Genomic DNA, 57,289 nt, shown 5'->3' on the forward strand with positions numbered 1-57,289 from the left:
TGCGCAAGATGCTGGTGCGGGCGATGACGGTATTGCCCAAGCCGGTGGAGAAACGCGGCTTCGTGCTGGGCCTGGATACCCAGGGCCGGGTGATCGCCAACCTGCAGGATGGCAGCAGCGGCAACTACTCGCCGATCACCACGGTGCGCGAATATGGCGATACCTTGTACCTGGGGTCGCTGACGGCCAGGCACATGGCCCGGTTGTCGTTGAAGGAGGCGCTGGCGCCTTGAGGTTGGGGGCGTTGCAGCTTGGGGTGGGGACAGCCCGGCGGGCGTCTGGGCGGCTATGCCGCCCAGCGGGAGCAAGCTCCCTCGCCACAACAAGCGCCTTGCTACTGCGAGCGTCTTTGTTACAGGGGGGTCAGGAACCGGCGGTGAGTTTCCCGGCGATCTCATCCTTGATCAGCAGGCGTTTTTCCTTGAGTTTCTTCAGTTCGTCGTCTGCGGCAGCGGCAGCTTCGGCCTTGAGCACCTGATCGTCGATGCTGGTGTATTTGTCGAACAGCGCATTCAGGTGGGGGTCACTGGCCCGACGCTGTTGAATGTCTTCTTTACTGCAGCTCAGGTCCTGGTAAAGGTCGTGGGTCACCGGCATGGAACACCTCCGTGGTTGATCGGCAGCAAGGGCGTCATCACGCCCCCGCCGGTTATCAGAATGGCCTCGCCGGACCGGGTCTGTCGACCGCCAATCAGACCAGCGGTAACCGTTCGTCGCCACTTTTGCCCTGGATCAACGTCCGCCCAGCGCTTGGGCAAGAAAGGGCGCGGTGCGGCTAGTGCGCTGCTTTGCCACCTGGTGCGGGGTGCCGCAGGCCACCAGGGTGCCGCCCTGGTCGCCGGCACCAGGGCCGATGTCGATCACCCAGTCGGCCTGGGCCACCACGCGCATTTCGTGCTCCACCACCACCAGGCTGTGCCCGGCCGCCACCAGTTTGTCCAGTTGCTCCAGCAGACGGTCCACATCCCGTGGGTGCAGGCCGGTGGTGGGCTCGTCCAGCACGTACAGGGTGGCGCCCCGGGCAGTGCGCTGCAGCTCGGTGGCCAGCTTGATGCGCTGCGCCTCACCGCCGGAGAGCTCGGTGGCCGGCTGGCCCAGGCGCAGGTAATCCAGGCCGATGTCGCGCAGCACTTCCAGGGCGCGGCGGATGCCCGGTTGTTCGGCAAACACCGGCAAGGCCTGCTCGACACTCAATTGCAGCACCTGGGCGATGTTCAGGCCCTGCCAGGTCACGGCCAGGGTCTGGGGGTTGTAGCGCGCGCCATGGCAGGTCGGGCACGGGGCGAACACGCTGGGCATGAACAGCAGCTCGACGCTGACAAAGCCCTCGCCCTCACAGGCCGGGCAACGGCCCTTGGCCACGTTGAAGGAAAACTGCCCGGCGTCGAAGCCCCGCTCCCGGGCCTCGTCGGTGGCGGCGAACAGCTTGCGCACCTGATCGAACAGCCCGGTGTAGGTCGCGAGATTGGAACGCGGGGTACGACCGATGGGTTTCTGGTCCACCTGCACCAGGCGCTTGATCTGCTCCATGCCGGCCACCACCCGCCCGCCGCTGCTGACCGGTGCGTCGTCCGCCAGGTCCAGCTCCGGCGCCTCATCGCTGGCCGAAGCCTTGCCCAGGTGCGCGCCCACCAGTTCCAGCAGGGCCTGGCTCACCAGGCTCGACTTGCCGGAACCGGAAACCCCGGTCACCGCGGTAAAGCAGCCCAGGGGAAACTCGGCGTCCAGCTCCTTGAGGTTGTTGCGGCTGATACCTTCCAGCCGCAGCCAGCCCCGGGGCGGGCGCGGGGTACGCCGGGCCGGGGCCTGCTCGGGAAACAGGTAGGCCAGGGTCTGGGACTGCGCCACCTCGGCCAAGCCGGCCGGCGGGCCGCTGTACAGCACCTGGCCACCACGCTCTCCCGCCGCCGGGCCCACGTCCACCAGCCAGTCGGCACGGCGCATGGTCTGCACATCGTGCTCCACCACGAACAGCGAGTTGCCGGCGGCCTTGAGCCGCTGCAAGGCCTCGAACAGTGCCTCGGCATCCGCCGGGTGCAGGCCTGCCGAGGGCTCGTCCAGCACATAGATCACCCCGAACAGCTGCGAGCCCAGCTGGGTCGCCAGGCGCAGGCGCTGCAACTCACCGGAAGACAGGCTCGGCGTGCTGCGCTCCAGGGCCAGGTAGCCCAGCCCGAGGTCGGTCAGGGTGCTGACCCGCTCCAGCAGGTCCTGGGCGATGCGCTGGGCGGCCAGGCGCTTTTCCAGGGACAGGTTCGGCGTATGCCGCACATCCGGCGCGCCACGATGCTCCGGGGCGCCCTGGGCATGGCGCTGCTGACGCGCGGCACGGGTCTGGGCGTGGCTCAGCACCGGATCATCGGCGGGCGCCTGCTCCAGGTAATCTGCCGCCGCCACCGGCCGCAGCACCTCGGCCAGTTGCAGCAGCGGCAGGCGCGCCAGCTCGCCGATATCCAGCCCGGCAAAGGTCACCGCCAGGGCCTCGCGCTTGAGCCGCTTGCCCTCGCACAGCGGGCACGGGCTGCCGCGCATGAATTGCGACACACGCTTTTTCATCAGCGCGCTCTGGGTGTGGGTGAAGGTGTGCAGCACATAGCGCCGGGCGCCGCTGAAAGTGCCCATGTAGCTGGGTTCCTGCTTGCGCTTGAGGGCTTCGCGGGTCTGTTCCGGGGTCAGCCCGGCGTACACCGGTACTGTGGGGGTTTCTTCGGTGAAGAGGATCCAGTCACGCTGCTTTTTCGGCAGTTGCTGCCAGGGGATGTCGACGTCGTAGCCCAGGGTCACCAGGATGTCCCGCAGGTTCTGTCCCTGCCAGGCCAGGGGCCAGGAGGCCACGGCGCGCTGGCGGATGGTCAGCGAAGGGTCGGGAACCATGCTCGCTTCGTCGACCTCATAGACCCGCCCCAGGCCATGGCATTCCGGGCAGGCGCCCTGGGGCGTGTTCGGCGAAAAGTCCTCGGCATACAGCATCGGCTGCCCCGGCGGGTAGCTACCGGCCCGGGAATAGAGCATGCGCACCAGGCTCGACAAGGTGGTCACGCTGCCCACCGAAGAGCGCGTGCTGGGAGTGCCGCGCTGCTGTTGCAGGGCCACCGCCGGCGGCAGGCCGTCGATGCGGTCGACATCCGGCACCCCCACCTGGTCGATCAGGCGCCGGGCATAGGGCGCCACCGATTCGAAGTAGCGACGCTGGGCCTCGGCATACAGGGTGGAGAATGCCAGGGACGACTTGCCCGAGCCCGACACCCCACTGAACACCACCAGCGCATCCCGGGGAATGTCCACGTCGACATTCTTCAGGTTGTGCTCGCGGGCGCCGCGCACCCGGACAAAACCGCTGGCTGGAAAGGACGAAGGGCTCGCCTGGGAAGCATCGGAGGGGCTACGGGAAGCAGTCATGAACCAGCCTTATGTCGAGAACCGCGAACAGTCGAAGCGCGATCATCACACAAGGTCCGAGGCCCGAGGCAAGCCCCGTGGAAGATCGACGCGCGTACCCGGGGTTCGAGCCTCGCCCCCGGCGCAATGTTCCCTGGCGCTTCAGCGACCGTGCTGGCGGCGGGCTTGCTGCTCGGTGCTCAGGCGGGTGTGCTGGAGGTCGTAGCGCAACTCGGCAATCAGCTCCGACAGCGCCCGGGAGCTGGTCAGGCCGCGGGTGGCGATGCCGGTGACCAGCAGGTCGACGCGCCCGCTGGCGGGGTCGCAGATGCGCACAGTCATGGCCCCGTCGTGGCCGACGGTGCACTGGCAATGCAGGGGCAGGAAGCTGGTTTCAACGATTCTGCGCAGTTCAAGGGTGGAGATCACGGCGGAGCATCCAAAAAAGGTTGAGAAGAAAAACCGCGCAAGACGACGTTTGTTGTTATGGGATCAGGCGGTCGATGCCCCTGTCCTTGGTCAGCAGAAAAAACGTACAAGTTCATTCAACTTCATGCAGCGTAGAAGTTTGACGCCAGTTTGTCGTCGCTTCCTGGGGATTTTTATGCGCTGCTTCACACTTGGCGCCAGGCGCCGCTCAGGCCTCCAGCACCGAACGCACCATGGCGCTCAGGTCTGCAGGCCCGTAGGGCTTGCTCAGCAGGTGGGTGTCGGGGCTGAGCTGGTGGTTGCGCGAAATCATGTCGCGGGTGTGCCCCGAGGTGAACAGCACCGCGATCGGCGGTGCCTGGGTCTTGGCCCAGGTGGCCAGGTCCGTGCTCTTGATCAGACCGGGCATCACCACGTCGGTGAAGATCAGATCGACCTTGAGCCCGTCCAGCAGCAGTTGCATGGCAGCGTCACCATTGCTCGCGGTGCGCACCCGGTAGCCCTCGTGTTCGAGCATTTCCACCGCGGCGCTGCGCACCTCGGCGTTGTCCTCCACCACCAGGATGCTTTCCTCGCCACCGCCCGCCCGCTGACCCGGGCGCGGCGCCTGCTGCAGCGTAGGTTCGGCACTGCGGGCAAAGTACATCTGCACCCGGGTGCCCTGCCCCGGGCTGCTGAAGATCTCGATATGGCCACCGCTCTGCTTGACGAAACCGAACACCATGCTCAAGCCCAGGCCCGTGCCATGACCGTCGGCCTTGGTAGTGAAGAAGGGTTCGAAGGCCTGCTTGAGCACCTCGGCGGGCATGCCCGGGCCATCGTCAGCCACACTCAGGCACAGGTACTCGCCGGCAGCGATGCCCTTGCCGGCGCAGAAGCGCGAATCCAGCACCTGGTTCTCGGCGCTGATGAGGATCCGCCCCTCGCCGCCCAGGGCATCCCGGGCATTGATCGCCAGGTTGAGCACGGCGTTTTCCAACTGGTTGCGATCCACATGGATGCACCAGGGCTCGGCGGGCAATTGCACATCGATGCAAATGGTTTCGCCCAGGGCCCGCTGCAGCAACTCCCCCAGGCCCTCGTACAGGTGCCGCGGGTTGTAGCTGGCCGGTGACAGCGGCTGGCGCCGGGCAAAGGCCAGCAGTTGGTTCGACAGCTTGGCGCCGCGCTCCACCGCCGTCAGCGCGGCGGCCGTGCGCCGCTGCACATTGGCGTTGCCCGCTTCGTGGCGGGACAGCAGATGCAGGTTGCCGGCGATCACCTGCAGCAGGTTGTTGAAATCATGGGCCACGCCGCCGGTCAGGCCGCCAATGGCTTCGAGCTTCTGCACCTGGCGCAGTTGCTCCTCGGCGCTGAGCCGCGCGTTGACCTCCTCCAGCACCCGCTGCTCCAGGTTGCGGGTCAGTTGGCGCAGGGCTTCCTCGGCGATCTTGCGCTCCTGGATATCGATCAGCACCCCGGGGAAACGCAAGGCCTGGCCCGACTCGTCGAACTCGCAACGGCCACAGGCCAGCACCCAGGTGTAGCTGCCGTCCTCGCGGCGCACCCGGTATTCGGCGTTGTAGGGCCCGCCCTGGGTCACGCTGTACCGGGCCAGTTCCTTGATGCGCGGCAGGTCATCGGGGTGGATGCGGCTTTCGGTGATATCGATCGGCAGGTTGTCCAGGGGCTGGTCCGCCGGGTAGGAAAAGGTCCGGGCAAATCGCTCGTCGCAAGACAGCACGTCGGCCTGGACGTCCCAGACGAAGGAGCCCAGCAACGCACCGGCATTCAGCGCCAGCTGCACGCGCTCGTTCTCCGCCCGGTAGGCGGCCTCCGCGGCCTGGCGGCGGCGCTCGGAAATCACATGGGCGGTGGTTTCCACGACAATGGCGATGACCCCGGCCGGAGCCTGGTCGTCCCCCGCCACCGGGCTGTAGTAGAGGTCCATCCAGACGTCTTCCGGCACCCCGTTGCGCAGCAGCACCAGTTCCTTGTTGTGATAGGACAGGGTGCCGCCGCTGAGGCAGGTGTTCACCACCCCGCGGTTGAACTCGGCAACCTCCGGCCAGCCCATCTCCACGGCGCAGCCCAGCAGGTAGGGATGGCGGCCGCCGGCGAACTCGGCATAGGCATCGTTGTAGATCATGTAGCCCAGGGGGCCCCAGAGCATCACCATCGGCAGCGGCGAGCCGAGCATCAGCTGCACTGTGCTGCACAGGCTGTGGCTCCAGTGCTGCAACGCCCCGAGGCTGGTGGCGGACCAGTCAAAGGCACGGATGCGCTCGGCCATCTCGCCCTTCCACCCCTGGCACCCGTGATGATCAGATAAGAACGGCATGAACGGACTCTACGAAAAACGTGGCACAGCGTGGGTTTTCAAGAGGCAGCAACGCAGCCTCCAGAGCCTTTGAGCACGGTGCACGCGGATGGTTTCACCAGGGCCGGGATCGGCTTCGCCACTGGTCGGCCATGCCGCCGGGCAACGCCCTTCGCGCGACTGAAAAAACAGAATAGGCGATGGCCCGGGTTCCAGGCGGACGCCGACAGGCGCCGCCTGAAAAAGAGCGGATTGCCCGCTCCCTGCCCCTCAGTCGGTGCCGTATTTCGGCGAACGCGGACCGTACAGCAAGCCGGTGCGTTGCCCGGCCGACAGCAGGCGCTGGCTGGTGATGCCGGCAATCGGATGGCCGGCGTCGGTGCTGGTGTTGATGATCTGCTTCACCGCAGCGGTGATCAGCATGCCCACCAGGCCACCGTTGTTGCCGTTGTTGCCTTCCTCACTGGAGGCGCGGGCGCTGCCGGTCCACAACGTGGTGCCGGTCTTCAGGTCCACCAGGGTGGCGCTGGCGGTGACCACGGTGGCACTGCTGATCAGCATGTAGCTGGTGCCGTATTCCTTGACCGTGATGTACAGGCCGGCATCGGCGCCGAAGATCTCGTTGAGCTTGGCCGGCGCCAGGCCGTGGATGTCCGCCGGGTTGGTCAGGCCGTTGTGGCGGAAGGTTTCATCCACCACCGCGATCGGCATCACGTAGTAACCGGCTTCGGCCAGGGGAAAGGTCACCTGGGACAGCATGCTGTAGGTGGCCTTGATGTCCGGCGATTCATTGAGCGGCGGCAGCACCAGGATCGACTTCGGCCGGGCCTGCTTGTAGGCCGAGTAGTCCACGCTCCTGGGCGCGGCGCAGCCCACCAGCAGGCTCACGGCCAACAGGCCCAGCAGGTTGCGCAGGGTCATCAGGCTCATTGGGCGGCTCCCTTCTTGGCGTTCTTGAGCAGGAAGTCCATGTACGAGGCGGATTCGGGGAACAGCGCCTTCTCGGTATTGAACTGCTGCACCATCTGGTCATCCTTGCCCAGGCTCGCGTAGAGCATGCCCAGGTGGGCGTGGTAGCCCGGCGGCACGGCCTTGCCGGTGGACTTGATCTTCTGCAGGTCGCGCTCCAGGGCCTCGACCTGGGCCTCCCGGGCCTCCTCGCCCTTGAAGTACTCGTAGGTCTGGGCCTGGTAGGTTTCCCACTGGTACAGCGTCTTCGGCCCGCTGCAACCGGCCAGCAGCACACAGCCCAGCAAGGCGCCGGCCATCATTGGCCGCGCCATCATCGTCTTCGACATGCTTGCACTTCTCCCTGTCAGCTGTGTGATCAGCGGCCCGGTTTCCAGGCGCCGGCGTCGATGGCCTCGACCATGCGGTTGACCGCCTCGCGCATGGCCAGGTCGAGGACCTTGCCGTTGAGGGTCGAATCGTAGGCAGCGGTGCCGCCGAAGCCGATCACTTCACGGTTGGACAAGGCGTACTCGCCAGCGCCCTGGGTCGAATAGACCACTTCGGAGGTGCTGATGTTGACGATGTTCAACGCCACCTTGGCGTAGGCCACCTGGGTCTTGCCGCGGCCGAGGATGCCGAACAGCTGGTGGTCGCCGGTTTCCTTGCGACCGAACTCGGTGACATCGCCGGTGACCACGAAGTCCGCGCCCTTGAGCTTCTGCGCCTGGCCCTTGATGGCCGCTTCCTGCTGGATCTCGCCCATGTTGTCGCGGTCCAGCACGCTGAAGCGGTTGGTCTGCTGCAGGTGGGTGATGAGGATGGTCTTGGCCTGGCCGCCGAGGCGGTCGACGCCATCGGAGAAGATTCCGCGCATGTAGCTGGAGCGGTTGTCGAACTTGCCCACGGCCATCGGCACCCGGGCTCCGGTCCATACCTGGCTGGCGCTCTGGACCTTCTCCACCGGCAAGGCCCGGGAGCTTTCCGTGGCGCAACCGCTCATGCCCGCCAGCACCGCCAGTGCTACAGCGGACAACATCAACTTCGAGATCACTCTCACTCTATGTTCCTTCTTGAGTATCCATTTGGGTGCACTGTCTAGATGCACTTGCGCCCTGCCGCACGTCTGCGGCCCCAGTCTGTGCAGGCTCGAAAGTCGTCGGCCGAGCGTTCTGAAACTTGATGCAGGGGGCATCATCGGCGGCGATTATGCCAAAGCGCCATCAGTGCGAAAAGGAATAAAAAACCTTGGCGTCATTCTGTAACCATTGCCACAGACTCGGGATAGCAAAGCGGCAGGCCACTGCCGATCCGCGTTTCGTGTAGCCGCTGCCGCAGGCTCGGGCCGCGGTCGGACGAACGGCTTGGGCGGCATTGCGACGCAGCAGACGCGGCGGTCTTGAGGACGCCGGGGTTCCGGCGGGAGACCGCCAAGCAAGGCCCTGCGGGCCTTTTCGCAGCATCGCCCGGGCTCGGCAGCGGCTACATCAGCGAAAGTCGCGGCTGCGTACGTGAATGCCATCCAGCAGCGGGCTCAGGTCACTCAGGCGCCCGGCAATCAGGTGGCGCACCTCGCCCTCGGTTTCCAGGGTGCCGTCGACCTTGAGCAACTGCGCACCCACCAGCACCCGGCGCTGGCGCTCGGCCAGGTCGCGCCAGACCACCACATTGACGTTGCCGAACTCGTCTTCCAGGGTCACGAAGGTCACCCCGCTGGCGGTGCCCGGCCGCTGGCGCCCGGTGACCAGCCCGGCCACGCTCACCGAACGCCCGTGCTCCACCGCCAGCAAGTCGCGCGAGCTGCGGCAGCGCCGGGCCGCAAGCTGCGGGCGCAGCAGCGCCAGGGGGTGCGGCCCGAGGGTGGTGCCCAGGCTGTGGTAATCCGCCTGCAGGTCTTCGCCGACACTGGGCCGGGGCAACGCTACCGGCGCTTCCTCCTGGCTGGGCAGGCCGGCGAACAGCCCCAGCTGTCTTTCCACCCCGGCCACTTCCCAGCGTGCCCGGTAGCGATCCCCGACCAGCGCCTGCAAAGCGCCGGCATCGGCCAGCAATTCCTGGGCGCGGACATCCAGGTGGGCCCGCTCGCCCAGGTCGGCGATATCGACAAAGGCCCGTTGCCGGCGGGCACGTTCGATGCGCCGGGCATCGTCCTCGCGAAAGCCCTTGATCATCCGCAGCCCCAGGCGCAGGGCCGGCTGCCCGGGGGGGGCATTTCCAGCGCGTGCAGGCTGGACAGGAATCGGCTCCAGGCTGCAGTCCCAGTCACTGGCGCCCACATCCACCGCAAGAACCTGCAAACCATGGCGCCGGGCGTCCTGGAGGATCTGGTCGGGGCTGTAGAAGCCCATGGGCCAGCTGTTGATCAGGGCACAGGCGAAGGCCGCCGGTTCGTGGCACTTGAGCCAGCAACTGGCGTAGGTCAGCAAGGCGAAACTGGCGGCATGGGATTCGGGAAAGCCGTAGCTGCCAAAGCCCTTGATCTGCTCGAAGATCTGCGCCGCGAACTCGTCGCTGTAGCCGTTCTTGCGCATGCCTTTGCGCAGCCGTTCGCGGTGCGGCTCCAGGCCACCGTGGCGCTTCCAGGCGGCCATGGAGCGGCGCAACTGGTCGGCCTCGCCCGGGGTGTAGTCGGCGGCGACAATGGCGATCTGCATCACCTGCTCCTGAAACAGCGGCACTCCCAGGGTGCGCTTGAGCACCGCTTCCAACTTCGGCGACGGATAAGTCTCCGGCTCTTCACGGTTACGCCGGCGCAGGTAGGGATGGACCATGCCGCCCTGGATCGGCCCGGGCCGGACGATGGCCACCTCGATCACCAGGTCGTAGAAGTTCTGCGGCTTGAGCCGGGGCAGCATCGACATCTGCGCCCGGGATTCGATCTGGAACACGCCGATGGTGTCGGCGCGGCCGATCATTTCGTAGGTGGCGGGATCTTCAGGCGGAATGCTGGCAAGGCTGTAGCGCTGGCCGCGGTAGCCGTGGATCAGGTCGAAGCAGCGGCGGATGGCGCTGAGCATGCCCAGGGCGAGGATATCCACCTTGAGCAGGCCGACCATGTCCAGGTCGTCCTTGTCCCACTGGATCACCGTACGCTCGGCCATCGTCGCGTTCTCCACCGGCACCAGGCTGTCCAGGGGCTGCTGGGAAATCACAAAGCCACCGGGGTGCTGGGACAGGTGCCGGGGAAAGCCGATCAACTGCCCGGTCAGGCTCAGGACCCGGCGCAGCACCGGGCTCTGGGGGTCGAACCCGGCCTCCTGCAGGCGCTCGACGCTGGGCGGCGTGTCACTCCAGTGGCCGCAGCAGTCGGCCAGGGCATTGACCTGATCCGGCGGCAGGCCCAGGGCCTTGGCCACATCCCGCACCGCCCCGGCGCCGTGGTAGGTGCTGACCACCGCGGTCAGCGCCGCGCGATGTCGGCCATAGCGCTGGAACACATACTGCAGCACCTCTTCGCGGCGCTCGTGCTCGAAGTCGACGTCGATGTCCGGCGGCTCGTTGCGTTCACGCGACAGGAAGCGCTCGAACAGCAGGGTCGAGCGGTCCGGGTCGATCTCGGTGATGCCGAGGGCGAAACACACCACCGAGTTGGCCGCCGAGCCCCGGCCCTGGCAGAGGATGTGCTGGCGCCGGGCGAAGTCGACGATGTCGTGCACCGTGAGGAAATAACTCTCGTAGCCCAGGTCGCAGATCAGCGTGAGCTCCTTGTCGATCTGCTTCAGTACCTCGGCCCGGGCACCAGCGGGCCAGCGGCGCACGATGCCGCGCTGGGTCAGCACCCGCAGCCAGGAGCCAGCGTCGTGCCCCTCGGGCACCAGCTCCCGGGGGTATTGGTAGCGCAGTTGGCCGAGGTCGAAAGCGCAGCGCCCGGCGATGGCCAGCGACTCGTCGAGCAGGGCCTGGGGGTACAGGCCTTGCAGCACTTCGACGGGCCGCAGGTGGCGCTCGCCGTTGGCGAACAGGCGTTGCCCGGCCTCGGCCACCGGCAGGTGATGGCGGATCGCGGTCATGGTGTCCTGCAGCGCCCGGCGCCCGCGCACGTGCATGTGCACATCGCCACAGGCCACGGCCGGCAGCCCCAGTTGCCGGGCCAGGGCCAGTTGCTGTTGCAGGTGCCGGGCATCGTCCTGGCCGCAATGCAGCTCCAGCGCCAGCCACAGGCGCTGGGGGAACACCTGCTGCAACCAGCGGCCCTGGACCAGCGGCTCGCCGGCGCCCGTCAGCCACAGGGCCAGCAGCCCAGGCAGCGGTGCGGCGAAGTCCTCGCGCAGCAGGCGATAGCTGCCCTTCTCGGCTCGGCGCCGGGCCCGGGTGATCAACCGGCACAGGCCCTGGTAACCCGCCAGGTCTTCCACCAGCAGCACCAGCCGCGGGCCGTCCTCGACCTGCATTTCACTGCCGACGATCAGCTTGAGGCCCGTATCGCGTGAGGCCTGCCAGGCCCGGACGATTCCCGCCAGGGTGCACTCGTCAGTGATCGCCAGGGCCTGGTAGCCCAGGGCCTTGGCACGCTGGAACAATTCGGCGGCACTGGAGGCGCCGCGCTGGAAGCTGAAGTTGGACAGGCAGTGCAGCTCGGCGTAGGCGCTCATGCGAACCAGCCCTGCAACAGCAGCGGACCGGGCTCGCCGACCTGACGATAGGCCCAGCCTTGCTGGCCGGCGGCGGTTTCGATCAGGTAGTAGTCGCGGCGCACATCGGCACCGTCCCACCAGCCGGACTCGATCCGCTCCGGGCCCATGAGGATGCGCACCGAGCCCTCGCCCAGCACCTGGGGTTCGGTGAACAGCCAGCCGGGGCGGCGCAGCCCGGGGGTGGCCGGGCACGGGCGCGAATCGGTCTGCGCCTGCCAACTGCGCTCCGGGCGGTGATCGGCGCGATGCCCCAGGCCCTGCACCGCGTCATCCCCCAGGCGCGCCCGCAGGCGTTCGCGCAACTGCTCCCAGGGCAGGTTCTGCTGCGGGCGCTCGTCGAACAGCTCGCTGTGCTGGGGCACGAACAGCGGCAGGTCCTCGGCCACCAGCCGCAGGTTGCGCACCGGCGCCGGCACCTGGATCTGTTCCAGGCGCCCGCGGGCCAGTTCGAACAGCATCGCCGGGTCGCGCTCGGCGCTGAGCAGCCCCACCGGAATCAGGGTGTCGGCGCCTTCGGCGTGCTCCAGGTGCAGGGCAAAGCGCTGCACGCCACTGTCGCGACCACAGAGAAAGGCCGCCAGGTCGGCGGTGAGCCGGCGCAGGGGAAACAGCAGCGCTTGATGGGACTGCACATCGAAATTCAGCTCGATGCGCAGGTCGAAGCGGTCCGGCGGCTGATAGAAGGCCAGCCCCAGCGGGCGCTCGCCGAGCAGGGTATCCAGGTGCTTGAGCAAGCTGCCGTCAAAACGCCGGGCCAGGCTGGGCCGGGGCAGCTCCCGCAGTTGCTGGAAGCTGCGCACCCCCATGCGCGACAGGGCCGTGGCCTGCTCCGGGGCCAGCCCCAGACGCTCGATGGGCATGGCCCCCAGGGCCTGGGCCAGGGCCTCGCAGTCGGCCACCGCCAAGCCGTCATAGGCATTGGCCAGGGCTCGGGCCGCCGCCGGATTGGGCGCGGCGACGATCCGGTGGCGAAAGCCCAGGGCCTGCAATTCACGGCGCAGGCGCGCTTCCAACTGCGGCCAGGGGCCGAACAGGCCCAGGCTGGATTCGATCTCCAGCACCAGGGTGCGCGGGTAGGCGACGCTGACCTGGGAGCTGAAGCCATAGGCCCAGGCCGCAAGAAACTGCTGCCAGTGCTCGATCTGCCGGGGGTCGTATTCGGCGCTGGCAAAGGCCTTGGTCAGGGCCTGGGCGGCGGTCAGCGATTGCCCGGGGCGCAGGCCCAGTTCGCGAGCGGCGGCGTTCACCGCCTGGATCACCCGGCGCTGCGGGGTGCCACTGAGCAGCGCCAGGGGCGCCTCGGGTTCGGCGCGCTGACGCAAGACTGCGTCCAGCGCCAATTGCGGGAACAGGATGCACACCCAACGCATGCCAACCTCAGTGCCCGGCGGGCCAGGCGATAGGCGCCGGATGGGCCAGCCCGCCCCGGCACTTGAGCACCCGCAACTGCCCGGGACGGCCTTGCACGGCAATTCGCAAGGCCGCCGGCGAGGGGTTGCGCGCCGTCTCCAGGGGGCGGTAGGCAAAGGCCAGGGTCTGGCCGCTTTCAGCCGCCACCTGCAGGCGCCGCAGGGCGCGATCGTCGGCTTGCTGCGGCCAGCACAGCACCGCGCCGCAACTGCCGGAACGCAGGCACTGCTCGGCGGCCCACAGGGCATCACGCTCCCCGGCCTGGATGATCGACAACTGGCGCACATCCACCCCGGCGTTCTGCCAGGCCTGGGGATAGGGCACGAACGGCGGCGCCACCAGCACGATGCGCTCCCCCGCCGCGCTCAGCCGCGCCAGGCTCGGCCACAGCAGTTGCAGCTCGCCCAGACCCTGGGCGGCAATGAGGATTTCGGTCAGTGCCGCTTCCGGCCAGCCGCCCGTGGGCAGCACCGCATCCAGGGCGGCATGGCCGGTGGGCTGCGGGCTGGCAGGCGCGGCGGCCGGGCGGCCTTTCCACACCCGCCCGGCATTGAACAGCGAATCCAGTGCGACCACGGCGCCCATCAGCCTTGCCTCACCAGACCGCAGAACACGCCTTCGATAAACAGTTCGTGGTCGGCCGTGACCTCGATCGGCTGGTAGGCCGGGTTGCGCGGCAACAGGCGAATGCCCTGCCCCTTGCGCTCGAAACGCTTGATGGTCACCTCACCGTCGAGGCGGGCGATCACGGTCTGGCCGTTGCGCGCCTCACTGCTGCGGCGCACTGCCACCAGATCACCGTCGAAGATGCCGTCGTCGATCATCGAATCGCCCTGGACCCGCAGCAGGTAATCCGGAGTGCGGGAGAACATCCCCGGGTCCAGCAGCAACTGGCCGTGTATGTCGGCATCGACGCCAATCGGCGCACCGGCGGCCACCCGCCCCAGCACCGGAATTTCCAGCAGCTCGGGACGCTGCGGCTGGTTGAGCAGGCGAATGCCCCGGGCCTGATGGGGGTTGACCTCGATGAACCCGGCCTCGGTCAGCGCCAGCACATGCTTGCGCGCCACGCTGCGCGAGGCGAAACCGAACGCCTGGCTGATTTCAGCAAGGCTCGGGGGCTGGCCGTGATCGGCGATGCGTTCGCGGATAAAGGTCAGGATGGCAGTGCGGCGGGGAGATAAAGTCGTCATGGAGTACATTTGTACTCCTCTCGGATTTATCTGACAAGAACCGCCAATCAGTCCAGGCCACGGCTGGCCAGGAAGCCACTGACATAGTCGATGAATGCCTGCACCTTGGCGGTCGCCCGCCGGTGGCTGGGGTAAACCGCGAGGATGTGCGGCCCGAAGCTGTCCGGGTCGATCGCGTAGTCGGCCATCACCCGCACCAGGCGCCCGTCGGCCAGGTACGGTGCGGCGCTCCACAGCGGCGTGTGCAGCAGGCCGCGCCCGGCCAGGGCATTGGCCAGCAGCAGGTCGTAATTGTCACTGCGCAGGCGTGGTGCCTGGGGTTGGGGCAGGCTCAGGCGCTGGCCGTCGCGCTCGGCCCACCAGAACTCCCGGCTGAGCAAGGGGTGGCGATACAGCAGCCATTCATGTTCTTCGAGGGTCTGCGGGGTCACCGGCCGGCCCTTGCGCGCCAGGTAGGCCGGGCTGGCGCACAGGGCCAGGCGGTTGCTTCCGACCACCCGGGCAATCAGCCCCGGCAGGTCGTCATGGCCTTCGCGCAGGGCCAGGTCGTAGCCGCTTTCCAGCAGGTTGACGAACTCGTCGCACAGGTCCACTTGCAGATTGATCTGCGGGTACTGCTCAAGAAAACCGCCACACACCTGATCCAGGAATGCCTGGCCATAGGCCAGCGGCGCGGTGACCTTGAGGTTGCCGCGCAGACCGTGCTGCAGCTGCTCCACCTCCTCGCCCACCTCTTCCAGCCGCTGCAGCACCTGGCGCGCGGTCTCCAGGTAGAGCCGGCCGATTTCGGTGAGCACGATGCGCCGGGTACTGCGCTCGAACAGGCGCGAACCCAGCTCGGCCTCCAGGTGGTTGACCGCCTTGGTCAGGGCCGAGGGGGTCTTGCCCAACTGCTCCGCCGCCCGGCTGAAACTGCCCAGCTGGGCGGTGACCACGAACATCTTCAAGGCATTCAACTTGTCCATGGTTTTTCCACCCAGGCAAAAATGTTTTTCGTGAAGCAGCCGTTCTGCCCGTTATGGACAGCCCCTAAGCTGGCGATCAGACGCAATAACAAGGAAATGTTCAATGAAAAGATTGACCCCCACGCTGTTACTGGCCGCCATGAGTTTTGCCTCGTTGGAAGCCATGGCCGCCGCCGACCTGGTGCTGCTCAACGGCCAGGTCTTCACCGCCGACCGCGCCCAGCCCAAGGTCCAGGCCCTGGCGGTGGAGAACGGCAAGGTCCTGCAAGCCGGCAGCGATGCGCAGATCAAGGCACTGATCGACAGCCACACCCGGGTCGTCGACCTGGGCGGCAAGACCCTGATGCCGGGCCTGATCGACACCCACTCCCACGCGATCTTCGGTGGCCTGGAAATGACCGGCGCCAACCTGCAGGACGAGGTGGTCAGCCTCGACGAACTGGAAAAACGCCTGCGCGCCTGGCGTGACGACGGCAGCGCCCGGCATGCCGACGTGCTCAGCATCGCCGGCATGAGCTCGGCCTACTGGGCCCAGGCCCAGGCCCTGGGCCAGCGCTTCAACCAGGGTGAATGGGCCAGGGTACCGGTGGTGTTCACCGGCAGCGATCACCATACCGCCTGGGCCAATGACTTCATGCTCCAGCGCGCCGGCATCGACGCCGCCCTGCTCAAGAGCCTGCCCGAGGCCGAGCGCGGCACCATCGGCCAACTGCCCGACGGCCGCCCCAACGGTTTCCTGGTGGACGCCGGCTGGGACCGGGTGGCCGCGAAAATGCCGGTGCCGGGGCCCGAGCAGATGCTGCGCGCCGCGCAGTCGGCCCTGCACTACAACAACAGCCTGGGGATTACCGCCTGGATGGACCCGGCCGCCAACGCCGCCCCCGGCGAAGCGGTGTTCGCCCTCAAGCCCACCGAGCACACCGTCGGCGTGCTGCCGGCCTACAAGGCCCTGGCCGAGAGCGGCGGGATGACCGCCCACGTCGCCGCCCTGCTGGTGGCCAACCCCCGCAGCCGGCCGGCCGACCTCGACACCCTGGACAAGGTGCGCCAACAGTTCCAGGGCATTCCCAACCTGACCCTGCCGGGCATCAAGATCTTCGCCGACGGGGTGATCGAATACCCGGCGCAGAGCGCGGCGATGCTCGAGCCTTACAGCAACTCGCACAAACCCGGCGAACTGCTGATCGACCCGGCGCATTTTGGCGAACTGGTCAGCGCCATCGACCAGCGCGGCTGGCTGGTGCACATCCACGCCATCGGCGACCGTGCGGTGCGTGAGTCGCTGAACGGCATCGAGCAGGCGCGCAAGGATCGCCAGAGCGGCATCAGCCACTCCATCACCCACCTGCAGATGGTCAACCCCAAGGAGTTCGCCCGCTTCAAGCCGCTCAACGTGATTGCCTCGATGCAACTGCTCTGGGCCTCGGCCGACGACTACACCCTGGACATGATCAAGCCCTACGTCAGCGCCCTGGCGTTCCGCTACCAGTACCCGGCGCACTCGCTGCTCAAGCAGGGCGCGACCCTCGCCGGCGCCAGCGACTGGCCGGTGTCGTCGCCCAACCCGTGGAACGCCATGGCCCAGGCCATCACCCGCCAGGGGCCACTGGGGGTGCTCAACGCCGACGAACGCCTGGACCGCGAAACCCTGTTCTATGCCTACACCCAGAATGCCGCGCGCACCCTGGGCCTGGAACAGCAGATCGGCTCGCTGACGGCCGGCAAGCAGGCCGACTTCATCGTCCTCGACCGCGACGTGTTTACCGTGGACGAAAAGGCCCTGCATGAAACCCAGGTGCTGCAGACCTGGTTCGCCGGCCGCGAGATCTACAGCCGCCCACTCTGACCCCGCGCCACCGTTGCACCGCCTGCCCCGCGCCCTGGTGACGCCGGGGTACGGCGCCGCCTTGCCCGCTCCCCCATAACAATCACAACAACGGGATACCCATGAAGACCCTCACCCTGCTCACCCTGGGCGCCGTGTGCCTGCTGCCGCAGGCCGGCCACGCCCTGCCCCTGACCGACGACCTGGCCGTGGAGCTGGAGCTGACCCTGGCCAGCGACTACCGCACCCGCGGCATCTCCCAGACCCAGAACGACCCCGCGGCCCAGGCGGCCGTGACCCTGCTGCACAGCAGCGGCCTGTACCTGGGCACCTGGAGCTCCAACGTCGATTTCGGCGGTGGCCTGAAGACCCGCCAGGAAGTCGACTACTACGGCGGCTGGCTGTGGCAGGCCAGCGCAGACATCAGCCTGGACCTGGGCTACCTGAAGTACAGCTACCCCCGGGAAGCCCAGTTCAACCAGAGCGAGGTGTACGGCATCCTCAGCGTCTACGGGGTCAAGCTGGGGGCCTATTACTCCGACGATGCCCCCGGCATCGACAGCCAGCAGAGCACCCTGTACCGCTACCTTGGCTACGAGACCCGACTGCCCCTGGAACTGGGGCTGCAACTGCGCTACGGCCAGATGGACTTCAAGGACCCGCGGCTGATCCGCGCCTCGGGCCAGGGCGAGGACAGCTACCACGAATGGGAAGCCAAACTGACCCGGGAAATGGCCGGGCTGGAACTGGGCCTGAGCTACATCGACACCGACCTGTCCCGCAGCCAGTGCACCAGCAACTACGGCTTCAGCGACCTGTGCGGAGCGACCTGGGTGGCCAGCATCAAGAAGACCTTCTGAATGCCCATCCCGAAGGCCACCTTCGCTGGCAATGCCCCCCCACAAATCCCGTAGGAGCCGGCTTGCCGGCGAAGGGGCCCGAAAGACTGGCACCCGCCTCAAGGCCGCCTTCGCTGGCAAGCCAGCGCCTACAAAAGCCCGCAGGAACAGGCCGGCAATGCGCCCCACAAACCCCGTAGGAGCCGGCTTGCCGGCGAAGGGGCCCGAAAGGCATACGCCCTGGGATCAGCCGCGCTGCAGGATGCGGTCCATCACCCGGTCGGTCTTCAGGGCTTCGCTGGCCAGGGCCGGGTGCCGGATCTGGCCGCGGATATGGGCGTTCATGCCCTGCACGTGATGCCACTGGATGTGCGCGGGGTTGTCGATGAACAGGTTCAGGGTCTCTTCGGCTTCAAGTTGCAGCGGATGCTCGTCGAACACGGAAAAAGTGATGCGCCCCTGGCTGCCGATGATTTCCACCCGGTCTACCCGGCGGTCGGCGACGAAGTTCCAGGCGCCGCTGCCCAGCGCCCCACAGGCGAAGCGCCAACTGGCGCTGACCGCATCCTCGGCGGCATACAGCCCGGCCTGGCGGGTGCTGAAGCCGGCCACCTCGACGATATCGCCCAGCAGGTACTGGAACAGGTCCAGGCCATGGCTGGCCAAATCGGCGAAATAACCGCCGCCGGCCACTTGCGGGTCGGTACGCCAGTTGGCCGCACCGCTGCGGTCGGCCTCGGAGGCAGCCTTGCTCAGGCTCCAGTGCAGGTGCCGGACCTCCCCGATACGCCCATCCGCCAGCCATTGCCGCACCTGCGCAAAGCGCGGCAAGGAACGCCGGTAATAGGAGACGAACAGATGCAGCCCGGCCTGCTCGAAGGCCTGCTGCATGGCCAGGCTTTGCCCGGCATGCAGGGCCATGGGTTTTTCCACGCAGCAATGCTTGCCGGCGGCGGCCACTTGCAGGCTGTAGGCGTAATGGCTGTCGGGGGGCGTGGCGATGTACACCGCGTCCACCTCGGGGTCGTCGATCAGGGCCTGGGCATCGGTATACCAGCGGGCAATGCCGTGGCGCTGCGCATAGTCGCGCACCGCCTCGGGGCGGCGGCCCATCACCGCCACCAGCGCCGACCCCGGAACCTTGTAGAAGGCCGGGCCACTCTTGCGCTCGGTGACACTGCCGCAACCGATCATGCCCCAGCGCACGGTCTTCAGCGGCTCGGCCCCGGTGTTCATTTCGACGCTTGCAGCGCGCGCAGGTCGAGCTGGCCGTTGTGCAGCGGCGGGCACCAGTAGTAGCCCCCGGTGATCGGCCGGCTCATGCGGTACAGGCCGTCGGTGATGCCGTCTTCCAGGCCGCTCATGCGCCGCAGTTGGGCTTCGAAGGCGTTCAGGGTGTGGCCGAAGGCAAGGAACATCAGGCCACCCTTGTCACCTTCGATCCACGGCATCGAGCGGCGCACGAGAAAGGCTTCCGGGGCGAAGCTTTCCTGGGCGGTGCGCTTGACGTGGGCCGAGACCGGCGCGTCGTCCAGTTCTTCGTTGTCGCTCAGGCGCCGGCCCATGATGTGGTCGCGCTCTTGCTGGTGCATCGCGGCAAAGCCCTGGAAGTCGTGCTGCCACTGCTGGATCGCGGCAAAGCTGCCACCGCGCAGGCCGTCTTCGCCCTCGGCCAGTGCCGCGGCCACGGCGGCTTCGTCCTGAGGGTTTTCGGTGCCGTCTTCATAACCGGTGAGGTCGTGGCCGGTCTTGTGGCGGAAGGTCTCGTTCATGCCGACCAGGCGCAAGGCCGGGGCCAGGGCGGCCGCCAGCTCGTTGCTGCGGTGCAGCAGCTCGCCGCGATCATCACCGTGCAGCCAGACCCACAGCGCGTGCTGGGTCGAAGGGTTGTCCACGCCCACGCCGGTCAGCGCCGGGAACGCCTTGAGCCCCTGCACTCGCGCGCCCAGGGCCTTGACCAGTGACGCGCCAAAACCTGCCACCGCCGTTGCGCCATCCACCCGTGCCAGCAACTGGTCGAGGGCCTGGGGCAACGCCTCGATGGACTCAAGGGCAAAGAACAGGTGGCGGGCCTGGGACGGAACGGGTGCAGCGAGGATGCCGGGCTGGTAGTAACTCATGGGAACTCCTGAATAAAGGCGCAGGAGTTTACCGCCATGGGCTGCCGGCGTCAGCGTCGAAACAGGCAAGGCTTGTCGCCGCTTGCGCGGCGACGTTGCAAGGCCGTGGTGAAAAGACCGGGCCGGGGTTGGCTGAGAACGGCATGGGCGGCATTGCGACGCAGCAGACGCGGGGATCTTGAGGCCGCTCAAGGTTCGACGGGAGATCGCCAAGCAAGGCCCTGCGGGCCTTTGCGCAGCCTCGCGGGCTCGGCAGCGGCTACAGGGCGGCCTTCAATGCAGCGCCGCCTCTTCGCGAAAGGCGCTGGGGCTCAGGCCGGTCCAGCGCTTGAAGGCCCGGCGGAAGCTGCGCACGTCGCTGTAGCCGACCTCTTCGGTGATGCGTTCGATGGACAGCTCCGGGTTGCCCAAGAGGTTCAGGGTTCGCGCCTGGCGCACCCGTTCCAGCAGCGCCTCGAAGGTCAGGCCGTGTTCGGTCAGGCGCCGGCGCAGGGTGCGCCCGCTCATGTTCAAATCCCCCGCCACCTGCTCGATATGGCTGCCGGCCCGCAGGTCCCGGCTCAGGGCGCGCTCCACCGCCTGGATCAGGTCCATCTTCTGGTGCACCTGGGCGCTTTCCAGTTCCAGCAGCTTGAGCGCCTGGCGCAGCGCCACCGGATGATGGTTGGGCAGCGGCGCCTGCAACCAGCGGGCCTCGATCACCATGCGCGCCTGCAGGCAGCCGAACTGCACGTGGGGGCCCAGCAACCGGGTATAGAGCTCGGCATAGGCCGGCGCGGCGTGCATGAACTCCACCCGCAGGGCCTGGAAATCCGCACTGACCAGGGCCCGGCCATAGATCAGCAGGCTGGCGAAGAACTCTTCCGCGGCAAAGATCTGCACCTCGCCGTAGGGCAGGCGGCATTGCAGCTCGACAAAGAACTCTTCGCCCTGGCGCCCGACATCGGCGCTGACGATGGTGCCGGAGGTGTGCTGATGGCGGATGCCCAGCTCGAAGGCGTCGCCCAGGGTCCGGCACAACGACAACGCATGCCCCAGCAGGCCCAGGGTGCCCAGCACATTGCGGCTGCCGACCCAGAGCCCCAGGCCCTGCTGCGGCAATGCCGCCAGGGCACGTTCGATCATCGCCACCGCCTGGCGATAGGAGATGCGCAGGGTCGGGTCCTGCAGGTCGTCCAGGGTAAAGCCCAGGCCGCGACACAGGCGCTCGGCGCTGACGCCCTTGGCTTCGGCGACATCCGCCAGGGTCTGCAGCAGGAAGGGTGAAACCAGGGCCAGCTGGTCGTGGGCATCGGCGGCTTTGATCTGCATGGGAGTGGGCTTCCGGGCCGCTTGAGCGGCTGTTTTTATTGTCGGTCAGGCACCGGTGCCAAGGCTTCACCGGCGGTTCAAGCATATCCCGTTGCCTGGGGTTTTACGGGGGAATGTAACAAAGCATTGCAAAGTGTCCGACAAAGTCCCCCTCCCTGTCCGCCAATACCCTGCCCCGCGCCCGGCCCAGGGCTTATTTCTATGGGGCGGGCGGCGTGCCTGCCGCCGCGCCCCCACTAACAATAAGAATGAGCCCAACCATGCACCCGACCCGCCTCACTCGCTCCCTGCACCTGGGCGTGGCCCTGGCCGCCTGCGCCAACCTGAATGCCCAGGCCACCGAATCCGGGGTCGACAATATCGGCCCCGGCACGGACGGCTTCTACGTGCTGCCCCTGAGCCCCGACCAGCTCCCGGAGCACATGTTCGCCTTCAACCTCTACTACAACCATTACCAGGCCAGGAAGCTCGACATCAGCTCCTTTGGCGGCAAGGTCCAGGAGGTCAGGATCACCTCCGACGCGATCATCCCGCGCCTGGACTACCTGAGCCCGCTGCGGGTCCTGGGCGGGCGCCTGGGGGGCTACGTGGCCCAGCCCTACCTGCGCCAGCAGGTGTCGCTGTACGGCCAGAGCGACCGCCGCGAAAGCATGGGCGATACCACCTTCGCGCCGATCATCCTGTGGGACATGGGCCCCGACCTGACCCTGGGCGCGGCCTTGGAAGTGACCCTGCCCACCGGGCAGTACGATGCCGACCGGCTGGCCAACACCAGCAACAACTTCACCACCTACAAGCCGCTGTTCTCCATGACCTGGCTGCCCAGCGAACGCACCGAGCTGTCGTTCAAGAGCACCTACAGCTTCAACCAGGAAAACCACGCCACCCACTACCGTTCCGGGCAGATCTTGCACTTCGACTATTCGGCCAGCTACCGCCTGACCGACGACCTGAGCCTGGGGCTCAACGGCTACTACCTGAAGCAGACCACCGACGACAAACAGCACGGCAAGACCGTGACCTTCATGGGCGAGGACGTGAGCGACGGGGTACGCGGGCAAGTGCTCGCCATCGGCCCGGCGCTGCACCTGCGTTTTCTCAAGTACGCCAGCGCCGAGATCCGCTGGGCCAAGGAGTTCGATGTGGAAAACCGCCCCGAGGGCGACATGCTCTGGGCCAAGCTGACCATTCCCTTTGCTCTGTGAAACCCGCGGCAGCCTGAAGCCGCTGCGGGCTCGGCGGGAGATCGCCAGGCAAGGCCCTGCGGGCCTTTGCGCAGCCTCGCCGGAGCTCGGCAGCGGCTACAGGGCTATACGTGGGATCAGTACACCGGCCAGCGTTCGACGATGCGCCCGCCGCGCAGGGCCAGCAGGTCGCCAAACTGCAGCAGTACCGCTTCGCTCTGCTGCGGGCGCAGGAAGACCTGGTCGTCTACCTGCAAGCCCACGGCGCGGGAGCCGTTGACCATCTCCTGGTTGGAGCTGCGACCGAACAGCTCGTTGCTCTGCAGACCCGCCGGCGATTCGAAATCCGCCAGCCAGTGGCCGCCATAGATGAAGAAGGTCTGGCGCTGGTTGCGGTCCCACCAGGAGAACAGCCGCGACTTGTCGTCCAGGGCCGGGATCCGCACCGGCCCGGTACTCTTGAGCACCGGGGTGGCGATAAAGGCGGCCGGCACGTGCTGCTCCAGGGACGCCAGGTCGTAGTGGCTGGGCTTGAGCAGTGCGGTGCCCACCGACACTTCGCTGCTCAGGGATTCCTGCTCGTGGCGACGGTAGCTGGGGCTGCCGGCGGTATTGAGGGTCAGGCCGGCGTGCCACAGCGCCGGGTACTGCTGGCGGGTGAAGTCGACAAAACCGTTGTAGAGCGCCATGACCTGGTCGAACAGGCTTTGCGGCGAGCCCAGAATCCCCGGCACGCCCATGTCGACAAAGGGGTCGTAGCCCATGAACCCGGCAAACTCCAGGTGCCGGGGGTGGGCGCTGATCAGCGCCAGCATCTGCCCGAGCACGGCATGGTCCGCCACGCCGCCACGGTGCAGTCCCACATCCAGTTCGATGTTGATGCGCATCCGCGTGCCCAGGCCCTGGGCCAGCGCTAGGTACTGCTGCAGGCGTTCGGGGGTATCGAGCAGCCATTGCAGTTGCCGGCGCGGGTCGAACGGCCCCTTGAGCTGCTGGTAGAACAGCTCGACGGCGCGGATCGGCAGGGGTTTACCGAGGAGGATATCGGCGTCGGCAAATACCTCGGCGTCGTGGTTGAGAAACGGCTGGTGGAAGGACATCAGGCGCCGGGTACCGGCGCGCTGGGCGATGTAGGCCAGGAGCCCGGGCGATGGCAGGGATTTTTCCACCAGGCGCAGGTGCTTGCCACCGCGCTGCACCGACTGCATGACCACATCGATGTTGTGGTCCAGGCGATCCAGGTCGATCAGCATCACCGGTTGCATCGGCCCGTGGGCCTTGAGCTCGCGATTGAGCTCGGCGAAGTACGGGCTGTAGGGCAGGCCCCGGTCGCCGGGCCGCAGCCAGGCGCCGACACCGGCCAGCAAGACTCCGGCCCCCAGGGTGCCGGCCATGAAATGACGACGGTTCATTGTGCGCATCTCCTGTTCACGCCACACCCAGCACAGAGGCCAGGTGGGCGTTGATGAATTTGCCTTGCGGGTCCAGTGCCTGGCGCACCCTGGCGAAGGCTGCCCATTGCGGGTACAGCCCCTGCAGGGTGCGGGCGTTGAGGCTGTGGTGCTTGCCCCAGTGCGGGCGCCCCTGGTACTTCCAGAAGATCGGCTCCACGGCGGCGAAGAAGTTGTGGTGGTCCATGCTGTAGTGCTGGTGCACCGAGATCGAACAGCTGTCGCGACCTTCGAACATGCTCAGGGGAATGTCGTCGGCCTTGACGTAGCGGTACTCGATGGGAAACCAGGTGCGCAGGTCCTTGTCGCGGATCAGCGCGAGGATCTCGCGCAGGCACGCCGGCCCCAGGTGCGCCGGCACCGAGTACTCCATTTCGTTGAAGCGCACGCTGCGCACGTTAGCGTAGATCTGGTAGGAATCCCCCACCCGCTCATCGAAGCGCGCCAGCCAGCGCAGGCTATTGAGCAGGTGGCGGCGGGTCTCGGGGAAGTCGCTGACGTACTTGTCGAGGTTTTCGATCAGGTTGACGAACTCGTTGCCGCCCTCCTCGGCCGGGTCCCTGGGCGGGGTCGCCGGGTCGTCGGTCTCATTCAGGGCCACCGCCAGGGCGTAGTCGGAATGGGTGACCACGAGCATTTCCCAGTGCTGGTTGTCGCGGGTCAGGTTGTCCATGTCCTCCAGCAGTTCCTCGGTCTTGCCGATCCACTGTTTTTCCCGCAGGCGATAGGCCTCGCGGTTCTGCAGGCGCACCCGGGTCGCCACCCCCAGCGCGCCGAGGGACACCCGGGCGACGTGGAACACCTCGGCGTTGCGCCGGGGGTCGCAGTCCAGCACTTCGCCGCTGGCGGTCACCAGTTGCAGCCCGCAGACCCGGGACGAATAGGAACCGAAGCCGACCCCGGTGCCGTGGGTGGAAGTGGCAATCGCCCCGGCCAGGGTCTGGTAGTCGATATCCGCCATGTTCCACAGCGCCTGCCCCACCTCCTTGAGCGCCGGGCCCATCAGCGACATGGGCGTGCCGGCGGCGAATTCGGCTTGCAGGGTCTTGGGGTCGTGGTCCAGCAGGCCGTTGAAATAGGCCAGGGACAGCAAGGTGCCGTCGGTGGGCACCAGGGCGCTGAAGGAGTGCCCGGCACCCACCGGGCGGATCTTGCCCGGGGCCTGGCGGACCACCTGGCGCAGTTCATCCAGGTCCTTGGGCGCCAGCCGCGCCTGGGGCAGGCAGCTTTGCGCGCCAGACCAGTTGCGCCAGGGAATCAGCCGCGGGGCGCGGGCCAGTTCGGCCAGCAGCGGGTTGCTGCACAGCGCGCTGAACGCGCCGAGGGCGCCGGCCCCTTGCAGCAGCCGGCGTCGGGAAAGGTGCATGACCATGAAGGGGGAACCTGTGCTTTTTATTGGAATGAATGGCCGGACATGAAGCTGATCAGGGCCAGGAACTGCTCTTCGCTGCACTGCATGCACTGGCCCATGGGCGGCATGCCCTGGTAGCCGTTGATGCTGTGGTCCAGCAGGGTGTCGGCGCCCTGGGCCAGGCGCGGCGCCCAGGCCTTGGCATCGCCGGCCAGGGGCGCGCCGGAGGCCGGGTTGGCATGGCACAGCTGGCAGCTGCTGGCGTAGACCTGGGCCAGGGCCGGGTCGGCCGGGCTCTGGCGGGCGGCGTCGAGGCGCACGGCAGCAGGCGGTTCAGCCTCGCCGCAGGCGCTCAGCAGCAGTCCCAGGGCCAGGCCCAGGGCGCTACGAATCGGTAGCCAAGAGTGGCGCCGCAACGGGCGCGAACAGGCGGGGGGGACAGTGGGCATCGGCGGTCCTCAGTGCGGCCAGGGCAAGGGGCCCGCCCCGGCGACAGCGGCGGACCACACCCGGCCACACTAAGACACCCGCGCCCCGGGGTTGAGGGCATTGGCGGCCAGCCAAGGGGACAGGCTCGGCCAGCCAGGGCGCGCACGGTCAGCCAGAGGCTGCCTGCATGGCAACGGGCCCATGCCTGCCCCGCGCCTTACTTGATCCGGTAGTGGAAGGTGTTGCGCACCGCCGGCACCGTTACCGCCTGGCCATCGATCAGCCGCGGCTGGTAACGGAAGGTCGCCACCGCTGCCAGGGACGGGCGCATGAACAGGGGGTGGCAACCGTCGATGACCTTGGGGTTCTCCACCCGCCCCTGGGGGTTGACGCTGTATTCCACGGTGCAGTCGCCTTCCAGGTTCTTGTCCAGGGCCCGTTGCGGGTAGTCCGGGGCCTCCTTGCTCAGGGGCTGGTACTGGCGACTGTCGGCCGCAGCCTGGGCCGCCTGCTGGCGCGTGCGCTCGGCAGCCAGCCGCGACTGTTCGGCACGCTGGGCCTGCGCTTGTTCCTGGGCCACACGTTGCTCGGTATCGCGCTGGCGCTGCTCGGCCTCCAGGCGCTCGCGCTGCTGCTCCTGCACCTGCTCACGTTTCTTGTCTTCCACACGCTTGCGCGCCAGGGCCGCCTGCTCCAGCTTCTGCGCCTGTACCTGGGGGTCAACCCGGGGCCTGGCCGGCTCCGGCGCAGCCGCGGGCGGTGGCGTTGACGGTGGCTGTGGCGCCACCTCGGCCACCGCCGGCAGCGGTTCCGCGGGGGCGGCAGGCGGCGCCAGCATCACCAGTTGGGTGGTCAGTACCGGCGGCGTCTCGACCTGCGGCTTGTCCACCGACCAGCCCAGCACCAGCGCCACCAGCACTCCGGCGTGCAGGGCCAGGGCCAGGCTGGCCGCCAGGCTGTTGCGCCAGAAGCCGGACGCCTCGGGCCGCAGGGGCATCGCGGTGGGGTTGTGCATGATCATCGCCGTCATTGCGGGGCCTCGGTCACCAGCCCCAGGTTGTGTACCCCGCCCTGCTGCAACGCGGCCATGGCCGCCACCACGCTGGCATAGGCGGCGTCCTGGTCGGCGCGGATATACACCTGGGTGTCGCCGCGCCGGGCAATCACCTGGGCCACCTTGGCGCGCATCTGCTCAAGGTCCACAGCGCTGTCGGTCTGGTTCCGGGTGTCCAGTTCACCGCCCAGGTTCCAGTAGTAGCCGCCACCGGCCTGCACCGACAGGGTGAGGATCTGCTGGCGGCTGTCGGTGGCCAGGGCTTCGCTGGCGACCTTGGGCAATTCGATCTTCACCCCCTGGGTGAGCATCGGCGCGGTGACCATGAAGATCACCAGCAGCACTAGCATCACGTCGATGTAGGGCACCACGTTCATTTCCGCCTTGGGTCCGTGCTTGCGTTGCGGCCGGGTCAACATCGGCTTGCTCCTTCTCTCAGGCGGCCACGGCCAGGTGGCTCGGGGCGCCCTGCAAGGTGCGATGCAGGCGTACTTGCAGTTCATTGCCAAAGGCGTAGTAGCGGGTCAGCAGGGTCTGGCTGCGGGCCGAAAAGCGGTTGTAGGCAATCACCGCGGGAATGGCCGCGAACAGGCCGATGGCGGTGGCGATCAGCGCCTCGGCAATGCCCGGGGCCACGGTGGAAAGGGTCGCCTGCTGCACCTGGGACAGGCCGAGGAAGGAATTCATGATCCCCCACACGGTGCCGAACAGGCCGATATAGGGGCTTACCGAACCCACAGTGGCGAGAAACTGCAGGCCCTTTTCCAGGCGGGTTTCCTGCTCGCTGATGGCCACGTGCAAGGCCCGTTCCACACCCTCCAGCACCCCTTCTCCGGCACCGCCGGGCTGGCCGCGCAGGTGGCTGAACTCCTGGTAGCCGGCGGCAAAGATCGGCTCCACGCCGCCTTCGGCGTCGCTGCCCTTGGCCACTTCGCGGTACAACGGCAGCAGCTCGGGGGCGGCGCGAAAACGCTGGATGAAAGCCTGGAAGCGCAGCTCACGACCGCGCAGCACGGCGCCACGCTGGATGATCAGGTACCAGCTGAGCAAGGACGCCAGGAGCAAGGTCAGCATCACCGCCTTGACCAACAGGCTGGCATCGCTGATCAGCCCCCAGATGCTCATGTGTTCGAGTGTGGCCTGCATGGTGGAACTCCTTCTCGGGTGCCCGCCTGGGCTGGCGGGGCTATTCGATGACATTCAAATGACAAGGTGATGACCGCCGGCTCAGGGCAGCTTCAGGGCCTGGGTGACCTCGGCCCAGGGCACGAACTTGAAGTTCTGGGTCTGCTCGGGCATGCGCTTGCGCCCGTCCTGGACCACCAGCAGGCCCTGGCTCCAGGGCCCGCCGAGGTTGGCCGAGGTGACTTCCAGGCCATCGGTTTCCGAGGCGCCGTCGATCCCCGCACGGGCGTTGAGGCTGACCCGGAAGGCACCATGGGAAGCGAACGGCGGTTCGGCATCCAGCACCAGGTAGCTGTCGTTGCCCTGGCTGGAAATCACCAGGTAGTCGCGGGCGTTGCTCTGGTACAGGGCCAGGCCCTCGACATCGGCCTGCAACAGGCCGCCGACCTTGATCACGCTGTGCAGGGTCGCCGGCTGCTCGGGCCGGGCATCCACCGCCCACACGCCAACGTCCTCTTCACCGAGGAACAGGCGCTGGCGCTGGTCGTCGGCGACACAGCCCTCGGGCTGGCTGGCCACCTTGAACCGGCGCACCAGCTCGCCCTGGGCGGTACCGCCGGGGGCGCTCAGGCGGTACTGGACGAAGGTGCCGTCCTTGTCGTTGGCAATGGCGTAGATCTCGCCACTGGCCGGCTGGAACAGGCAGATGCCGTAGATTTCCTTGAGCGGCGTGGGCACCTCCCCGGCCTCGCTCAGTTCGCCGCTGGCGCGGTCGATGGCGAACAGGCTGAGGCTGTTGCGGTCGCGGTTACTGGCCACGGCCAGGTCCACACGGCGCTCGCCGAGCTGGAAGTTGGGCCGCACGTCGACGTTGTTCAGGCGCCCCACTGCCAGCTCCTGCAACAGCTTGCCCTGCAGGTCGTAGGCCAGCAGGCCCTGCTTCTTGTTGGTGCCCAGCACCCGGCTCAGGGAGGGCTGCTGCGGGTGGACCCAGATCGCCGGGTCATCGGCGGCATCGCCCTGGCGCCCCACCGGCTCGCTCTGTGCCGCCGCCTGTACGGTGGGCAATACCGGCGGCAGGGCCACCGGGGTGGCCTGCCAGTTCAACTGGCCCTGGTACAGGCGCCCGTCCTCGTCATCGCGCAGCAAGACCTGCAGGCCTTTGTCGCTGGCGCGCAGGGCGATGTTTTCCGGTTCCTTGAGGCCGGCCAGGGGCAACGTGGCCTGGGCCACCCAGCCTTTTTCCTGCTGCTGATAGAGATGCAGTTGCGCGGCCTTCGGGTCCAGGCCCAGCACCCCGCCCGGCACCAGGGCCATGGCCCCGGCGCTTTTCCTGATGTCGCCAAAGGGCGCGCGCAGGGCCACCGGCTGGCGCGCGGTGTCGGCTTCGGCATGGGCCGGGTAGGCCCACCAGCCGACATTCTGTTCATTGACCAGCAGTTGCTGGGCGGCATCGTCCACCTGGCAGAACTTGGCCTCCGGCGGCAGGGGCAGGCCACGTACCCGTTGCGGCTCGGCGCTCAGTTGCGCGCCGTGGCCCACCAGCCACTGCTCGCCCTTGCCCTCCTCGCCCACCAGGAACAGGAACAGGTTGCTGGCCTCGTCGCGGTACAGGCACAGGCCGTTGACCGGGTAGTCCCGAGTGGGCAGGTACAACGGCTGGCCCCAGGTGCGGCTGGCCGGGTCGAGGCTCACCAGCAGTGCCTGCTGGCGCTGGTTGTCGAGGCTGGCCACCAGCAGTTGGCCACCGGCGGCGCGGCTGTCCAGGCCGTTGAACGAGCCCTTGAAGCGGGCCAGCTGGCGGCCCTGTTCGTCCACCAGCAACAGGCCTTCGCGCTCGCTGGCCAGCAGCCGGTCGGCGCCTGTGCCGGCGGGCACGAAACCCAGGCCGGTAACGCCCGGGGTCTGCTCGGCCCAGGGCTTGAGGTTCAGGCCGGGCACGCTGGGGGCAGCCAGGGCGGCGCCACAGGTCAAGCCAATGCACAGGGCCAGCAGGCGGTTTCTTGCGGTCGATACAGTGCTCATCACAATCCTTGGGTGTGCGGTCGGGCAAGGGCCCGCTACTTAGAAATGGGTGAAGGTCAGGCCGAGCTTGTAGGTCGGGCCGTATTCCTCGTACTGGGCGTTGTAGGAGCGGTTGCCGGTGTAGACGAAGTACGGCTGGTCGGTGAGGTTCTGCGCCTCGAAGCTCAGTTGCAGGTTCTTGGTCAGGGAGTACTTGGCGCTGAAATCGACGAAGGTCTGGGCATCCACATGCAGGTCGTGGGCCTTGTCGTCGATGGACGCCAGCTCGAACAGGTAGGCCGATTTGTAGTTGGCCGACAGGCGAAGGCTGAGCTTGTCGTCTTCCCAACCGAGCATCAGGTTGCCCACGGTGTCCGACTGGTTGGGCAGGTCGATGTCGCGCTTGCGGTTGACCCCGGCCTTCTGGTCGAAGCCCTCGATGCTCGCACTGGAGCGGCTGAAGGTGCTGTTGGCGCCCAGCAGCAGGCCGTTCCACGGCGCCGGCAGCCAGTCGAATTTCTGCGAATAGGCCAGTTCCAGGCCGTACAGCTTGGCGCTGTCGCCGTTGGCGAAAGTGTGCGCCTCGGAGAACCCGCTCCAGGCGCCGGTGCCGGCCAGGTCGGTGTTGTAGACAAAGTTCTGGATGTCCTTGTAGAACACGAAGGCCGAGACGGTGCCGGCATGGCCCATGTAGTGCTCGATGCCCAGGTCCAGGTTGCTCGACTCCAGGGGCTTGAGGTCGGGGTTGCCGAAGGTCGCCTCGTCGCCGTCGATGACAAAGCCCGGGGCCAGTTGGCCGAAGGTCGGGCGCACCACGCTCTTGGTCCAGGCCGCGCGGACCTGGGTGTTCTTGTCCAGCTGGTAGCGCGCATGCAGCCCCGGCAGCCAGTGCTGGTAGCGGCGTTGGGTGTCGGTGGCGGTGAAGGCGCCGTCGGTGACCCCGGTGCCCTTGGCCTCGAACTCGGTGCCCTCGTAGCGCAGGCCGGCGATGAAGCGCCAGTCGTCGATGTCCAGGGTGTTCATGAAGTAGCCGGCGTTGATGTCTTCGCGGATCTTGAAGTCGTTGACCCGGGATTCTTCCTCGTCGTAGAAGGCCGCCTGATTCAGGCCGCCGATCAGTTGCTTGATGGCGCCGCCACTGATGCCCGGGCCGAAGCGGCCAAGGGAATAGTCCACGTTGCCCTTCTGGAACTGCCCGAGGTTGAGCTGCTGGTCGGTAAAGCCCAGGGTGTCGAAGTCCTTGTAGACCCAGGCTTCCAGGTCGTTGTCCTTGTTGCGCCGGCTGACTTTGCCGCCGAACTTGAACTGCGCGGCGTAGCCACTCAGGTCATAGTCCCGGGCCAGGTCCAGGCGCAGGTTCTTCTCGGTGTCGGTGGTGTTCTGCTTTTCCCAGTCGACCTTGTCCAGGGTGAAGTTGGCCGGGTCATAGAAACCGGCGCCGATCACCGGGCGCGGCTTGCCGTTGTCGTAGAAGCCGCTGTCGGAAAAATCGCTGTTGCCCTTGAAGGTGGCCCCGGCGATATGCGCCGGGCTGTCTTCGCTGGAGCGGCTGTAGCCGGTCTGGCCGCTGAGGGTCCACAGGCCCAGCTGGCGCTCGCCGCCGAACACGTAGGACTGGATCTCCTGGGTTTCCTCGCGCTGCTTGAGCTTGCGCGAGGCTTCGGCATCACCGCGCTCGCCGGCCGCCAGGGGATCGGCGAACTCGATGCTGGTGGAGTTGCGGGTCTCGCTGTCCTTGTAGCGGCTGTACAGGGTGCGCAGGTAGTAGCTGCTGCTGTCGTCGGGCTTGTAGTCGAAGTTCAGGCCGCCACCGGCGCGCTCGCGGCTGATGGCGTAGTCGCGCTGCTCGAATTCCTGCAGCTTGGCGCCTTGTTCGAAGTCCCAGGCACCACCGGTCTCGACGTTGTCGGAACCGAAATCGCGCTTCTGCCAGCTCAGGGCCGCGGCCACGCCGAAGTTGTCGACGCCGTCGCCGAGGCTGAAGCGGTTGCTCGCCGCGCCGGAGAATTTCGGGCTGGTCTGGCGGGTGTTCTGGTCGTAGCTGGCCTCGCTGCTGCCGGTGTAGAACAGGCCCTTGTGGTCGAAGGCCGAGAGGCTTTTCACATCCACGGTGCCACCCAGGGAGTTGGCGTCCATGTCCGGGGTCAGGGTCTTGATCACTGACAGCGACTGCACCAGTTCCGAGGGCAGTACATCCAGGGCCACGGCCCGGCGGGCGCTTTCCGGCGAGGGCACCAGGGTGCCGTTGATGGTCACGCTGTTGAGGTCCGGGCCCAGGCCGCGCACGCTGACAAAGCGCCCTTCGCCCTGGTCGCGCTCGATGCTGATGCCCGGCAGGCGCTGCGCCGCCTCGGCGACGTTCTGGTCCGGCAATTGGGCCACGCCGTCGGCGTGCACCACGCTTTCGATGCTGTCCGAGCGCCGCTGCTCCTTGAGCGCCTGGTCGATGCTGGCGGCCTGGCCCACCACTTCCACATGCTCGGTGGCCGCAGGTTCCGCAGCGCTCAAGCGTTCACTGGCGATGGCCATGGCCAGCGCGGTCAAGGTAAAGCTGACAAGCCCGGGACTGCTGCGCTTGTACATGTTGGTCCTCCCCCAAGAGTCCGCTAACGCCGGGCAAGAGGCCCGGCAACTGGGAGGGCACGCTAGGGTCGGCGAATGACGGTTCTGTGACAGGCCTGGGCGGCAACGGGCCAAAACGCCCCATTGCCCGGCTTTCGCCCCGGCAAATGAGCTGAATTGACCCCTATCCCCCGCCAGGCGCAGGCCTTGCGGGCCTCTTCGCCGGCAAGCCGGCTCCTGCAGATCCGTGGTGCACCCGCCGCCCCGTAGGAGCGGGCTTGCCCGCGAAAGCCATCCACCGTCGAGCGCAGGTCTTGCCGGCCCCTTCGCCGGCAAGCCGGCTCCTACAGATCCGTGGTGCACCCACCGCCCCGTAGGAGCGGGCTTGCCCGCGCAAGCCATCCACCGTCGAGCGCAGGTCTTGCGGGCCCCTTCGCCGGCAAGCCGGCTCCTACAGATCCGTGGTGCGTCCGCCGCCCCGTAGGAGCGGGCTTGCCCGCGCAAGCCATCCCCCGCCAGGCGCAGGCCTTGCGGGCCCCTTCGCCGGCAAGCCGGCTCCTGCGGGCCGAAAAAAAACGCATTCGCCGTGAGCTGATTCGACCTCACGCCGGGTTTCCCCGGCGTCACCCCCCTGTCACAAACATCTGCTGTGCTGGCGCCCTCTCACTCCTGGCAAAAAGGATCGCGGCCATGTTCTCCGTGCTCAAACCCCACCGCTGGAAACTCGCCGCGCTGTTGCTGGCGGCCAATGCCGGGCTGCTGCTGCACCTGGCCTGCGGCAGCCTGAAATCGGTCAGCGAGTGGCAGTGGCTGGACATCATCGGCGAAGGCGGCTCGGCGCTCCTGGCCCTGGTCTGGCTCGGGCTGGTGCTCAAGAGCCGCCCCGCCGGGCGGGTCACCAACTACCTGGCCCTGGGCCTGAGCTGCATTTTCTTTTCCTGGTGGATCGACAGCCTCGACGAGTTCATCCGCCTGCCCGACAGCATCACCTGGGACCACTGGCTGGAGTCCGGGCCGATGCCCATCGGCATGATCCTGCTGACCATCGGCATCTACCACTGGCACCGCGAACAGCTGGCCATCAGCGCGCAGATGGAAAAGAAGGAGCGACTGTTTCGCGAGCATCGCCAATTCGACAAGCTCACGCCCCTGGCCGGCGCCGACTACCTCAAGCGCGAGCTGGCCAGCAGCCTGCAAGACAGCCGCCGCCAGCAGCAGCCGCTGTCGCTGCTGGCCCTGGACCTGGACCACTTCGCGGCGATCAACCAGGACTACGGCCATGCCGAAGGCGATGCGGTGCTGCAGGCCCTGAGCCATGTGCTGCTGCTCAACCTGCGGCGCCAGGACCTGCTGTGCCGGCTGGCCGGCGACCGCTTCGTGGTGCTGCTGCCCAACACCGGGGAAAGCCAGGCACGGCTGCTGGCCCTGGAGCTGCAACAGGCGGTGCAGGGCCTGGCACACAAGACCCGACAACACGGCGAGCGCCTGCACCTGGCGGCCAGCACTGCGGTGGTGATGGCCCTGGAGGAAACCCCGGAGGGGCTGCTCAAGCGCCTCAACCTGGCCCTGGCCCGGGCCAAGCAGCCCCTGGCAAAAACCGCCTGAGGCGCCGTCATGACCGTGAAGACCCACTGGTACGAAGCCGATACGCGGTTTATCCCCGGGCACTATCAACCGGCGGCGCTGATCGACCTGGCGCTGTCCCGGGACATCGACAGCCACCGCCTGCTGCGCGGCACCGGGCTGTTCCACGAGGACATCCTGGCCGGCCAGACCCGCCTCAGCCCGCAGCAGTTCCTGGCGCTGATCGGCAACGGCCGGCGCCTGCTGGATGCCGACGACAGCAGTTTCCTGTTTGGCCAGCGCCTGCTGCCCGGGCACTACGGCGCCGCCAGCCATGCCCTGCGCCATGCGCAGAACCTGCACCAGGCCCTGGACGCCCTGGTGCAGCAGCAGGCGCTGCTCAGCCCCCTGGCCAGCCCGCGCCTGGTGCTGGACGAGCATCACGCCTACTGCTACTGGCTGGACAGCTGCGGCGCCGGCGAGCACTGGCGGTTCCTCCTGGAAGCCAGCATGACCTCCCTGGTGGCCATGAGTCAGTGGCTGGCCGGCCAGCGCCTGCCCTGGGAATGCAGCTTCAGCCACAGCGAGCCGCGCTACGTCGAGCAGTACTGGGTGCACCTGGGGGAACAGACCCAGTTCCAGCGGCCCCTGGACCTGATGCGCATCCCCCGGCAATACCTGACCCGGCCCTGGCCCGGGGCCTCGGCCACCGCCGGCCAGGTGGCGCGCCTGGAGGCCGGCGAGCACCTGCGCCAACTGGGGTTTGCCAGCAGTTTCCTCGACACCCTGTACCGCTACCTGAAAACCCAGGTACGCCACACTCCGAGCCTGGAGCAGGCGGCCCAGGATTTCGCCATGAGCCCGGCCACCCTCAAGCGCAAGCTGAGCAAGCACCACAGCGGCTACCAGCAACAGGTGGACCGGGTGCACAAGCACGTGGCGCTGTACCTGTACCAGATCAAGGGCTGGAGCAACGAGGCGGTGGCCGAGTACCTGAACTTCAATGACCCGGCCAACTTCCGCCGGTCATTCAAGCGCTGGACCGGCAGCACCCCGAGCTTGATCCGGCAGTTGCTGGGCAGCGGCTGAAACGTTTAATCTCGAACCACCACCGCTGACGCGCCGCGGGCCCGCACAGGGGCGCCGCGGGCCGTCGCGCTCGGGCGCCCGGTGGAAAAACCGCTAAAGCGCCGGGCCATTAAGGCGTATAAACCATGGAGCGATGCCGTCGCTGTCACCGCGCCGGAGCCATTTCCAACACGGGGTAGAGTCATGACCACAGCCAATCTATTGAGCCACCTGTTTCCTGCCGCCGCCGACATCCCCGAAGCCTTTCGCCTGCCCGACCCGGTGGAGCAGCGCGACTACCTGGTGGACGGTGAACTGCGCACCTGGAACGGCCCCCTGGCCCAGGTCCGCAGCCCGATCTACCTGAGCGGCGCCGACGGCGATACCCAGATGATTCTCGGCAGCACCCCGCTGCTGGACGCCGACACCGCCCTCACCGCCCTGGACGCCGCGGTGCGCGCCTACGATCGCGGCCAGGGCGCCTGGCCAACGATGCGCGTGGCCGAACGCATCCAGCACGTGGAAGCCTTCCTGGCGCGCATGCGCGAGCAGCGCACGGCGGTGGTCAAGTTGCTGATGTGGGAAATCGGCAAGAACCTCAAGGACTCGGAGAAAGAGTTCGATCGCACCTGCGACTACATCGTCGACACCATCGGCGCGCTGAAGGAACTGGACCGGCGCTCCAGCCGCTTCGAACTGGAACAGGACACCCTCGGCCAGATCCGCCGCGTGCCCCTGGGCGTGGCCCTGTGCATGGGCCCCTACAACTACCCGCTGAACGAGACCTTCACCACCCTGATCCCGGCGCTGATCATGGGCAACACCGTGGTATTCAAGCCGGCCAAGCTCGGCGTGCTGCTGATCCGCCCGCTGCTCGAAGCCTTCCGCGACAGCTTCCCGGCCGGGGTGATCAACGTCATCTACGGCAGCGGCCGCGAGACCGTCAGCGCGCTGATGGCCAGCGGCAAGATCGACATCTTTGCCTTCATCGGCACCAACAAGGCCGCCAGCGACCTGAAGAAACTCCACCCCAAGCCCCACCGCCTGCGCGCGGCCCTGGGCCTGGACGCGAAGAACCCGGGGATCGTGCTGCCCGATGCCGACCTGGACAACGCGGTCAGCGAAGCCCTCACCGGCTCCCTGTCGTTCAACGGCCAGCGCTGCACCGCGCTGAAGATCCTGTTCGTCCACGAAGCCGTGGTGGAACGCTTCATCGAGCAGTTCAACGCCAAGCTGCAAGGCCTCAAGCCGGGCATGCCCTGGGAACCGGGGGTGGCCCTGACGCCGCTGCCGGAGAACACCAAGGTCGACTACCTGCACGCCCTGGTGGCCGACGCCCAGGCCCACGGCGCCAAGGTGGTGAACGCCCACGGCGGCGAGGCCCGGGCTTCGTTCTTCTACCCGGCGGTGCTGTACCCGGTGACCCCGCAGATGCGCGTCTACCACGAGGAGCAGTTCGGCCCGGTGGTGCCCATCGTGCCCTACCGCGACCTGGACACCGTGATCGACTATGTCCTGGAATCGGACTTCGGCCAGCAACTGAGCCTGTTCGGCAGCGACCCGGCCGAGATCGGCCGGCTGGTGGACGCCTTTGCCAACCAGGTCGGGCGGATCAATATCAACGCCCAGTGCCAGCGCGGCCCGGATACCTTCCCCTTCAACGGCCGCAAGAACTCCGCCGAGGGTACGCTGTCGGTACATGACGCACTGCGCACCTTCTCGATCCGCACCCTGGTGGCGACCAAGTTCCAGGAGCGCAACAAGCAATTGATCAGCGACATCATCCGTAATCGCGAGTCGAGCTTCCTGACCACCGACTACATTTTCTGAGGGAGCCCCGAGCGTTCGCCCTGGCGCGAACGCCCGGCCCCTGCCGCCAACCGGAGGAACCGATCTGGGCCCGTTAAAACACCTGCGGGGCATCACCCTGCCACCTTTGCTGCGCCGCCTGCTGCGTCCCGTGCTCGACCCGTACCGGCGCTACCGTCACGCCCGGCTGATCCACGCGGTGCGGGTCGCCCTCGGCCTGATCGCCACCATCCTCCTGACCACCGGCCTCAACCTGCCCCATGGCGAGTGGGCCTCGGTGACCATGCTGGTGGTGATCGGTGGCCTGCAGCACCACGGCAACATCGGCAAGAAGGCCGCGGAACGGGCCATCGGCACCCTGGTGGGCGCCGGGGTCGGGCTGGTGCTGGTGGTGCAGCAGGCCTACTTCGGCCACCCCTGGCTGACCTACCTGGGCATGTCGGTGGTGTGCGGCTACTTTTCCTATCACGCCATCGGCAAGGGCGGCTACACCGCGCTGCTGGCGGCGATCACCGTGTTCATCGTCGCCGGCCACGGTGACAACCAGGTCAGCGACGGCCTGTGGCGGGCGGTGGACATCCTCATCGGCATTGCCCTGGCCCTGGCGTTTTCCTTCGCCATTCCGCTGTATGCGGTGTACTCCTGGCGCTACAACCTGGCCAGCGCCCTGCGCGACTGCGCGCAGTTGTACGGGCGGATCATCAAGGGCCAGTCGGTGACCGACGACGAGCACCTCAAGCTCCTGGGCCGGGTCAACAGCGCCATGCTGCAACTGCGTTCGCTGATGCCTTCGGTGTCCAAGGAAGTACGGATTTCCATGACCGAGCTGGACGCCATCCAGCGCAACCTGCGCATGTGCATCAGCACCCTGGAGATCCTCGGCAACACCCGCCCCGATGCCAGCGACCCGCAGGCCATGGCGCAGATGCAACTGGCGCTCAAGGCCGAGCACCGGCAGATCCGCGTCCAACTGATCGGCATGGCCCGGGCCCTGCAATCGGGGGTCACCCAGCGCCTGGAGAAATCCGTGGAAGGCCACCCCGAAAACGCTCTGGAGGCGCCGGTGTATTCGGCCCTGGATGGTTACCGGCTGCTGACCCGGCAACTGGCCGCGACCCTCGGCGAGATGCACCAGCGCCTGGCCAAGAGCGCCCGGCACTGGAAGATCTAGAACAGCTCGCTGAAAGGAATGAAGGGCGCCCGATCCCCTGCCTGCAAGGTCCGGCCCTCGACGATTTCCACCAGGCCATCGGCCCAGGAAGCCCCCAGCAACACCCCGGAACTCTGGTTCGGATAGAGCACGGCGCGGCCGTTCTCCAGGCGCGCCCGCAGGTACTCGCGGCGCTTGCCGGCCTTGGGCCAAGCGAAGGCCACAGGCACCTCGACGCTCAGCGGCGCCACCTCCTGTACCCCCTGCAGCCGCAGCAGGTAGGCCCGGGCCAACAGGCCGAAGGTCACCAGTGCCGAGGCCGGGTTGCCCGGCAGGCCGATCACCGGCACCTGGCCGAAGTAACCCACGGTCAGGGGCTTGCCGGGCTTGATGGCGAGTTTCCAGAACAGCGGCCGGCCACTGTCCCTGAGCACCTGCCCGAGGCAGTCGGCATCCCCGGCGGAAACGCCGCCGGTGGTCAGGATCAGGTCCGCGCCATGCTGCAACTGCTCCAGCCTGAGGCGGGTGTGCTGCGGCCGGTCGGGCAGGATCCCGGCGTCGATCACCTCGCAGCCCAGGGCGTCCAGCCAGTGCCTGAGCAGGGTACGGTTGCTGTTGTAGATGCAGCCGGGGCGCATGGGCGTGCCCGGCTCCAGCAATTCATCGCCGGTGGACAGCAGCGCCACGCGCGGGCGGCGCACCACCTGCAACTCGGTGCAGCCCTGGGCGGCGGCCACCGCCAGTTCGAAGGGGCCGAGGCGCTTGCCGGCCTGCAGCAACACCTCGCCGGCGCGGTTCTCCTGGCCCTGGGGGCGAATGTTCTGTCCCGTTTTCAGGGCCTGGGTAAAACGCACCCGGCCGTCTTCCAGCAGCTCGACGTTCTCTTGCATCTCGACGCAGTCGGCTCCTTCGGGCACCGGGGCGCCGGTGAAGATCCGCGCACAGCTGCCCGGTTGCAGGGGCGCACCGGGCTGCCCGGCGAACACGGTCTGCGCTACCGGCAACGGTGCACCGTCCCAGTGCTGCAGGTTCAGGGCGTAGCCGTCCATGGCACTGTTGGGCCAGGGCGGCAGGTCCAGGGTCGCCACCAGGTCGGTGGCCAGCACCCGTTGCCGGGCCTGATCCACGGCCAGGGTTTCGCTCTCCGGCAGGCGCTGGGCGTCGGCCATGGCCAGCAGGCTGGCCAGTGCCTCTTCCACCGGCATCAGTGGGTTCTGGCTCATCCCCGGCTCTCGCAGGCCTGCACCGGCTTGAGGTGCGGCACGAAGTTGCATGGCCGGTGGCGGGCATCCAGCTGCTCGGCGAGAATGCCTTCCCAGGCGGTGCGGCAGGCCCCGGTGGAGCCCGGCAGGCAGCACACCAGGGTGCCGTTGGCCAGCCCGGCCAGGGCCCGACTCTGCACCGTGGAGGTGCCGATATCGAGAATCGAGATGGCGCGAAACAGCTCGCCGAAACCGTCGATGTGCTTGTCCAGCAGGCAGCCCACGGCTTCCGGGGTGCTGTCGCGGCCGGTAAAGCCGGTGCCACCGGTGATCAGCACCACCTGGATGCGCTCGTCGGCGATCCAGGCCGCCACCTGGGCGCGGATCTTGTACAGGTCATCCTTGAGCAGGTTGCGCTCGGCCAGGCTGTGGCCGGCCTCCAGCAGGCGGCTGACCAGCAGTTGCCCGGAGGTGTCAGTGGCATATTCCCGGGTATCGCTGACCGTCAGCACGGCCATGTTCAAGGGTACAAACAACGCATCCGACTTCACGCTCATGTCATTCTCCGACCGGCAGGCTAAAAATCATGAACCCAGGCTAAAGGCCCGCCGACGCGGCTGTCTAATCGTTCTGGCTGACCGGATTATCGATGCGCTCTATCATCCTGCCGGGCCCTGCCGGGGGCCGATAAAGCCCGTCAATCGGCCATTCAACACTTCCGATTGGACGTACCCGAAGGACAATGCCATCGTTTGCGCCACCTACTTGATATGCGTCCTGCCATGACCCCGAACCAGCCCGCCCCCGCCTGTTCCCTGCCCTGCTCGATCCTGCTGCTGGCCGGTGGCCGCGGCTCGCGCATGGGCGGCCAGGACAAGGGCCTGGTGGCCTGGCGCGGCCAGCCGCTGATCGCCCATGTGCAGGCGGTGGTGCGACCCTTGAGCGATGACCTGATCATTTCCTGCAACCGCAACGCCGAGCGCTACCGGGCCTATGCCGACCGCTTGGTGGAGGATGGGCAGAAGGATTTCCCCGGGCCCCTGGCCGGAGTCCTGGCCGGCCTCGCGACGGCCCGCCACCCCTGGCTGCTGGTGCTGGCCTGCGATGCGCCGCAGATCGACGCGGCGCTGATCCAGGCCCTGCTGGATGCCCGCGGCAACGACACCAGGCCGGTGATGGTGCAGCAGGCCGGGCAATGGCAACCCATGTTCAGCCTGATCCCCACGGCGCTGCTGGGTGACCTGCGCCAGGCCTGGGACAACGGCGAGCGCAGCCTGCTGCGGGCCCTGGCCGCCCATGGGCTGAGGCCCCTGCCCTGCGCCGCGGACGATCCGCGGCTGAGCAACTTCAATACCCCTGAACTACTGTCTGAAGCAGGCCCCAAGCCCCTGGCCTGAACAGCACCGGAGGTGCCCAAGGGCGCAACCGGGCAAGGCCCCAGGCCTTTTCATGGGCGCAACACCTGCGTTATTACTGAACCCGACTTTTCCCACAACAGGTGCCACCGTGGACATCAAGCAACTCAAGTTTCTGATCGCCCTGGAGCAGACCCGGCACTTTGGCCAGGCCGCCGCGCGCTGCCATATCACCCAGCCGACCCTGTCCATGCGCCTGCGCAATCTTGAGGATGAACTGGACCTGATCCTGGTCACCCGTGGCCAGCGCTTCGAAGGCTTCACCGAAGCCGGCGAGCGGGTGCTGGCCTGGGCCAAGACCCTGCTGGCAGCCCATGACGGGCTGTTCGCCGAAGCCGCTGCCTGCCGCGGGCAACTGGTGGGCAAGCTGCGCCTGGGGCTGGTACCGCTGAGCGGCTTCAACCCCATCAGCTACGTGCAGCAGCTATCGTCGAGCTTCCCGGAACTGCAGTTCAGCCTGTCGTCCATGAGCTCCGACCGGATCATCGAGGACATCGGCAACAACCAGCTGGACCTGGGGGTCTGCTACCTGGACCACGTCAACCCCAACTACCTGGACTTCTTCGAGATCGGCGAGACCCGGGTCGGCCTGCTCTACGACACCCGGCACTTTCATTTCGAAGGCACCGAGATGAGCTGGGAGGACGCCGCCGAACTGCCGCTGGGCATGCTCAGCACCGGCATGCACTATCGCAAGTCCATCGACCTGAGCTTTCGCAGCCGCGGCCTGAACCCGCAGCCGATCCTGGAAAGCGACTCCACCTACCAGCTGTTCCAGGCGATCCACGAAGGCTTCTGCTGCTCGATCATGCCCCTGGACAGCGGCCTGGATTCGCCCATCGAGAACCTGGCCTTTATCCAACTGCCGGATGCCAGCGTGCTGGCGCCACTGGGGCTGGTGATGCGCAAGACCGAGCCGCGCTCGGCGATTGCCGAAAAGTGCTTCGCCGAAGCCAAGAAGCTGTTTGCGATCAAAGAGTGAATCAATGCCCCGGGGCCGCCCATGGCCCTGGGCAAATCGAATGCAACGAGGTGTGGTCATGGTTTGCCGGATCGAACAAACGGAGCAACAACCCGAGGCCAATGCGCCGGCGCCGGCGCCGCAGCGGGTGTCCTATCGCGAGTACAGCGCCGACGGCCCGATGGCCGAGGCGCCGCTGGCCGCCGAGATCGCCCTGGCGATCACCTACAACGGCCTGAGCCAGGCGGTGATGATGGTGTCTCCGGGCAACCTGGAAGACTTCATTCGCGGCTTCAGCATCACCAACGACATCGTCAATGACCTCGGCGAAATCTACGACATCCGCCTCAGCCACTTCCCCCAGGCCTGCCAGGCCGACGTGGAAATTTCCAGCCGGGCGTTCTGGGCCCTCAAGGACCATCGCCGGCAAATGGCCGGCACTAGCGGCTGCGGCCTGTGCGGAGTGGAGGCCCTGGAACAGGCGCTGCCGCAACTGCAGATCCTCGAACCCGCGGCCCTGCCACCTGCCGAACACCTGCAGGGCCTGCGCGAGCGCATCGAACAGGCCCAGCACATGGCCCGCAGCAGCGGCGCCCTGCATGCGGCGCTGTACTTCGACGAACAGGGCGAGGTGCGCCTGTGCCAGGAAGACATCGGCCGCCACAACGCCCTGGACAAGCTGATTGGCGCGCTGCTGCAGGCCGGGATCGATGGCAGCCGGGGCTTCACCGTGGTCACCAGCCGTTGCAGCCTGGAACTGATCCACAAGGCCGTGCGCGCCCGCCTCGGTACCCTGGTCAGCCTCTCGGCGCCGACCGCACTCACCGTGCAATGGGCCAACAAGCATCGCCTGAACCTGATCCACGTCCCCCACCGCAACGCCCCACGTATCTACAGCCCGGTGTAAATGCACCACGCCGGATGACATGCATCCGGCGTGGCTAGCCCCTTCCCTCAAGCCTCTGTCAGCGGCATAAGCTCAACGTTCTACACCCCAACGTTCGGCCGCCTGCCGGTCGCTCTCGCGACCGTCGATCCAGCGTTCGCCGGCCGGGGTGACTTCGCGTTTCCAGAACGGGGCGCGGGTCTTGAGGTAATCCATGATGAAGGCGCAAGCCTCGAAGGCCGCTTGGCGATGGGCGCTGGCCACCCCGACAAAGACGATGGGCTCACCCACCTGCAGCAACCCCACCCGGTGCACCAGGCTCACCCGGTTCAGCGGCCAGCGCGCCTGGGCCTGCTCCACGATGCGCTGCAGCGAGCGCTCGGTCATGCCCGGGTAGTGTTCAAGAAACAGGCTGTGCACCGCCTCCCCCAGGTTGAGATCGCGCACATAACCGATAAAGATCACCACGCCGCCGACGCTGGCGTCGCCGGCCTGCAAGCCGGCATTCAACTGGTCGAGGCTCAACGCCTGGGTCTGCACCTGGATGCTCATGCTCAGCCTCCGGTCACTTGCGGAAAGAAGGCGATTTCATCGAAGTCCTCGATGGCCGCATCGAGCTTGCACAGTTCCTGGTTCAGCGCGCACATCAGGCTGTTCTCCCCCAGCACCTGCGCCCAGGTTTCACCCCGGGCCATCAGCCGCTGGCGCAGGTCCTCGACGGTGCGCAGGCTGGCATCCAGGGGCAGTTTCTCGCCACCGCAGCCCAGTTGCTCACGGTAGCGGGCAAAGTAGTTGACCAGAATCATCGGGCCTCTCCTGCGATAAAGGTGCCGGACTTGCCGCCCTGCTTCTTCAGCAGGTGCAGCCCTTCGATGACCATGGCGCGGTCCACCGCCTTGCACATGTCATAGATCGTCAGCGCCGCCACGCTGGCGGCGGTCATGGCTTCCAGCTCGACCCCGGTGGCGCCGTTGAGCCGGCAGCAACTGGTGATCTGCACCCGGTCCGGCGGCAGTGCCTGCAGTTCGATGTGGATCCCGGTGAGCAGCAACGGGTGGCACAGGGGGATCAGTTCGTGGGTCTTCTTTGCCGCCATGATCCCGGCGATGCGCGCCACGGCGAACACATCGCCCTTGGGATGACCCTGGTCCTGGATCAGTTGCAGGGTGGCCGGGAGCATGCGTACCCAGGCCCGAGCCTGGGCCTCGCGCTCGGTAGCGGCCTTGCAGGTGACATCCACCATGCTGGCCCGGCCCTGGTCGTCCAGGTGAGTGAGTTCATTCATGTAAAACCTCAGATAACAACAGTGGATCAGCTCAGGACATAGTCCACCGGCTCCAGCGCCGGCGGCAGTTCGGTGGCCCCCAGGGCTTCGAGAATCTCGCGCTCGATGTTGCGCACGATGGCGCTCAGCGGCAGGTCGTTCTCGTCGTGGCCGAAGGGGTCTTCCAGCTCGTCGCCAATGGCGTCCAGGCCGAAGAAGGTGTAGCTGACGATGGCGGTGAAGATCGGCGTCAGCCAGCCCAGGGGCTCGGCCATGGCAAAGGGCAGGAGGATGCAGAACATGTAGCTGGTGCGGTGCAGCAGCAACGTGTAGGGAAACGGCAGCGGCGTGGCCTTGATCCGCTCGCAGGTGGATTGCGCGCCGGTGATGGCCGCCAGTTGATTGGCCAGCAGCAGGTAGCGCCATTCGCTGAGCCGCCCCGCCTGGGCCTGGTCCGAACACTGGCGCGCGATCTGGCGCAGCAGGCTGTCCGGCAGGTTGCTGGTGCTTGCCGGCGGCAACTGGCTGAGCCAGGTTTCGGCAGCGCTCAGTTCATCTTCGCGGCGCAGCCGGGCCTTGAGGGCATGGGCGAAACCGCACAGGTCACGCAGGATCGCGCTGCGCGCCCGGGTGTCTTCAAGCACCTGGGTTTCGCGGATCATCGAGCGCACCTCGGTCACCACCGTGCCCAGGGCCTTGCGCGCTTCGTACCAGCGGTCGTAGCAGGCGTTGTTGCGAAAGCTCATGAAGATCGACAGCGACAGGCCGAGCAAGGTGAACGGGGTGGCATTGACCTTGGAGAAATACGCCGGGTGCAAGGTCTCGATCAGCACGATGGCCGAGGCCAGCAGGGTCACCAGCAGGCTGCGCAGGGCGATGCGCTTGGCAATCGACCCCTTGAGGGAAATCAGCACGCTGATCAGGTTGGGTTTGGATCTGACGATCATCGGGGTAGAACCTTTGCACAATGAAAAGCCGTGATGAGCAGCGGTTCAGCCGCCGGTCATGTTCATGAAGCGCACCACCTGCACCTCGTCGTTGAGTTCGAAGTGATGGCTGTAGGGCTTGAGCTTCATCGCCTCGACTATGGCCCGCTGCAGGCGCCCGGTATCGCCGGGGTGAGCGCGCAGCACGGCCTTGAGGTCCACCGAGTGCTCGTTGCCCAGGCACAGCAGCAAGCGGCCTTCGACGGTCAGGCGCACGCGGTTGCAGGTGCCGCAGAAGTTGTGGCTGTGGGGCGAGATGAACCCCAGGCGAATGTGCGGCGCCTCGGCCAGGCGCCAGTAGCGCGACGGGCCCTGGGTCGACTCGGCGGACTCGATCAGGGTGTAGCGCTCGGCGATCCGCTCGCGAACCCGGGCACTGGAAAAGAACGCATCGCTGCGGCTGTGTTCGCTGATGGTGCCCAGGGGCATTTCCTCGATAAAGGAGATGTCCAGGCCGCGGTCGATGGCAAAGGCCACCAGTTCGTTGATCTGCTGGTCGTTGCGCCCCTTCATCACCACACAGTTGAGCTTGGTGCGCTCAAAGCCGGCGGCAATCGCCGCATCGATGCCGGCGACCACCTGGCCCAGCTCGCCGGTGCGGGTCAGCTGCCGAAACAGGGTCGGGTCCAGGCTGTCGAGGCTGATGTTCAGGCGCTTGACCCCGGCGTCGAACAGCGGCGCGGCCAGCTTGCCCAGTTGCGAGCCGTTGGTGGTCATGCACAGCTCCCGCAGCCCGGGCAGCCGGGCAATGTCCCGGCACAGCTGGACCACCCCGGGGCGGATCAGCGGCTCGCCGCCAGTGAGGCGGATCTTGCGGGTGCCCAGGGCCACGAAACGTTCGGCCAGCTGGTACAGCTCTTCCAGGGTAAGAATGCGTTGGCGCGGCAGGAACTGCATGTCCTCGGCCATGCAATACACACAGCGGAAATCGCAGCGGTCGGTCACCGACATGCGCAGATAGTCGACCCGCCGAGCGAAGCCATCGAGCAATACCTGATCTGACATCCGAGCCTCTTTCGACGGTGGGAATCCATCGCGATTAGTTGAAGTTCTTCCACACAAGCACCTGCAGAAGGTGTTATTGGCGGCAAGATTAAAAGCCATTAAAAACCCCGTCCAATCGCTATTAACAACTGGCTGATCAATACAATCTATCGTTCCTCAAATCGCTTCCCACAAAGACCGAAACAAACAATCAAGCATTTGATATATATAGGTTTTTAACGGTGATAGAGGCTTTCGATCAGCCGGTCATTAATTGCGATTAGACAGCGGCCACGGGTGACGAATAGGCTTTATTCGTGGCCCATATAACGAGCCCTGAACGTTACTCCACGCCAATAAGCAATACCGAACTCAAACAAGTTCACAACAACCGCATTTAGCCTGTGCAGTCAAACAATCACTGACATCGATTCAATGTCGGCCGGTTGCCTGCGTGCGCTGTATTGGAGAAATATCATGAGCGAAGTTGATCGATACAAACCCTACAAGGGCGCCGCTGCCGGTTGGGGGGCGCTGATCGCAGTGACCAAGAACTGGCTGGGCAGCGAGAATGCCTTCAAGAACATCCGCGCCATGCTCAAGACCAACCAGAACGGCGGCTTCGACTGCCCCGGCTGCGCCTGGGGCGAGTCGCCGGAAAATGGCATGGTCAAGTTCTGCGAGAACGGCGCCAAGGCGGTCAACTGGGAAGCCACCGGGCGCCTGGTGAACCCGGCCTTCTTCAACAAATACACGGTCTCGGCCCTGGCCGCGCAGAGCGACTACTGGCTCGAGTACCAGGGCCGCCTGACCCACCCCATGCGCTATGACGCCACCCAGGACCGCTATGTGGAAACCACCTGGGACGAAGCCTTCGACCTGATTGCCAGCCACCTCAAGGGCCTGGACTCGCCCAACCAGGCGGAGTTCTACACCTCCGGCCGGGCCAGCAACGAGGCGGCCTACCTGTACCAACTGTTCGTGCGCGCCTATGGCACCAACAACTTCCCCGACTGCTCCAACATGTGCCACGAGGCCAGTGCCGTGGGTATGTTCGAAAGCGTCGGCGTGGGCAAGGGCACGGTGGTGTTCCATGACCTGGAACAGGCCGACGCGATCTTCGTCATCGGCCAGAACCCCGGCACCAACCACCCGCGGATGCTCGAGCCACTGCGCGAGGCGGTGAAACGCGGTGCCCAGGTGATCTGCTTCAACCCGCTCAAGGAACGTGGCCTGGAGCGTTTCCAGCATCCGCAGCACCCGCTGGAGATGCTCACCAACGGCTCCGAGCCCACCTCCTCGGCCTACTTCCGCCCGGCCCTGGGCGGCGACATGGCGGCCTTTCGCGGCATCGCCAAGTTCCTCCTGCGCTGGGAGCGCGAGGCCCTGGCCAACAATGGCGAAGCGGTGTTCGACCGGGCCTTCATCGCCGAACACACCTCGGGCCTGGACAGCTACCTGGCCGAGGTCGATGCCACGTCCTGGAACCACATCGTCGAGCAGTCCGGCCTGAGCCTGGCCGACATCGAGCTGGCCGCGCGCATGTACCGCAAGGCCAAGCGCGCGATCATGTGCTGGGCCATGGGCCTGACCCAGCACACCCACTCGGTGCCAACCATCCAGGAAGTGATCAACGTGCTGTTGCTGCGGGGCAATATCGGCCGTCCCGGCGCCGGCCTGTCGCCGGTGCGCGGCCACAGCAACGTGCAGGGCGATCGCACCATGGGCATCAACGAACTGGCGCCCACCGAGCTGCTGGATGCCCTTGAGGCGCGCTTCGGCTTCAAGCCGCCCCGGGAGCACGGGCACAACACGGTGATGGCGATCTCGGCCATGGAACAGGGCCGGGCCAAGGTGTTCATCGGCCTGGGGGGCAACTTTGCCCAGGCCACTCCGGACACCCCGCGCACCCACGCGGCCCTGCGCAACTGCGAGCTCACCGTGCACATCGCCACCAAGCTCAACCGCAGCCACCTGGTGACCGGGCGCGAGGCGCTGATCCTGCCGTGCCTGGGCCGCACCGATATCGACATCCAGGCCAACGGCCCGCAAGGCATCACCGTGGAAGACACCTTCAGCATGGTGCATATCTCCCACGGCCAGCTCAAACCCAAGTCGCCGCACCTGCGTTCGGAACCGGCGATCATCGCCGGCATCGCCAACGCCACCCTGGGCCAGCACCCCATCGACTGGCTGTGGGCGATCGAAGACTACGGGCGCATCCGCGACCTGATCGCCGACACCATCCCCGGTTTTTCCGACTTCAACCTCAAGCTGCTCAACCCCGGCGGCTTCCACCTGGGCAACGACGCCAGCCAACGGCGCTGGAACACCGCCACCGGCAAGGCGCGGTTCATCCCCAGCGAGCTGCCGGAACACCTGGTCAGCGCCGGGGTGCGCAAGCTCAAGGTCAAGCCCGACCTGATCCTGCAGACCATGCGCTCCCACGACCAGTACAACACCACCCTGTATGGCCTGGACGACCGCTATCGCGGGGTCTACGGCATGCGCGAGGTGCTGTTCGCCAACGAGGACGACATCCGCCGGCTGGGCTACGAGCCGGGGCAGAAGGTCGACATCGTGTCGCTGTGGGATGACGGCCGGGAACGCCGGGTCAGCGGTTTCACCCTGATCGCCTACGACATTCCCACCGGCCAGTCGGCCGCCTACTACCCGGAGACCAACCCCCTGGTGCCCCTGGAAAGCTACGGCGACCGCACCTACACGCCGACCTCCAAGTTCATCGCCATCCGCCTGGAGCCGGCGGCGGCCAGCAACCTGATCCAGTCCGTCGGCGTTTGACCCGGCCGGAGCGGCCAAGGCGCCGCTCCAGCCTGCCCCGCGCAGCCTTTTGCCGTACGCCGCGAACCCGGGTTCACGGCGGCCGGAAGGCGCCTGCGCGGGCCCCCAGCCATTACGAGGGTTTCGTCATGTTTCATCTACAGGCACTCGACCTGGCGCGCATCCAGTTCGCGTTCACGGTCTCGTTCCACATCATCTTTCCCGCCATCACCATCGGCCTGGCCAGTTTCCTGGCGGTGCTCGAAGGCTTGTGGCTCAAGACCCACAACAGCACCTACAAGGACCTGTACCACTTCTGGTCGAAGATTTTCGCCGTCAACTTCGGCATGGGCGTGGTTTCCGGGCTGGTCATGGCCTACGAGTTCGGCACCAACTGGAGCCGCTTCTCGGACTTCGCCGGGAGTATCACCGGCCCTCTGCTGACCTATGAAGTGCTGACCGCGTTCTTCCTCGAAGCGGGCTTTCTCGGGGTCATGCTGTTCGGCTGGAACCGGGTGGGTCGCGGGCTGCACTTTTTCGCCACGGTGATGGTGGCCATCGGCACCCTGATCTCGACCTTCTGGATCCTCGCCTCCAACAGCTGGATGCAGACGCCCCAGGGCTTCTCCATCGTCGATGGGCGGATCATGCCCATGGACTGGCTGGCGATCGTCTTCAACCCGTCCTTCCCCTTCCGCCTGATGCACATGGCGATTGCCGCATTCGTCGCCACGGCGTTCTTCGTCGGATCGAGCGCCGCCTGGCACCTGCTGCGGGGCAACGACACGCCGCCGGTGCGCAAGATGCTGTCGATGGCGCTGTGGATGGCGCTGATCGTGGCACCGATCCAGGCGGTGGTCGGTGACGCCCATGGCCTGAACACTCTGGAGCACCAGCCGGCGAAGATCGCCGCCATCGAAGGCCACTGGGAAAACCACGGCAGCGAACCCTCGCCCCTGGTGCTGTTCGGCATTCCCAACATGGACGGCGAGAAAACCGACTACGCCGTGGAAGTGCCCTACCTGGGCAGCCTGATCCTGACCCACAGCCTGGATAAGCAGATCCCGGCGCTCAAGAGTTTCCCCAAGGAGGACCGGCCCAACTCGGCCATTGTGTTCTTCAGCTTCCGCATCATGGCCGGCCTGGGCATGTTGATGATCCTCACCGGGTTGCTGGGCCTGCTGCTGCGGCGCAACGGCGGGCTGTACCGCAACCGCCTGTTCCTGCGCCTGGTGCTGTGGATGGGCCCCAGCGGCCTGATCGCCCTGCTGGCGGGCTGGATCACCACCGAAGTCGGGCGCCAGCCCTGGGTGGTGTACGGTCTGCTGCGCACCAGCGACGCCGCCTCCAACCACAGCGTGGCGCAACTGAGCATCTCCCTGGCGCTGTTCGTGGTGATCTACTTCTCGGTGTTCGCCGTGGGCATCGGCTACATGATGAAGCTGGTGCGCAAGGGCCCGCAGCCCCACCACGAGCATCCGCCCAGCACTGCGCCCGGCCAGGAGCCGACTCCGCGCCGGCCGCTGTCGGCCATCCCCGAGACCTTCGCCACCGGCGACCACCACCTCTGAAACAAGGGCAACCAACATGACGATTCAAGGCATAGACCTGTCATTGATCTGGGGCGTGATCATCGCCTTCGGGGTGATGATGTACGTGATCATGGACGGCTTCGACCTGGGGCTGGGGATCCTCTTTCCGCTGATCCCCGATGCCCGGGAGCGGGACGTGATGATGAACACCGTGGCCCCGGTGTGGGACGGTAACGAGACCTGGCTGATCCTCGGTGGCGCGGCGCTGTACGGCGCCTTTCCCCTGGCCTATTCGGTGATCCTGGAGGCCCTGTACCTGCCGCTGATCTTCATGCTCGCAGGGCTGATCTTCCGCGGCGTGGCCTTCGAGTTCCGCTTCAAGGCCAGCCCCGAGAAACGGCACATCTGGGATTGGGCGTTCATCGGCGGCTCACTGCTGGCGACCCTGTGCCAGGGCATCGTGATCGGCACCTATATCAGCGGCATCCCGGTGGTCGATCGGCAGTTCGCCGGCGGCACCCTGGACTGGCTGGCACCCTTCCCGCTGTTCTGCGGCCTGGGGCTGATCGTGGCCTATGCGCTGCTGGGCAGCACCTGGCTGCTGGTCAAGACCGAAGGCATGCTGGAAGCGCGCATGCGCCACTACACCCGGCCCCTGGCGTTCGCGCTGACCGCGGTGGTGGCGGTGCTCTGCGTGTGGACCGCGCTGCTGCACCCGGAGATCGCCAACCGCTGGTTCAGCCATGCCCATATCGTGATCTTCGGTGCGCTGCTGGTGCTGGGGCTGGCGGCACTGTGCGGGCTCCTGGGCACTTTGCGCCAGCACCATTCCCACTGGCCGTTCGTGTTCACCCTGGTGCTGGTGTTCCTCGGCTACATCGGCCTGGCGTTCAGCATCTGGCCGAACATAGTGCCGCCGTCCATCAGCCTGTGGGAGGCGGCTTCACCGCTGTCCAGCCAGCTGTTCATCCTGATCGGCACCCTGTTCATCCTGCCGGTCATCCTGATGTACACCTGCTGGAGCTACTACGTGTTCCGCGGCAAAGTGAGGATTGGCGATGGCTACCATTGATCGAGCAACACCCCTGCCCTGGCACAAGGCTGTGGCGCAACTGAGCCTGCTGTTCATCGGCGCACTGCTGATGCTCGCCTGCAGCGGCGCACTGATGCTGGAGCTGGCGCATGGATAGGCTATCGACGCGGCCGCCACGGCCGGCATCCACCTGGCAGCGGTTGCTGTGGATGGGGGGTATCTGGCTGGCCAGTGTGGTGGGCCTGGGGCTGGTGGCCGGCGTGTTGCGGCTGCTGATGCAAGCCGCCGGCATGCACAGCCACTGAGCAGGGGCGATAACGCCTGCAACCCCGGCCCGCAATAGCGGGCCGGTTTTTTTTGCGCCTACAGGCCGGTGGGCGCGCGCTCGGCCAGGTCTTCCAGCAGGTCGGCGGAGGGCACGAAGAACAGCCCGCCGGTGACCGCGGTGCTGAAGTCCAGCAGGCGATCGTAGTTGCCTGCAGGGCGGCCGACGAACATGTTCTCCAGCATCTGCTCCACCGGCCGTGGCGAGCGGGCGTAGCCGATGAAATAGGTGCCGAACTCCCCGGCGCCCGGGCGGCCGAACGGCATGTTGTCACGCAGGATCTTCACCTCCTCGCCGTTCTCTTCCAGGGTGGTCAGGGAGCTGTGTGAGCAGCTGGGTTTCACTGCATCGTCGAGTTCGATATCCGACAGTTTGGTGCGGCCGATGATGCGCTCCTGGGCCTCCACCGTCAGTTCGTTCCAGGCGGTCATGTTGTGCAGGTACTTCTGCACCAGCACGTAGCTGCCATTGCAAAACTGCGGGTCCTCGTCCCCCACCAGGGTGAAATCCACCGCCTCGCGGCCTTCCGGGTTCTCGGTGCCGTCGACGAAGCCGACCATGCTGCGCATGTCGAAATAGCGGAAGCCCTGGACCTCGTCCACCACCTTGATCGAATCCCCCAGGGGCTTGAGCAACTGCGTGGCCAACTCGAAGCACAGGTCCATCTGTTCGGCACGGATGTGCAGCAGCAGGTCGCCGGGAGTCGATGGCGCGCGGCGCCCCTCCACGCCCACCTCGATGAACGGGTGCAGCGACGCCGGGCGCGGGCCGCCGAACAGGCGGTCCCAGGCGCTGGAGCCAAAACCGCAGACACAGGACAGATTGCCCCCCGGGACGCGCTTGCCCACCGAACGGGTCAAGGCGGCGATATCGGCGCACCAGTCGCGCACGGTTTGCGCGGCAGCGGCGCCGGGCGCCAGGGTGGCGACGATGAAGATCGCGCTACGGGTGATGGGATTGCAGATGGCTTGGGGCTCGGGCTTGCGCTCGGCCAGGGAGGACGGCTGGGTCATTATGGGTTCCACAGGCTGCGGTCGGAAAAATCACCGACAGGAAAATAGCAGATTGTGACCTTGGCCAGGGAGATTGCTCCCCCTGGAAGGTGCCGCCCTCCCACTCACCGAATCCCCGGGCCATCAAGCATCTCTGGCCTTGCACAGCGCACGACCCTGTAGCCGCTGCCGAGCCTGCGAGGCTGCGCAAAGGACCGCAGGGCCTTGCTTGGCGATCTCCCGCCGGGCATCAGCGTTTTCCGGATCGCCGCGGCCGCTACGCGACCGTGCGCAGCCTGCGGCAGCGGCTGCACGAGTCGCGAGGCGGTGTGGCGCTGTGGCTCCGTTCAAGCGGGGCTTGAGCGCAACACTCGCACCGGCACCGATTTGTAGGACGGCGTGCCGCTGTCCACGTCCAGGTAGTCCAGGGGCACCAGGCGGTTGGCTTCGGGGTAGTAGGCGCCCACCGTGCCATTGGCGATCTTGTATTCGATGGCGGTGATCTTCTCGTAGCGCAGCCGGCGCCCGCCGATCACCGTTTCGATGTCCACCAGGTCGCCATGGGCCAGGCCCCGGGCGGCCAGGTCCGCCGGGCTGATGAACAGTACGTCGCGGCGGCCGAACACCCCGCGATAGCGGTCGTCCAGGGCGTAGATGGTGGTGTTGTACTGGTCGTGGCTGCGCAGGGTGATCAGCCGCAGCACATCGGCGCCGTCCACTTCCTTGTCCTCATGCAGCCCGGGAAAGACGAAGAATTCGGCCTTGCCCGAGGGCGTCAGCCACTGCCGCTCGGCTGCCGCCAGGGGCATGCGGAAACCACCCGGCACGCGAATGCGGGCGTTGTAGTCGTCAAAGCCGGGCACGGTCTGTTCGATCAGGTCGCGGATCTTGTCGTAGTCGGCCACCAGCTCCAGCCAGGGCACGCGGCTGCCCGGCAGGGTGGCCCGGGCCATGCCGGCGACGATCGCCGGTTCCGACAGCAAAAACTCGGAGGCCGGCGCCAGCTTGCCGGCCGAGGCATGCACCATGGACATCGAGTCTTCGACGGTGATCGCCTGACGCAGGCCGCCCTGCATATCCAGCTCGGTACGGCCCAGGCAGGGAAAGAGGAAGGTTTCCCGGGCCACCAGCAGGTGGCTGCGGTTGAGCTTGGTGGCGATGTGCACGCTCAGGTCCAGCTTGCCCATGGCCGGGAAGCACTGGCCCGGGTCCGGCAGGGCCACGGCAAAGTTGCCCCCCAGGCACAGCAGGGCCTTGGCGCTGCCGGCGATCATCGCCTGCATGGCTTGCACCGCATCGTGGCCGTGATGCGCCGGCGGGGTGAAGCCGAAGGTCTGCTGCAGCTTGTCGAGAAAGGCCGGGGAAGGCTTCTCGGTAATGCCCACGGTGCGGTTGCCCTGCACGTTGGAGTGGCCGCGCAACGGGCAGATCCCCGCCCCCGGCTTGCCCAGGTTGCCCCGCAGCATCAGCAGGTCGCAGATCAGCCGGACATTGGCCGTGCCTTCGTTGTGCTGGGTGATGCCCATGCCGTAGGTGACGATGGTGGCGTTGGACTTGGCATAGGCCGCGGCGACCATTTCCAGGTCCGCCTGGTGCAGGCCGCTGGCCTGCTCGATGTCTGCCCAGGCGGTGGCATGCAGGTCCGCCGCCAGGGCCTCGAAGCCCTGGGTGTGCTCGGCGATGAATGCCTGGTCCAGGACTTGCCCCAGGCTGTCCTCCAGGGCCAGCAGCGCCTTCATGATGCCCTTGATCGCCGCCGCGTCGCCGCCGGCCTTGACCTGGAAGTACGACGAGGCGATGCGGGTGGAGCCGTAGGTGGCCATCTCCACCATGTTCTGCGGGTCGGCGAACCGCTCCAGGGCGCGCTCGCGCAAAGGGTTGAAGACCATGATCGGCACCTTGCGCCGCGAAGCTTCATGCAGGGTGCCCATCATCCGCGGGTGGTTGGTGCCGGGGTTGTGGCCGATGGAGATGATCAGCTCGCAGAGGTCGAAGTCCTCCAGCGACACCGTGCCCTTGCCGATGCCAATGGACCGCGGCAGGCCGACGCTGGTGGGCTCGTGGCACATGTTCGAGCAGTCGGGAAAGTTGTTGCAGCCGTATTCCCGGGCGAACAGCTGGTACAGGTAGGCCGCTTCGTTGGACGCGCGCCCGGAGGTGTAGAACTCCACCTGCTCGGGCTGCAGGCTGCGCAGGATCTCGCCGATGCGGGCAAAGGCGTCCTGCCATGCCACAGGCTTGAAGGTGTCGCTGGCGCGGTCGTAGACCAGGGGCTCGGTCAGGCGCCCGAGGTCTTCGAGTTCGTAGTCCGAACGCTGCAGCAATGAGGTCACCGGATGCTGGGCGAAGAACGCCGGGGTTACCCGCTTGTTGGTGGCCTCCCAGGTCACCGCCTTGGCGCCGTTTTCACAGAACTGGAAGGTCGACTTGTGCTCCTTGTCCGGCCAGGCGCAGCCCGGGCAGTCGAAGCCGTCGGGCTGGTTGGTGCGCATCAGGGTCAGCGGCGCCTTGAGGGTGTCCATCTGCTCGCGCACCGCGGTCGCAGTGGCCTTGAGCGCCCCCCAGCCACCGGCGGGACCATCGTAGTTGCGGATTCCGGGAACCTTGCGTCGAGTACTCATGAGCGCTCCAGGGCCGGCCCGGCGCTGCACGACGCGAACCGGTGGTTGCGGGTGACCGAGGCGCGCCAGGGCAGGATGCCCAGGGGCCTGGATCAGGGGGCAAGTGCGCTGGAAAAGCCTCAGCGCAGGGTAAAATCTAGCCCTGCGGGTTGGCCTGTCAAGGCCAGGCGCCGACCGGTACAGGGCCCATGCCAGGGCCCCGGCCAGGCCCGGGGGAGCCTATTGCAGGCCCCCGCCAGAACCTGTAGCGCCTACTGCAAAACGCTGCGCCGGCGCTTGAGGGTCCAGCCCTGCTGCATGCCGGCCGCGGCCAGCAGGATCGCCCCCACGCCCACCCATTGCAGCAGCCCCAGGCGGTGTCCGAAGGCCACCCAGTCGACCAGGATCGCCGCAATCGGGTAGATGAACGACAAGGCGCCGGTCAGGGCCGTCGGCAGTTTCTGGATCGCCCCGTACAGCAGCACGTACATCACCCCGGTATGGAGAATGCCCAGGGTCAGCAGGCTGGCCCAGGCGCTGGCCTGCTGGGGTGGCGCGCCGAGGTTGGCCCAGGGCGCCAGCAACAGCACCCCGGTGCAGACCTGGATCAGGGCGATCAGGTGCGGCGGCGTGCCGCTCAAGCGCTTGATCAGCAGCGCGGCGAAGGCGTACAGCGCCGCCGCGCCCAGGGCCAGGGCAATGCCCAACAGGTAGTCGCCACCCTCCTCGCCCTGGCTGCCGTGGGCACTGACGATGGCCAGCATTCCGGCGAACGACAGGCCCAGCCAGAACAGCTTCTGCGGGGTGATCTTTTCTCCCAGGAACAACGCCCCGAGGGCCACCAGAATGAACGGCTGAACGTTGTACACCGCGGTGCCGATGGCGATCGAAGCCCGGGAGTAGGAGCCGAACAGCAGCACCCAGTTGCCGACAATGGCCACGCCACTGAGCACCGCGAGGATCAAGGCGCGCTTGCTCAGAATGTTCTTACGCAAAAAGCCGAAAGCTCCACAAATCAGCAGCAAGGTCCCGGCGCCGAACAGGCACCGCCAGAACACCACATCCAGCACCGGTTGCCCGGACACCAGGACGAACCAGCCAATGGTTCCGGAAATCAGCATGGCAGCGGTCATTTCCAATGATCCGCGTCGGGTTTGTGCATCCATCATCAGGCTCCTTTGCAAGTGGGCAAATTATGCCCAGCCAGCAGAGCCCATCGCCAGATCAAAACCTGGGCTAGAATCGATTCAGACCTTTTTTATCAAGGCCAAAGAGCCCATTCACCTAACGAGATCGCCATGCTGGATGCCATCGACCAAACCCTGATCAGCGCCCTGATGCAAGACTCGCGACGCTCCCTCAAAGCCCTGGCGCAGATCAGCGGGCTGTCCGCTCCCAGCGTCTCGGAGCGCTTGCGCCGGCTGGAAGAACGCGGCGTGATCAGCGCCTATACCCTGGAGATCGACCCCAGGTTTCTCGGTTACCAGTTGCAGGCCATCGTCCGCATCCGCCCCTTGCCGGGCAAGTTGCAGGAGGTCGAACGGCAGATCCTGGCGATTGCCGAGTTCACCGAATGCGACAAGGTCACCGGCGACGACTGCTTCATTGCCCGTCTCCAGGTGCGCTCCATGGAACAACTGGACAGCCTGCTGGACCACCTCAATCACTACGCCGAAACCAACACCGCGATTGTCAAGAAATCGCCGATCAAACGGCGCCTGCCGCCTCTGGAATAGGCAGCGGTCCGGACCGCTTTCCAGGTCCGAAAAAACGCCTCGCAGGCCCTCCAAAGGCGCGAAATGAAGAAGCTCTGACAGGGAAAAACCCAGAGTTTTGGTTGTAGGCTCATGCCTGCTGAAACCCAGAACCCATGGAATCGATGCCCTCCATTCAAATAACCTATGACCCTCTCCGGGCCTTGATTGGAATACACACCCTTCTGCGCCCCGGCGCCTTGGCAGCGCCGGACGGAACGCGAACAGCGAACCCTGCGGCCAGCACTGTTCAGCGCACTGGCTATCTCCCATCTGCTGACCACCGCACAGCTACAGGTATGAGCGCGTCGAAAAGCTGGACAGCCAAAGAAAACCTGGGCAACAAAAAGCCCGCCGAAGCGGGCTTTTTTCAATGGCTCAGCACCTGTGATCAGTCATCGCGACCCATGATGCCGAACAGTTGCAGCAGGCTGACGAACAGGTTGTAGATCGATACATACAGGCTGATGGTG

General features: G+C 66.6%; 51 protein-coding genes (2 of these 51 only partly in view). 17 read left to right on the forward strand and 34 right to left on the reverse strand.

The genetic code is table 11. The features are described from left to right. Positions 1–233: the end of an SMP-30/gluconolactonase/LRE family protein gene (locus A9971_RS04830; protein WP_183000947.1), read on the forward strand. 871 nt of this gene lie to the left of the window's left edge; only the last 233 of its 1,104 coding nucleotides appear in the window; its start codon lies off the left edge, out of view; its stop codon occupies positions 231–233. 130 nt (positions 234–363) lie between these two features. On the opposite strand, the gene A9971_RS04835 is transcribed toward A9971_RS04830, so the two are convergent. From A9971_RS04835 to A9971_RS04890, 12 genes are all read right to left on the reverse strand, one after another. Then, complete coding sequence (locus tag A9971_RS04835) at positions 364–597, reverse strand: DUF465 domain-containing protein (RefSeq protein WP_015636110.1); 234 nt, start codon at positions 595–597, stop codon at positions 364–366. Between the two features lie 135 nt (positions 598–732). Further along, complete coding sequence (locus A9971_RS04840) at positions 733–3,399, reverse strand: excinuclease ABC subunit UvrA (RefSeq protein WP_183001964.1); 2,667 nt, start codon at positions 3,397–3,399, stop codon at positions 733–735. 141 nt (positions 3,400–3,540) lie between these two features. Further along, positions 3,541–3,807 carry a DUF1652 domain-containing protein gene (locus tag A9971_RS04845; RefSeq protein ID WP_011061967.1) on the reverse strand — a complete coding sequence of 89 codons (267 nt, stop codon included), beginning with the start codon at positions 3,805–3,807 and terminating at the stop codon, positions 3,541–3,543. 208 nt (positions 3,808–4,015) lie between these two features. Continuing rightward, the gene (locus A9971_RS04850; RefSeq protein WP_041752358.1) at positions 4,016–6,127 is read right to left on the reverse strand and encodes a PAS domain-containing sensor histidine kinase; all 2,112 of its coding nucleotides are present in this window, start codon (positions 6,125–6,127) and stop codon (positions 4,016–4,018) included. A 249-nt stretch (positions 6,128–6,376) separates the two neighbouring features. Continuing rightward, a complete protein-coding gene (locus A9971_RS04855; protein WP_169893267.1) occupies positions 6,377–7,027 on the reverse strand; it encodes a DUF799 domain-containing protein in 651 nt (216 codons plus the stop codon). Positions 7,028–7,032: 5 nt separating this feature from the next. Beyond that, positions 7,033–7,404 carry a DUF4810 domain-containing protein gene (locus A9971_RS04860; RefSeq protein ID WP_011061970.1) on the reverse strand — a complete coding sequence of 124 codons (372 nt, stop codon included), beginning with the start codon at positions 7,402–7,404 and terminating at the stop codon, positions 7,033–7,035. Between the two features lie 29 nt (positions 7,405–7,433). Continuing rightward, positions 7,434–8,093 carry a CsgG/HfaB family protein gene (locus tag A9971_RS04865; protein ID WP_015636114.1) on the reverse strand — a complete coding sequence of 220 codons (660 nt, stop codon included), beginning with the start codon at positions 8,091–8,093 and terminating at the stop codon, positions 7,434–7,436. Between the two features lie 448 nt (positions 8,094–8,541). After that, positions 8,542–11,646 carry an error-prone DNA polymerase gene (locus A9971_RS04870; RefSeq protein ID WP_183000949.1) on the reverse strand — a complete coding sequence of 1,035 codons (3,105 nt, stop codon included), beginning with the start codon at positions 11,644–11,646 and terminating at the stop codon, positions 8,542–8,544. Next, on the reverse strand, positions 11,643–13,058 hold the full coding sequence (locus A9971_RS04875) for a DNA polymerase Y family protein (RefSeq protein WP_019093760.1): 1,416 nt from the start codon (positions 13,056–13,058) through the stop codon (positions 11,643–11,645). Before A9971_RS04875 ends, A9971_RS04870 begins: the two co-directional genes overlap by 4 nt. Positions 13,059–13,065: 7 nt before the next feature. After that, positions 13,066–13,683 (reverse strand): translesion DNA synthesis-associated protein ImuA, encoded by a 618-nt coding sequence (imuA, locus tag A9971_RS04880; RefSeq protein ID WP_011061974.1) that lies wholly within the window; start codon positions 13,681–13,683, stop codon positions 13,066–13,068. After that, entirely contained in the window at positions 13,683–14,300 is a 618-nt protein-coding gene (gene lexA / locus A9971_RS04885) for a transcriptional repressor LexA (protein WP_053159325.1), read from the reverse strand. The genes imuA and lexA overlap by 1 nt, the downstream gene beginning before the upstream one ends. A 38-nt stretch (positions 14,301–14,338) precedes the next feature. Continuing rightward, positions 14,339–15,256: a LysR family transcriptional regulator gene (locus A9971_RS04890; protein ID WP_123430524.1), complete on the reverse strand. Its 918-nt coding sequence runs from the start codon at positions 15,254–15,256 to the stop codon at positions 14,339–14,341. A 103-nt stretch (positions 15,257–15,359) separates the two neighbouring features. Between A9971_RS04890 and A9971_RS04895 the strand changes: the two genes are divergently transcribed. Next, positions 15,360–17,102, forward strand: coding sequence for an amidohydrolase (locus A9971_RS04895; RefSeq protein WP_011061977.1), 1,743 nt, complete (start codon positions 15,360–15,362; stop codon positions 17,100–17,102). Positions 17,103–17,203: 101 nt separating this feature from the next. Then, a complete protein-coding gene (locus A9971_RS04900) occupies positions 17,204–17,941 on the forward strand; it encodes a TorF family putative porin (RefSeq protein WP_019093757.1) in 738 nt (245 codons plus the stop codon). A 225-nt stretch (positions 17,942–18,166) separates the two neighbouring features. On the opposite strand, the gene A9971_RS04905 is transcribed toward A9971_RS04900, so the two are convergent. The 3 genes from A9971_RS04905 to A9971_RS04915 form a co-directional block, all read right to left on the reverse strand. Then, on the reverse strand, positions 18,167–19,135 hold the full coding sequence (locus tag A9971_RS04905) for a Gfo/Idh/MocA family protein (RefSeq protein WP_183001022.1): 969 nt from the start codon (positions 19,133–19,135) through the stop codon (positions 18,167–18,169). 17 nt (positions 19,136–19,152) lie between these two features. Next, entirely contained in the window at positions 19,153–20,040 is an 888-nt protein-coding gene (locus A9971_RS04910) for a Dyp-type peroxidase (protein ID WP_015636122.1), read from the reverse strand. A gap of 273 nt (positions 20,041–20,313) precedes the next feature. Further along, complete coding sequence (locus tag A9971_RS04915) at positions 20,314–21,351, reverse strand: AraC family transcriptional regulator (RefSeq protein ID WP_011061981.1); 1,038 nt, start codon at positions 21,349–21,351, stop codon at positions 20,314–20,316. Between the two features lie 260 nt (positions 21,352–21,611). Here A9971_RS04915 and A9971_RS04920 point away from each other — a divergent pair, with 260 nt between their 5' ends. Continuing rightward, positions 21,612–22,556 (forward strand): transporter, encoded by a 945-nt coding sequence (locus tag A9971_RS04920; protein WP_183000951.1) that lies wholly within the window; start codon positions 21,612–21,614, stop codon positions 22,554–22,556. A 116-nt stretch (positions 22,557–22,672) separates the two neighbouring features. Here A9971_RS04920 and A9971_RS04925 read toward each other — a convergent pair whose 3' ends face one another. The 8 genes from A9971_RS04925 to A9971_RS04960 form a co-directional block, all read right to left on the reverse strand. Next, a complete protein-coding gene (locus A9971_RS04925; RefSeq protein WP_161467416.1) occupies positions 22,673–23,878 on the reverse strand; it encodes a DSD1 family PLP-dependent enzyme in 1,206 nt (401 codons plus the stop codon). 85 nt (positions 23,879–23,963) lie between these two features. After that, complete coding sequence (locus tag A9971_RS04930; RefSeq protein ID WP_173476962.1) at positions 23,964–25,292, reverse strand: D-arabinono-1,4-lactone oxidase; 1,329 nt, start codon at positions 25,290–25,292, stop codon at positions 23,964–23,966. 86 nt (positions 25,293–25,378) lie between these two features. Beyond that, complete coding sequence (locus A9971_RS04935; RefSeq protein ID WP_053159332.1) at positions 25,379–25,786, reverse strand: cytochrome c5 family protein; 408 nt, start codon at positions 25,784–25,786, stop codon at positions 25,379–25,381. 197 nt (positions 25,787–25,983) lie between these two features. Beyond that, positions 25,984–26,796 (reverse strand): energy transducer TonB, encoded by an 813-nt coding sequence (locus A9971_RS04940; protein WP_015636127.1) that lies wholly within the window; start codon positions 26,794–26,796, stop codon positions 25,984–25,986. Further along, positions 26,793–27,239, reverse strand: a complete 447-nt coding sequence (gene tolR, locus A9971_RS04945) for a protein TolR (protein WP_053159334.1) — start codon at positions 27,237–27,239, stop codon at positions 26,793–26,795. Before tolR ends, A9971_RS04940 begins: the two co-directional genes overlap by 4 nt. Positions 27,240–27,255: 16 nt before the next feature. Continuing rightward, positions 27,256–27,966, reverse strand: a complete 711-nt coding sequence (gene tolQ / locus A9971_RS04950) for a protein TolQ (protein WP_183000952.1) — start codon at positions 27,964–27,966, stop codon at positions 27,256–27,258. An 81-nt stretch (positions 27,967–28,047) separates the two neighbouring features. Then, the gene (locus A9971_RS04955; RefSeq protein ID WP_183000953.1) at positions 28,048–29,970 is read right to left on the reverse strand and encodes a phytase; all 1,923 of its coding nucleotides are present in this window, start codon (positions 29,968–29,970) and stop codon (positions 28,048–28,050) included. Between the two features lie 39 nt (positions 29,971–30,009). Beyond that, positions 30,010–32,532 carry a TonB-dependent receptor gene (locus A9971_RS04960; RefSeq protein WP_183000954.1) on the reverse strand — a complete coding sequence of 841 codons (2,523 nt, stop codon included), beginning with the start codon at positions 32,530–32,532 and terminating at the stop codon, positions 30,010–30,012. A 669-nt stretch (positions 32,533–33,201) separates the two neighbouring features. On the opposite strand from A9971_RS04960, the gene A9971_RS04965 reads away from it, so the two are divergent. The 4 genes from A9971_RS04965 (at position 33,202) to A9971_RS04980 (ending at position 38,122) form a co-directional block, all read left to right on the forward strand. After that, a complete protein-coding gene (locus A9971_RS04965; protein ID WP_011061991.1) occupies positions 33,202–34,116 on the forward strand; it encodes a GGDEF domain-containing protein in 915 nt (304 codons plus the stop codon). A 9-nt stretch (positions 34,117–34,125) separates the two neighbouring features. Continuing rightward, positions 34,126–35,163, forward strand: coding sequence for an AraC family transcriptional regulator (locus A9971_RS04970; protein WP_077934449.1), 1,038 nt, complete (start codon positions 34,126–34,128; stop codon positions 35,161–35,163). Positions 35,164–35,346: 183 nt separating this feature from the next. Further along, positions 35,347–36,972: an NADP-dependent glyceraldehyde-3-phosphate dehydrogenase gene (locus A9971_RS04975; protein ID WP_183000955.1), complete on the forward strand. Its 1,626-nt coding sequence runs from the start codon at positions 35,347–35,349 to the stop codon at positions 36,970–36,972. A 106-nt stretch (positions 36,973–37,078) separates the two neighbouring features. Continuing rightward, entirely contained in the window at positions 37,079–38,122 is a 1,044-nt protein-coding gene (locus A9971_RS04980) for an FUSC family protein (RefSeq protein WP_011061994.1), read from the forward strand. On the opposite strand, the gene glp is transcribed toward A9971_RS04980, so the two are convergent. Next, positions 38,119–39,324 (reverse strand): gephyrin-like molybdotransferase Glp, encoded by a 1,206-nt coding sequence (gene glp / locus A9971_RS04985; RefSeq protein ID WP_011061995.1) that lies wholly within the window; start codon positions 39,322–39,324, stop codon positions 38,119–38,121. The genes A9971_RS04980 and glp overlap by 4 nt on opposite strands. Continuing rightward, positions 39,321–39,860, reverse strand: a complete 540-nt coding sequence (gene moaB / locus A9971_RS04990; protein WP_015636134.1) for a molybdenum cofactor biosynthesis protein B — start codon at positions 39,858–39,860, stop codon at positions 39,321–39,323. The genes glp and moaB overlap by 4 nt, the downstream gene beginning before the upstream one ends. A gap of 225 nt (positions 39,861–40,085) precedes the next feature. Between moaB and mobA the strand changes: the two genes are divergently transcribed. The 3 genes from mobA to fdhD all read left to right on the forward strand — a co-directional run bounded on the left by mobA (position 40,086) and on the right by fdhD (position 42,586). Then, positions 40,086–40,700, forward strand: a complete 615-nt coding sequence (mobA, locus tag A9971_RS04995) for a molybdenum cofactor guanylyltransferase MobA (protein ID WP_183000956.1) — start codon at positions 40,086–40,088, stop codon at positions 40,698–40,700. Between the two features lie 109 nt (positions 40,701–40,809). Then, positions 40,810–41,700: a LysR family transcriptional regulator gene (locus tag A9971_RS05000; RefSeq protein WP_011061998.1), complete on the forward strand. Its 891-nt coding sequence runs from the start codon at positions 40,810–40,812 to the stop codon at positions 41,698–41,700. Between the two features lie 58 nt (positions 41,701–41,758). Further along, positions 41,759–42,586: a formate dehydrogenase accessory sulfurtransferase FdhD gene (fdhD, locus tag A9971_RS05005; protein WP_053152588.1), complete on the forward strand. Its 828-nt coding sequence runs from the start codon at positions 41,759–41,761 to the stop codon at positions 42,584–42,586. Between the two features lie 72 nt (positions 42,587–42,658). On the opposite strand, the gene moaE is transcribed toward fdhD, so the two are convergent. The 5 genes from moaE to moaA are packed head-to-tail and all read right to left on the reverse strand — an operon-like array spanning position 42,659 to position 45,820. Continuing rightward, positions 42,659–43,117: a molybdopterin synthase catalytic subunit MoaE gene (gene moaE / locus A9971_RS05010; protein ID WP_183000957.1), complete on the reverse strand. Its 459-nt coding sequence runs from the start codon at positions 43,115–43,117 to the stop codon at positions 42,659–42,661. A 2-nt stretch (positions 43,118–43,119) separates the two neighbouring features. Next, the gene (gene moaD, locus A9971_RS05015; RefSeq protein WP_011062001.1) at positions 43,120–43,371 is read right to left on the reverse strand and encodes a molybdopterin converting factor subunit 1; all 252 of its coding nucleotides are present in this window, start codon (positions 43,369–43,371) and stop codon (positions 43,120–43,122) included. Continuing rightward, on the reverse strand, positions 43,368–43,850 hold the full coding sequence (gene moaC, locus A9971_RS05020) for a cyclic pyranopterin monophosphate synthase MoaC (protein WP_036996513.1): 483 nt from the start codon (positions 43,848–43,850) through the stop codon (positions 43,368–43,370). Before moaC ends, moaD begins: the two co-directional genes overlap by 4 nt. 26 nt (positions 43,851–43,876) lie before the next feature. Further along, entirely contained in the window at positions 43,877–44,776 is a 900-nt protein-coding gene (locus A9971_RS05025; protein WP_011062003.1) for a bestrophin family protein, read from the reverse strand. 45 nt (positions 44,777–44,821) lie between these two features. Beyond that, the gene (moaA, locus tag A9971_RS05030; RefSeq protein WP_041752364.1) at positions 44,822–45,820 is read right to left on the reverse strand and encodes a GTP 3',8-cyclase MoaA; all 999 of its coding nucleotides are present in this window, start codon (positions 45,818–45,820) and stop codon (positions 44,822–44,824) included. 456 nt (positions 45,821–46,276) lie between these two features. On the opposite strand from moaA, the gene A9971_RS05035 reads away from it, so the two are divergent. From A9971_RS05035 to A9971_RS05050, 5 genes are all read left to right on the forward strand, one after another. Continuing rightward, a complete protein-coding gene (locus A9971_RS05035) occupies positions 46,277–48,601 on the forward strand; it encodes an FdhF/YdeP family oxidoreductase (RefSeq protein WP_011062005.1) in 2,325 nt (774 codons plus the stop codon). Between the two features lie 128 nt (positions 48,602–48,729). After that, entirely contained in the window at positions 48,730–50,151 is a 1,422-nt protein-coding gene (locus tag A9971_RS05040; RefSeq protein WP_065363305.1) for a cytochrome ubiquinol oxidase subunit I, read from the forward strand. 16 nt (positions 50,152–50,167) lie between these two features. Then, a complete protein-coding gene (gene cydB, locus A9971_RS05045; protein ID WP_015636145.1) occupies positions 50,168–51,184 on the forward strand; it encodes a cytochrome d ubiquinol oxidase subunit II in 1,017 nt (338 codons plus the stop codon). Continuing rightward, positions 51,171–51,302: a hypothetical protein gene (locus A9971_RS32835; RefSeq protein ID WP_015636146.1), complete on the forward strand. Its 132-nt coding sequence runs from the start codon at positions 51,171–51,173 to the stop codon at positions 51,300–51,302. Before cydB ends, A9971_RS32835 begins: the two co-directional genes overlap by 14 nt. After that, positions 51,295–51,450, forward strand: a complete 156-nt coding sequence (locus A9971_RS05050) for a DUF2474 domain-containing protein (protein ID WP_015636147.1) — start codon at positions 51,295–51,297, stop codon at positions 51,448–51,450. Before A9971_RS32835 ends, A9971_RS05050 begins: the two co-directional genes overlap by 8 nt. A 58-nt stretch (positions 51,451–51,508) precedes the next feature. Here A9971_RS05050 and A9971_RS05055 read toward each other — a convergent pair whose 3' ends face one another. From A9971_RS05055 to A9971_RS05065, 3 genes are all read right to left on the reverse strand, one after another. Beyond that, entirely contained in the window at positions 51,509–52,483 is a 975-nt protein-coding gene (locus A9971_RS05055; protein ID WP_015636148.1) for a Dyp-type peroxidase, read from the reverse strand. 326 nt (positions 52,484–52,809) lie between these two features. Next, on the reverse strand, positions 52,810–55,083 hold the full coding sequence (locus A9971_RS05060; RefSeq protein ID WP_183000958.1) for an FdhF/YdeP family oxidoreductase: 2,274 nt from the start codon (positions 55,081–55,083) through the stop codon (positions 52,810–52,812). 251 nt (positions 55,084–55,334) lie between these two features. Then, positions 55,335–56,228: a DMT family transporter gene (locus tag A9971_RS05065; protein ID WP_011062011.1), complete on the reverse strand. Its 894-nt coding sequence runs from the start codon at positions 56,226–56,228 to the stop codon at positions 55,335–55,337. Between the two features lie 132 nt (positions 56,229–56,360). Here A9971_RS05065 and A9971_RS05070 point away from each other — a divergent pair, with 132 nt between their 5' ends. Beyond that, on the forward strand, positions 56,361–56,798 hold the full coding sequence (locus tag A9971_RS05070) for an Lrp/AsnC family transcriptional regulator (RefSeq protein ID WP_011062012.1): 438 nt from the start codon (positions 56,361–56,363) through the stop codon (positions 56,796–56,798). Positions 56,799–57,207: 409 nt separating this feature from the next. Here the strand turns inward: A9971_RS05070 and A9971_RS05075 are convergent, their stop codons facing one another. Next, positions 57,208–57,289, reverse strand: partial view of a Bax inhibitor-1/YccA family protein gene (locus A9971_RS05075; protein ID WP_011062013.1) — the 3' portion only. 590 nt of this gene lie beyond the right edge of the window; only the last 82 of its 672 coding nucleotides appear in the window; its start codon lies off the right edge, out of view; the stop codon is at positions 57,208–57,210.

The sequence above is a fragment of the Pseudomonas sp. UME65 genome (genome assembly GCF_014170225.1).
Classification (GTDB): Bacteria; Pseudomonadota; Gammaproteobacteria; order Pseudomonadales; family Pseudomonadaceae; genus Aquipseudomonas; species Aquipseudomonas protegens.

Bases quoted from the DNA above. Each gene is read 5' to 3' on its own strand.
- cydB (WP_015636145.1), top strand. From the start codon at position 50,168: ATGACGATTCAAGGCATAGACCTGTCATTGATCTGGGGCGTGATCATC.
- A9971_RS04865 (WP_015636114.1), bottom strand. From the start codon at position 8,093: ATGTTGTCCGCTGTAGCACTGGCGGTGCTGGCGGGCATGAGCGGTTGC.
- lexA (WP_053159325.1), bottom strand. From the start codon at position 14,300: ATGTACTCCATGACGACTTTATCTCCCCGCCGCACTGCCATCCTGACC.
- A9971_RS04870 (WP_183000949.1), bottom strand. From the start codon at position 11,646: ATGAGCGCCTACGCCGAGCTGCACTGCCTGTCCAACTTCAGCTTCCAG.
- A9971_RS05050 (WP_015636147.1), top strand. From the start codon at position 51,295: ATGGATAGGCTATCGACGCGGCCGCCACGGCCGGCATCCACCTGGCAG.
- A9971_RS05060 (WP_183000958.1), bottom strand. From the start codon at position 55,083: ATGAGTACTCGACGCAAGGTTCCCGGAATCCGCAACTACGATGGTCCC.
- tolR (WP_053159334.1), bottom strand. From the start codon at position 27,239: ATGTTGACCCGGCCGCAACGCAAGCACGGACCCAAGGCGGAAATGAAC.
- mobA (WP_183000956.1), top strand. From the start codon at position 40,086: ATGACCCCGAACCAGCCCGCCCCCGCCTGTTCCCTGCCCTGCTCGATC.
- A9971_RS04840 (WP_183001964.1), bottom strand. From the start codon at position 3,399: ATGACTGCTTCCCGTAGCCCCTCCGATGCTTCCCAGGCGAGCCCTTCG.
- A9971_RS04895 (WP_011061977.1), top strand. From the start codon at position 15,360: ATGAAAAGATTGACCCCCACGCTGTTACTGGCCGCCATGAGTTTTGCC.
- A9971_RS04975 (WP_183000955.1), top strand. From the start codon at position 35,347: ATGACCACAGCCAATCTATTGAGCCACCTGTTTCCTGCCGCCGCCGAC.
- A9971_RS05065 (WP_011062011.1), bottom strand. From the start codon at position 56,228: ATGGATGCACAAACCCGACGCGGATCATTGGAAATGACCGCTGCCATG.
- A9971_RS04960 (WP_183000954.1), bottom strand. From the start codon at position 32,532: ATGTACAAGCGCAGCAGTCCCGGGCTTGTCAGCTTTACCTTGACCGCG.
- A9971_RS04835 (WP_015636110.1), bottom strand. From the start codon at position 597: ATGCCGGTGACCCACGACCTTTACCAGGACCTGAGCTGCAGTAAAGAA.
- moaB (WP_015636134.1), bottom strand. From the start codon at position 39,860: ATGAGCGTGAAGTCGGATGCGTTGTTTGTACCCTTGAACATGGCCGTG.
- moaA (WP_041752364.1), bottom strand. From the start codon at position 45,820: ATGTCAGATCAGGTATTGCTCGATGGCTTCGCTCGGCGGGTCGACTAT.
- A9971_RS05035 (WP_011062005.1), top strand. From the start codon at position 46,277: ATGAGCGAAGTTGATCGATACAAACCCTACAAGGGCGCCGCTGCCGGT.
- A9971_RS04920 (WP_183000951.1), top strand. From the start codon at position 21,612: ATGCACCCGACCCGCCTCACTCGCTCCCTGCACCTGGGCGTGGCCCTG.
- imuA (WP_011061974.1), bottom strand. From the start codon at position 13,683: ATGGGCGCCGTGGTCGCACTGGATTCGCTGTTCAATGCCGGGCGGGTG.
- A9971_RS04955 (WP_183000953.1), bottom strand. From the start codon at position 29,970: ATGAGCACTGTATCGACCGCAAGAAACCGCCTGCTGGCCCTGTGCATT.
- A9971_RS04855 (WP_169893267.1), bottom strand. From the start codon at position 7,027: ATGACCCTGCGCAACCTGCTGGGCCTGTTGGCCGTGAGCCTGCTGGTG.
- A9971_RS04910 (WP_015636122.1), bottom strand. From the start codon at position 20,040: ATGAGTTACTACCAGCCCGGCATCCTCGCTGCACCCGTTCCGTCCCAG.
- A9971_RS05025 (WP_011062003.1), bottom strand. From the start codon at position 44,776: ATGATCGTCAGATCCAAACCCAACCTGATCAGCGTGCTGATTTCCCTC.
- A9971_RS32835 (WP_015636146.1), top strand. From the start codon at position 51,171: ATGGCTACCATTGATCGAGCAACACCCCTGCCCTGGCACAAGGCTGTG.
- A9971_RS05040 (WP_065363305.1), top strand. From the start codon at position 48,730: ATGTTTCATCTACAGGCACTCGACCTGGCGCGCATCCAGTTCGCGTTC.
- A9971_RS05070 (WP_011062012.1), top strand. From the start codon at position 56,361: ATGCTGGATGCCATCGACCAAACCCTGATCAGCGCCCTGATGCAAGAC.
- A9971_RS04965 (WP_011061991.1), top strand. From the start codon at position 33,202: ATGTTCTCCGTGCTCAAACCCCACCGCTGGAAACTCGCCGCGCTGTTG.
- moaD (WP_011062001.1), bottom strand. From the start codon at position 43,371: ATGATTCTGGTCAACTACTTTGCCCGCTACCGTGAGCAACTGGGCTGC.
- A9971_RS04860 (WP_011061970.1), bottom strand. From the start codon at position 7,404: ATGTCGAAGACGATGATGGCGCGGCCAATGATGGCCGGCGCCTTGCTG.
- A9971_RS04915 (WP_011061981.1), bottom strand. From the start codon at position 21,351: ATGCAGATCAAAGCCGCCGATGCCCACGACCAGCTGGCCCTGGTTTCA.
- moaE (WP_183000957.1), bottom strand. From the start codon at position 43,117: ATGAGCATCCAGGTGCAGACCCAGGCGTTGAGCCTCGACCAGTTGAAT.
- A9971_RS04890 (WP_123430524.1), bottom strand. From the start codon at position 15,256: ATGGACAAGTTGAATGCCTTGAAGATGTTCGTGGTCACCGCCCAGCTG.
- tolQ (WP_183000952.1), bottom strand. From the start codon at position 27,966: ATGCAGGCCACACTCGAACACATGAGCATCTGGGGGCTGATCAGCGAT.
- A9971_RS04935 (WP_053159332.1), bottom strand. From the start codon at position 25,786: ATGCCCACTGTCCCCCCCGCCTGTTCGCGCCCGTTGCGGCGCCACTCT.
- A9971_RS04875 (WP_019093760.1), bottom strand. From the start codon at position 13,058: ATGCGTTGGGTGTGCATCCTGTTCCCGCAATTGGCGCTGGACGCAGTC.
- A9971_RS04940 (WP_015636127.1), bottom strand. From the start codon at position 26,796: ATGACGGCGATGATCATGCACAACCCCACCGCGATGCCCCTGCGGCCC.
- A9971_RS04850 (WP_041752358.1), bottom strand. From the start codon at position 6,127: ATGCCGTTCTTATCTGATCATCACGGGTGCCAGGGGTGGAAGGGCGAG.
- A9971_RS04900 (WP_019093757.1), top strand. From the start codon at position 17,204: ATGAAGACCCTCACCCTGCTCACCCTGGGCGCCGTGTGCCTGCTGCCG.
- glp (WP_011061995.1), bottom strand. From the start codon at position 39,324: ATGAGCCAGAACCCACTGATGCCGGTGGAAGAGGCACTGGCCAGCCTG.
- moaC (WP_036996513.1), bottom strand. From the start codon at position 43,850: ATGAATGAACTCACTCACCTGGACGACCAGGGCCGGGCCAGCATGGTG.
- A9971_RS05055 (WP_015636148.1), bottom strand. From the start codon at position 52,483: ATGACCCAGCCGTCCTCCCTGGCCGAGCGCAAGCCCGAGCCCCAAGCC.
- A9971_RS04970 (WP_077934449.1), top strand. From the start codon at position 34,126: ATGACCGTGAAGACCCACTGGTACGAAGCCGATACGCGGTTTATCCCC.
- fdhD (WP_053152588.1), top strand. From the start codon at position 41,759: ATGGTTTGCCGGATCGAACAAACGGAGCAACAACCCGAGGCCAATGCG.